Annotated in this window: 54 protein-coding genes, 3 tRNA genes and 2 pseudogenes (1 of these 59 running past the window's edge); 31 read left to right on the forward strand and 28 right to left on the reverse strand. The window is 65.1% G+C overall.

Annotated elements, in window-relative coordinates; translation table 11 throughout:
- Positions 1–89: 89 nt before the first annotated feature.
- Both QSJ18_RS07590 and QSJ18_RS07595 read right to left on the reverse strand, forming a co-directional pair.
- Positions 90–1,847, reverse strand: a complete 1,758-nt coding sequence (locus tag QSJ18_RS07590) for a CocE/NonD family hydrolase (protein WP_286325730.1) — start codon at positions 1,845–1,847, stop codon at positions 90–92.
- A gap of 501 nt (positions 1,848–2,348) precedes the next feature.
- Entirely contained in the window at positions 2,349–2,726 is a 378-nt protein-coding gene (locus tag QSJ18_RS07595; protein ID WP_286325731.1) for a PLD nuclease N-terminal domain-containing protein, read from the reverse strand.
- Positions 2,727–2,958: 232 nt separating this feature from the next.
- Between QSJ18_RS07595 and QSJ18_RS07600 the strand changes: the two genes are divergently transcribed.
- The 8 genes from QSJ18_RS07600 to QSJ18_RS07635 all read left to right on the forward strand — a co-directional run bounded on the left by QSJ18_RS07600 (position 2,959) and on the right by QSJ18_RS07635 (position 12,218).
- Complete coding sequence (locus QSJ18_RS07600; protein WP_286325732.1) at positions 2,959–4,878, forward strand: sigma-54-dependent Fis family transcriptional regulator; 1,920 nt, start codon at positions 2,959–2,961, stop codon at positions 4,876–4,878.
- Between the two features lie 102 nt (positions 4,879–4,980).
- Positions 4,981–6,639, forward strand: a complete 1,659-nt coding sequence (locus QSJ18_RS07605) for a flavin-containing monooxygenase (RefSeq protein WP_286325733.1) — start codon at positions 4,981–4,983, stop codon at positions 6,637–6,639.
- Positions 6,640–6,680: 41 nt separating this feature from the next.
- Positions 6,681–7,742, forward strand: coding sequence for an alpha/beta fold hydrolase (locus QSJ18_RS07610; protein WP_286325734.1), 1,062 nt, complete (start codon positions 6,681–6,683; stop codon positions 7,740–7,742).
- A gap of 246 nt (positions 7,743–7,988) precedes the next feature.
- The gene (gene sigM / locus QSJ18_RS07615) at positions 7,989–8,564 is read left to right on the forward strand and encodes an RNA polymerase sigma factor SigM (RefSeq protein ID WP_286325735.1); all 576 of its coding nucleotides are present in this window, start codon (positions 7,989–7,991) and stop codon (positions 8,562–8,564) included.
- Positions 8,565–8,671: 107 nt separating this feature from the next.
- A complete protein-coding gene (locus tag QSJ18_RS07620; protein ID WP_286325736.1) occupies positions 8,672–9,388 on the forward strand; it encodes a hypothetical protein in 717 nt (238 codons plus the stop codon).
- A gap of 135 nt (positions 9,389–9,523) precedes the next feature.
- On the forward strand, positions 9,524–10,513 hold the full coding sequence (trxB, locus tag QSJ18_RS07625; protein WP_286325737.1) for a thioredoxin-disulfide reductase: 990 nt from the start codon (positions 9,524–9,526) through the stop codon (positions 10,511–10,513).
- A gap of 54 nt (positions 10,514–10,567) precedes the next feature.
- Positions 10,568–10,906, forward strand: a complete 339-nt coding sequence (gene trxA, locus QSJ18_RS07630) for a thioredoxin (protein WP_286325738.1) — start codon at positions 10,568–10,570, stop codon at positions 10,904–10,906.
- A gap of 124 nt (positions 10,907–11,030) precedes the next feature.
- Positions 11,031–12,218: an N-acetylmuramoyl-L-alanine amidase gene (locus QSJ18_RS07635; protein WP_286325739.1), complete on the forward strand. Its 1,188-nt coding sequence runs from the start codon at positions 11,031–11,033 to the stop codon at positions 12,216–12,218.
- 62 nt (positions 12,219–12,280) lie between these two features.
- Here the strand turns inward: QSJ18_RS07635 and QSJ18_RS07640 are convergent, their stop codons facing one another.
- The 10 genes from QSJ18_RS07640 to rpmH form a co-directional block, all read right to left on the reverse strand.
- Positions 12,281–13,033: a hypothetical protein gene (locus QSJ18_RS07640; RefSeq protein ID WP_286325740.1), complete on the reverse strand. Its 753-nt coding sequence runs from the start codon at positions 13,031–13,033 to the stop codon at positions 12,281–12,283.
- Positions 13,034–13,190: 157 nt separating this feature from the next.
- A complete protein-coding gene (locus QSJ18_RS07645; protein WP_286325741.1) occupies positions 13,191–14,285 on the reverse strand; it encodes a ParB/RepB/Spo0J family partition protein in 1,095 nt (364 codons plus the stop codon).
- 59 nt (positions 14,286–14,344) lie between these two features.
- Positions 14,345–15,292, reverse strand: a complete 948-nt coding sequence (locus QSJ18_RS07650) for a ParA family protein (RefSeq protein ID WP_286325800.1) — start codon at positions 15,290–15,292, stop codon at positions 14,345–14,347.
- Positions 15,293–15,456: 164 nt separating this feature from the next.
- A complete protein-coding gene (rsmG, locus tag QSJ18_RS07655; protein WP_462476021.1) occupies positions 15,457–16,071 on the reverse strand; it encodes a 16S rRNA (guanine(527)-N(7))-methyltransferase RsmG in 615 nt (204 codons plus the stop codon).
- The gene (locus QSJ18_RS20230) at positions 16,017–16,169 is read right to left on the reverse strand and encodes a hypothetical protein (RefSeq protein ID WP_462476022.1); all 153 of its coding nucleotides are present in this window, start codon (positions 16,167–16,169) and stop codon (positions 16,017–16,019) included. Before QSJ18_RS20230 ends, rsmG begins: the two co-directional genes overlap by 55 nt.
- Positions 16,170–16,480: 311 nt before the next feature.
- Positions 16,481–17,146, reverse strand: coding sequence for a Jag family protein (locus QSJ18_RS07660; protein ID WP_286325744.1), 666 nt, complete (start codon positions 17,144–17,146; stop codon positions 16,481–16,483).
- Between the two features lie 59 nt (positions 17,147–17,205).
- A complete protein-coding gene (yidC, locus tag QSJ18_RS07665) occupies positions 17,206–18,375 on the reverse strand; it encodes a membrane protein insertase YidC (protein WP_286325745.1) in 1,170 nt (389 codons plus the stop codon).
- A gap of 7 nt (positions 18,376–18,382) precedes the next feature.
- Positions 18,383–18,730 carry a membrane protein insertion efficiency factor YidD gene (gene yidD, locus QSJ18_RS07670; RefSeq protein ID WP_462476010.1) on the reverse strand — a complete coding sequence of 116 codons (348 nt, stop codon included), beginning with the start codon at positions 18,728–18,730 and terminating at the stop codon, positions 18,383–18,385.
- Positions 18,727–19,125, reverse strand: coding sequence for a ribonuclease P protein component (rnpA, locus tag QSJ18_RS07675; RefSeq protein ID WP_286325746.1), 399 nt, complete (start codon positions 19,123–19,125; stop codon positions 18,727–18,729). The genes yidD and rnpA overlap by 4 nt, the downstream gene beginning before the upstream one ends.
- A gap of 48 nt (positions 19,126–19,173) precedes the next feature.
- Complete coding sequence (gene rpmH, locus QSJ18_RS07680; RefSeq protein ID WP_068526256.1) at positions 19,174–19,317, reverse strand: 50S ribosomal protein L34; 144 nt, start codon at positions 19,315–19,317, stop codon at positions 19,174–19,176.
- A gap of 571 nt (positions 19,318–19,888) precedes the next feature.
- On the opposite strand from rpmH, the gene dnaA reads away from it, so the two are divergent.
- The 9 genes from dnaA to QSJ18_RS07725 all read left to right on the forward strand — a co-directional run bounded on the left by dnaA (position 19,889) and on the right by QSJ18_RS07725 (position 31,194).
- Positions 19,889–21,394, forward strand: a complete 1,506-nt coding sequence (gene dnaA, locus QSJ18_RS07685; protein ID WP_286325747.1) for a chromosomal replication initiator protein DnaA — start codon at positions 19,889–19,891, stop codon at positions 21,392–21,394.
- 506 nt (positions 21,395–21,900) lie between these two features.
- Positions 21,901–23,070 (forward strand): DNA polymerase III subunit beta, encoded by a 1,170-nt coding sequence (gene dnaN, locus QSJ18_RS07690; RefSeq protein ID WP_286325748.1) that lies wholly within the window; start codon positions 21,901–21,903, stop codon positions 23,068–23,070.
- 33 nt (positions 23,071–23,103) lie between these two features.
- Positions 23,104–24,381 (forward strand): DNA replication/repair protein RecF, encoded by a 1,278-nt coding sequence (gene recF / locus QSJ18_RS07695; protein ID WP_286325749.1) that lies wholly within the window; start codon positions 23,104–23,106, stop codon positions 24,379–24,381.
- The gene (locus tag QSJ18_RS07700; protein ID WP_286325750.1) at positions 24,381–24,935 is read left to right on the forward strand and encodes a DUF721 family protein; all 555 of its coding nucleotides are present in this window, start codon (positions 24,381–24,383) and stop codon (positions 24,933–24,935) included. Before recF ends, QSJ18_RS07700 begins: the two co-directional genes overlap by 1 nt.
- 370 nt (positions 24,936–25,305) lie before the next feature.
- A complete protein-coding gene (gene gyrB, locus QSJ18_RS07705; protein ID WP_286325752.1) occupies positions 25,306–27,372 on the forward strand; it encodes a DNA topoisomerase (ATP-hydrolyzing) subunit B in 2,067 nt (688 codons plus the stop codon).
- Between the two features lie 98 nt (positions 27,373–27,470).
- Positions 27,471–29,954, forward strand: coding sequence for a DNA gyrase subunit A (gyrA, locus tag QSJ18_RS07710; protein ID WP_286325753.1), 2,484 nt, complete (start codon positions 27,471–27,473; stop codon positions 29,952–29,954).
- 119 nt (positions 29,955–30,073) lie between these two features.
- The gene (locus QSJ18_RS07715) at positions 30,074–30,931 is read left to right on the forward strand and encodes a DUF3566 domain-containing protein (RefSeq protein ID WP_286325754.1); all 858 of its coding nucleotides are present in this window, start codon (positions 30,074–30,076) and stop codon (positions 30,929–30,931) included.
- Positions 30,932–30,985: 54 nt separating this feature from the next.
- Positions 30,986–31,059 (forward strand) — tRNA-Ile (locus QSJ18_RS07720).
- 59 nt (positions 31,060–31,118) lie between these two features.
- Positions 31,119–31,194: transfer RNA gene (locus QSJ18_RS07725), tRNA-Ala, on the forward strand.
- Positions 31,195–31,283: 89 nt separating this feature from the next.
- Here the strand turns inward: QSJ18_RS07725 and QSJ18_RS07730 are convergent.
- Positions 31,284–31,889: a TetR/AcrR family transcriptional regulator gene (locus QSJ18_RS07730; protein ID WP_286325755.1), complete on the reverse strand. Its 606-nt coding sequence runs from the start codon at positions 31,887–31,889 to the stop codon at positions 31,284–31,286.
- A 62-nt stretch (positions 31,890–31,951) separates the two neighbouring features.
- Between QSJ18_RS07730 and QSJ18_RS07735 the strand changes: the two genes are divergently transcribed.
- Positions 31,952–32,809, forward strand: a complete 858-nt coding sequence (locus QSJ18_RS07735; protein ID WP_286325756.1) for an alpha/beta fold hydrolase — start codon at positions 31,952–31,954, stop codon at positions 32,807–32,809.
- Positions 32,810–32,844: 35 nt separating this feature from the next.
- On the opposite strand, the gene QSJ18_RS07740 is transcribed toward QSJ18_RS07735, so the two are convergent.
- Positions 32,845–33,507 (reverse strand): TetR/AcrR family transcriptional regulator, encoded by a 663-nt coding sequence (locus QSJ18_RS07740; protein WP_286325757.1) that lies wholly within the window; start codon positions 33,505–33,507, stop codon positions 32,845–32,847.
- 115 nt (positions 33,508–33,622) lie between these two features.
- Here QSJ18_RS07740 and QSJ18_RS07745 point away from each other — a divergent pair, with 115 nt between their 5' ends.
- The 6 genes from QSJ18_RS07745 (at position 33,623) to QSJ18_RS07770 (ending at position 38,404) form a co-directional block, all read left to right on the forward strand.
- Positions 33,623–35,137, forward strand: a complete 1,515-nt coding sequence (locus QSJ18_RS07745; protein ID WP_286325758.1) for an MFS transporter — start codon at positions 33,623–33,625, stop codon at positions 35,135–35,137.
- A 210-nt stretch (positions 35,138–35,347) separates the two neighbouring features.
- Positions 35,348–35,662 carry a WXG100 family type VII secretion target gene (locus QSJ18_RS07750; protein WP_286325759.1) on the forward strand — a complete coding sequence of 105 codons (315 nt, stop codon included), beginning with the start codon at positions 35,348–35,350 and terminating at the stop codon, positions 35,660–35,662.
- Positions 35,659–36,963 carry a phage head morphogenesis protein gene (locus QSJ18_RS07755; RefSeq protein ID WP_286325760.1) on the forward strand — a complete coding sequence of 435 codons (1,305 nt, stop codon included), beginning with the start codon at positions 35,659–35,661 and terminating at the stop codon, positions 36,961–36,963. The genes QSJ18_RS07750 and QSJ18_RS07755 overlap by 4 nt, the downstream gene beginning before the upstream one ends.
- Positions 36,951–37,496, forward strand: a complete 546-nt coding sequence (locus QSJ18_RS07760) for a hypothetical protein (RefSeq protein WP_286325761.1) — start codon at positions 36,951–36,953, stop codon at positions 37,494–37,496. The genes QSJ18_RS07755 and QSJ18_RS07760 overlap by 13 nt, the downstream gene beginning before the upstream one ends.
- Positions 37,497–37,506: 10 nt before the next feature.
- A complete protein-coding gene (locus tag QSJ18_RS07765; protein ID WP_286325762.1) occupies positions 37,507–37,797 on the forward strand; it encodes a hypothetical protein in 291 nt (96 codons plus the stop codon).
- Positions 37,790–38,404, forward strand: coding sequence for an HD domain-containing protein (locus QSJ18_RS07770; protein WP_286325763.1), 615 nt, complete (start codon positions 37,790–37,792; stop codon positions 38,402–38,404). The genes QSJ18_RS07765 and QSJ18_RS07770 overlap by 8 nt, the downstream gene beginning before the upstream one ends.
- On the opposite strand, the gene QSJ18_RS07775 is transcribed toward QSJ18_RS07770, so the two are convergent.
- Together QSJ18_RS07775 and QSJ18_RS07780 are read right to left on the reverse strand one after the other, a co-directional pair.
- Positions 38,388–38,681, reverse strand: a complete 294-nt coding sequence (locus tag QSJ18_RS07775; protein WP_286325764.1) for a DUF4190 domain-containing protein — start codon at positions 38,679–38,681, stop codon at positions 38,388–38,390. The two genes, QSJ18_RS07770 and QSJ18_RS07775, sit on opposite strands and share 17 nt — an antisense overlap.
- Positions 38,682–39,630: 949 nt before the next feature.
- The gene (locus QSJ18_RS07780) at positions 39,631–39,807 is read right to left on the reverse strand and encodes a hypothetical protein (RefSeq protein ID WP_286325766.1); all 177 of its coding nucleotides are present in this window, start codon (positions 39,805–39,807) and stop codon (positions 39,631–39,633) included.
- 124 nt (positions 39,808–39,931) lie between these two features.
- On the opposite strand from QSJ18_RS07780, the gene QSJ18_RS07785 reads away from it, so the two are divergent.
- Together QSJ18_RS07785 and QSJ18_RS07790 are read left to right on the forward strand one after the other, a co-directional pair.
- Positions 39,932–40,453 carry a peptidylprolyl isomerase gene (locus QSJ18_RS07785; protein WP_286325767.1) on the forward strand — a complete coding sequence of 174 codons (522 nt, stop codon included), beginning with the start codon at positions 39,932–39,934 and terminating at the stop codon, positions 40,451–40,453.
- 134 nt (positions 40,454–40,587) lie between these two features.
- On the forward strand, positions 40,588–41,349 hold the full coding sequence (locus QSJ18_RS07790; protein ID WP_462476014.1) for a rhomboid family intramembrane serine protease: 762 nt from the start codon (positions 40,588–40,590) through the stop codon (positions 41,347–41,349).
- Positions 41,350–41,387: 38 nt separating this feature from the next.
- On the opposite strand, the gene QSJ18_RS07795 is transcribed toward QSJ18_RS07790, so the two are convergent.
- Positions 41,388–41,864 (reverse strand): PH domain-containing protein, encoded by a 477-nt coding sequence (locus QSJ18_RS07795; RefSeq protein ID WP_286325769.1) that lies wholly within the window; start codon positions 41,862–41,864, stop codon positions 41,388–41,390.
- A 114-nt stretch (positions 41,865–41,978) separates the two neighbouring features.
- The gene (crgA, locus tag QSJ18_RS07800; RefSeq protein ID WP_286325770.1) at positions 41,979–42,269 is read right to left on the reverse strand and encodes a cell division protein CrgA; all 291 of its coding nucleotides are present in this window, start codon (positions 42,267–42,269) and stop codon (positions 41,979–41,981) included.
- Positions 42,270–42,493: 224 nt separating this feature from the next.
- On the opposite strand from crgA, the gene QSJ18_RS07805 reads away from it, so the two are divergent.
- On the forward strand, positions 42,494–43,144 hold the full coding sequence (locus tag QSJ18_RS07805; protein ID WP_286325771.1) for an aminodeoxychorismate/anthranilate synthase component II: 651 nt from the start codon (positions 42,494–42,496) through the stop codon (positions 43,142–43,144).
- 28 nt (positions 43,145–43,172) lie between these two features.
- Here QSJ18_RS07805 and pknB read toward each other — a convergent pair whose 3' ends face one another.
- From pknB to QSJ18_RS07840, 7 genes are all read right to left on the reverse strand, one after another.
- Entirely contained in the window at positions 43,173–45,083 is a 1,911-nt protein-coding gene (gene pknB / locus QSJ18_RS07810) for a Stk1 family PASTA domain-containing Ser/Thr kinase (RefSeq protein WP_286325772.1), read from the reverse strand.
- Complete coding sequence (locus QSJ18_RS07815) at positions 45,083–46,438, reverse strand: protein kinase domain-containing protein (protein WP_286325773.1); 1,356 nt, start codon at positions 46,436–46,438, stop codon at positions 45,083–45,085. The genes pknB and QSJ18_RS07815 overlap by 1 nt, the downstream gene beginning before the upstream one ends.
- The gene (locus tag QSJ18_RS07820) at positions 46,435–47,925 is read right to left on the reverse strand and encodes a penicillin-binding transpeptidase domain-containing protein (protein ID WP_286325775.1); all 1,491 of its coding nucleotides are present in this window, start codon (positions 47,923–47,925) and stop codon (positions 46,435–46,437) included. The genes QSJ18_RS07815 and QSJ18_RS07820 overlap by 4 nt, the downstream gene beginning before the upstream one ends.
- On the reverse strand, positions 47,922–49,352 hold the full coding sequence (locus QSJ18_RS07825; RefSeq protein ID WP_286325777.1) for an FtsW/RodA/SpoVE family cell cycle protein: 1,431 nt from the start codon (positions 49,350–49,352) through the stop codon (positions 47,922–47,924). The genes QSJ18_RS07820 and QSJ18_RS07825 overlap by 4 nt, the downstream gene beginning before the upstream one ends.
- On the reverse strand, positions 49,352–50,812 hold the full coding sequence (locus tag QSJ18_RS07830) for a PP2C family protein-serine/threonine phosphatase (protein ID WP_286325778.1): 1,461 nt from the start codon (positions 50,810–50,812) through the stop codon (positions 49,352–49,354). Before QSJ18_RS07830 ends, QSJ18_RS07825 begins: the two co-directional genes overlap by 1 nt.
- Positions 50,809–51,273 carry an FHA domain-containing protein FhaB/FipA gene (locus QSJ18_RS07835; protein ID WP_286325779.1) on the reverse strand — a complete coding sequence of 155 codons (465 nt, stop codon included), beginning with the start codon at positions 51,271–51,273 and terminating at the stop codon, positions 50,809–50,811. Before QSJ18_RS07835 ends, QSJ18_RS07830 begins: the two co-directional genes overlap by 4 nt.
- A gap of 190 nt (positions 51,274–51,463) precedes the next feature.
- The gene (locus QSJ18_RS07840) at positions 51,464–52,750 is read right to left on the reverse strand and encodes a DUF3662 and FHA domain-containing protein (RefSeq protein WP_286325780.1); all 1,287 of its coding nucleotides are present in this window, start codon (positions 52,748–52,750) and stop codon (positions 51,464–51,466) included.
- A 331-nt stretch (positions 52,751–53,081) separates the two neighbouring features.
- On the opposite strand from QSJ18_RS07840, the gene QSJ18_RS07845 reads away from it, so the two are divergent.
- Positions 53,082–53,164: transfer RNA gene (locus QSJ18_RS07845), tRNA-Leu, on the forward strand.
- 131 nt (positions 53,165–53,295) lie between these two features.
- On the opposite strand, the pseudogene QSJ18_RS07850 reads toward QSJ18_RS07845, so the two are convergent.
- A pseudogene (locus tag QSJ18_RS07850) lies at positions 53,296–53,616 on the reverse strand (transposase); the annotation flags it as partial.
- A gap of 46 nt (positions 53,617–53,662) precedes the next feature.
- On the opposite strand from QSJ18_RS07850, the pseudogene QSJ18_RS07855 reads away from it, so the two are divergent.
- From QSJ18_RS07855 to QSJ18_RS07865, 3 genes and pseudogenes are all read left to right on the forward strand, one after another.
- Positions 53,663–53,920, forward strand: a pseudogene (locus QSJ18_RS07855) (IS30 family transposase); the annotation flags it as partial.
- Positions 53,921–54,192: 272 nt separating this feature from the next.
- Entirely contained in the window at positions 54,193–54,867 is a 675-nt protein-coding gene (locus QSJ18_RS07860; protein ID WP_286325781.1) for a hypothetical protein, read from the forward strand.
- Complete coding sequence (locus tag QSJ18_RS07865; RefSeq protein ID WP_286325783.1) at positions 54,833–55,252, forward strand: PIN-like domain-containing protein; 420 nt, start codon at positions 54,833–54,835, stop codon at positions 55,250–55,252. Before QSJ18_RS07860 ends, QSJ18_RS07865 begins: the two co-directional genes overlap by 35 nt.
- Positions 55,253–55,358: 106 nt before the next feature.
- Here the strand turns inward: QSJ18_RS07865 and QSJ18_RS07870 are convergent, their stop codons facing one another.
- A complete protein-coding gene (locus QSJ18_RS07870) occupies positions 55,359–56,240 on the reverse strand; it encodes an Abi family protein (protein WP_286325784.1) in 882 nt (293 codons plus the stop codon).
- Positions 56,241–56,454: 214 nt separating this feature from the next.
- Positions 56,455–57,423: the 3' end of a DEAD/DEAH box helicase gene (locus QSJ18_RS07875; RefSeq protein WP_286325785.1), read on the reverse strand. Its footprint extends 3,909 nt past the window's final position; 969 of the gene's 4,878 nt are visible here — the last part of the coding sequence; its start codon lies beyond the right edge, outside the window; the stop codon is at positions 56,455–56,457.

Raw genomic sequence — 57,423 nt, forward strand, 5'->3', positions numbered from 1 at the left:
GCCCAGTTTACTGGCGCCGGACCGTTATTCCGCGGTCCGGCCCGCGGCGCATTTCACACCCGCCGCGGGCGGCGCATCCACTACCGGCGTCAGCCGATCGGTCGATTGCTGGGCACGCTGATCCAACTCGGCTGGGCCGGATCGATCAGGACGTGTTCTGGCTTGAGTCCGCTGTCGCGGCTGACCGGCCCGAAGCTGACCGCCCGCGGTGCATTAAAGGCATACACGCTGACACGGAGCCGGTGGCCCGGTGCCAGCAGTGCGTCGGTACCCAGGGCCCCGATGTCGAGGAACTGCGTCGCACCGGGTTTCACCATGTCGCGGTTGAATGCGTCGAGTGCATAGATCGGATCGGTGACATCCCCGTTGGGTGCGTAACTCGACAGCGCCGGGACGACCTGATTGCGGATGGAGACGGTCATGGTCCCGGTGGTCAGGACGCGGGACGCACCGTCCGGTGCGACGTCGCTGACGACGGCGGCGTAGAAGCCGTCGGTCGCGTCGACCTGGGTGCGCAGGTGGACGTTGATCGGTCCGTTGATCGACGTCGCCTGCCGCACCGGCCGGGAGGTGAAGGTCAGTGCACCGCGTTCGGCGATCCGATTGTCGTTGCTGCAGAAGTCGAATGAGCTCAGGAAGCCGATCTGGTCGCGGTTGGTGTCACCGGAGCAGAGGGTGGTGATTCCCGGGGCAACGGTCCACTTGGCGCGCTGGGTGGGTGCGCCACCGGTCAGCGATCCGTCCCGCACCGAGGTGGGGGAGGTACCGCTGCGCCGGGAGTTGAGGTACAGGCGGCGGTGCTGCTGATCCGCGCGCGGGAAGGTGTTCGATTGCACCCAGCGTCCGCCCTGCTGGTGGCTGGTGGCCGACGGGTATTCGTCGATGCGGTTGCGGACACCCTTGATCCACTTGTCGAACCAGGCGCGTTGCAGGACACTCATTGACGGCGGCTGTCCGGCGACGCCCCGCATGTCCCAGCCGTTGGTCATGTGCTGGCCGGTGCTCATGATCAGCTTCTTCTGGGCCGCAGGCACGCTCTTGAGCTGATCGAGGGTCCGCCACTCCATGTTGGTGAACAGGTCCTGCCAGCCGCCCACGACGAAGGTGGGCACCGTGACGGCGGCCGCGTCGGTGGTCAGCGCTCGACGATATGCCGAATCCAGTTGCACGATCTGTTTGGTACGGCCGTCCAGCGACCGGACACTCGGTGCGGTCAGCCCCTGGAGGAACTCTCGGACGAAGACCGCCGGGTTCTGCAACCGATCGCGCAACCACACCGGATCGAACTGTCCGCGAAGGAGACTCGGCAGGTCGGGCATCAGTTTGGTCGTGTTCACGGCGAACAGCCACAGCGCGAGGAAGCCCGCGCCGTATCCCGATCCGGGAGCGACGACGTCGGCGACGATGTCGGTCATCGGTGCGGCCGGGAAGATCGCCTTGAGACCCTTCGGGTGCTTCGAGGCCGCCTGCAGTTGGTTGATCGCCGAGTATGAATAGCCCGACATCCCCAGATCACCGTTGGAGTAGGGGCGGGTGCGTGCCCACTCCAGCACCTCGAGCGTGTCCTTCTGTTCACGCGGTCCGAAGACATCCCAAACACCTTGCGATGCACCGGTTCCACGGACGTCGACGACGACCTGGGTATAGCCGCTGCGGATCAACTGGGGGTCGACGGCGAAGACGCTGGGCAGTCCGCCGTTGGCGACCTTGAGTAGCCGTTCGGTACCCGATATCGGGGTGCCACTCAGGTTGATGCCGGCCAGCAGATCGAAGGCCGGCTTCGACAGACCGGGCACATTCGACCCGATGGTCGCCACCATGCTGACCAGCTTGCTGTACGGCGTCATGTTGACGATGACGGGATTCTTGGCGCGTGCCGGCCGACCGGCCGGCCCGGTCCGCCGGGCGATAGACGTCGGCGCGCAGGACGGTGCCGTCGGACATCCGGATCGGCACACTCGCGGTCACCGACACGCCCGCATACTTCTGCTTCGGCGCGTTGTAGGTCTTGGTCCACTGGATCGGGTTCAGCCCGATCGGTGCAGCCTGCGCGGGGGAGACCCCGCCACTCAGTGCCACCACTGAGACCAGCACAGCCAGCACTGTGCCCCGCCGCCACAAATTCGACATCCTGCCCCCAACTCGGCCTGACATCGGTGCGCCGCTCGTCTATCCCCCCGACGCACCGATGTGATGAGCGCCGATCAACCCCGGTCGGGTGATCAGCGCCATAATCCTCTTACTGGCTAGTAGGGAAGTCAAGACCCGATCTCACCTGGAGTTCAACTCACCAACCGGACATCGTGGCGTGAATTGCGACAATCTAGGCAACCCACCACGTCGACGGTCTAGTCCGTCGATTCGCCCTGCTCGGCGTCGCGACGACGTTGTGCTTCCTGCTCACGTGCGATCCGGCGCTGTTCCTCGGCGCGGTCGCGTAGTTGCTGCAAGAACTCCCGGTCTGCCTCGGGATCGGCGGGCACATATCGTCCGGGCCGGTCGTACTCAGGAAACTCCGCGCCGTTGCGCGTCCGAGGCCGCGGTGCGTCGTCGGCCGTCGGCCGTCCGATGGCCAGCCACAGCAGTGCACCGACCAGTGGCACCAGCACCACCAGGATGATCCAGCCGAACTTCGGCAACCCGCGTACCGACGATTCGTCGGTGTTGATGATGTCGATCAACGCGATGACCAAGACGGCAAGCATGATCAGCCCGAAATATGGCATTCGTTCCCCCCGACCGCAATTTACTTGAGCGAATACTCATCCGCACTATATGCGACTCGGAATACTCGTGCTGTCTGGGCCGCGCACCCCGGCAGTACGGGCGCGGATGTGCCAACTTGGGACACGTTATCGGTGGGAATGATCGTCAGAAGCGAGCACAATCGTGATGTGTCTCCCGTCACACCACTACGGGTCGCCACTCTGCACGGAACGTCGACCGGAGGTTTCCCTGATGTCCGGTGACCGCGACAGCCTCGAGGTGGCCGCTGCGCGCGCCGACTTTCTCCGCGATGAGCAACGACCGGGCGTGCGCGCCGTCTCCGATCTCGTCGCGGCGTCCTGGATCCGGAGTAGGTCGGCGGGTGTCGACATCGAACGGCAGTCGCCGCATTACAGCGACGAGATCGACACCTCGTCACGTCTCGTACGCTGCGCTGATCCGGTCCTCCAACAGCTGGGCGCCGACATCTCCGACGTCGCGCTGATCATCGCGCTCAGTGACAACAGAGCCAGGATGATCAAGCGGGTGGATCTGAGCACCAAGGTGGCGCGGATGGTCGATCGCGTCGAGTTCGCGCCCGGGTACAGCTACGCCGAGGACACCATGGGAACCAATGGCGTGGGCACCGCGATCCAATCGGGTCAGTCGATCTCCATCGTGGGGCCAGCGCACTATTCCGAGCAGCTCCAGCCGTTCGCCTGTACCGCCGCACCCATCATCGATCCGATCACCGGCCGGATCGAGGGCATCCTCGACGTGTCCACCGTGGCTCAGTCGTGGAGTCCGCTCATGCACACGCTGGTCAAGGCCGCCGCCAAGGACATCGGCCGCAACCTGCTCGACGACCGTGGCCAAGCACAGCGGATTCTCTTCAACACCTATCTGCACACCGACGCGCGCGCCACCAACCGCCAGGCGGTTTTCGGGTTTGCCGACGCCATGTGCATGGCCAACGCCGCGGCCCAGTCACTGTTCTCCGCCGAGGAGCAGGCCGCGATTCGCGACCACGTCGGTTTCGTGACGACAGGCCGGGACCGGATCGCCGATACGCTGGTTCTGTCGTCGGGTCGCGCCGTACGCCTTCGCGGTATCCGCATCGTGGGTGGTGTGCAGACGGCCGGGACGGTGGTTGTCGCCGAGCCGATCGTCGACGCCGGCGCGACAATCGATCTGGCCGCTTCCTCGCCCGAGCACCGGTCGCCCGATCCGTGTTCGAGATATGCGGCCAGGCACACCCTCCGCCCCGGAGTTCGCGGCAGTACGTCGGCACGGCTTGCGGCGGCGACGTCGCCGACCTTTCGGCGTGCCTGCCAACAGCTGCGCGACGCACTGGCCTGCGGTGAACCGACGCTGGTCTTCGGTGAACAGGGTGTCGGAAAGTTCACGTTGGCCACTGAACTATTCGGGCCAGAATTATTCGGGCCAGAACTATTTGGACCAGAACTGGTCGGTACCGAAGAGCATTCGGCGTCTGCGGGTTCCAGCACCCTGTGTATCGACACCAGTCTCCTCGGAAGGCCGGGCGGAGCTGACCTCGACGAGCTGATCCCCGAGGGTGTCGACCGGCCCACGCTCATTGTGGCCCGCGGTATCGACAGGCTCGACGAGACTGGTTCGGCGAACCTCGATCAACTGATCGACCGGGTCGAGTCGATGTCCGCGCCGGTCGTATTCGCCGCCACCGCAACCGTTTCCGACGGCGATGACTGCCGCCTGCCCGACGAGCTGCTGTCCCGGTTCCGGGCGTCGGTGACTATCCCCCCGTTGCGTTACCGCACCGAGGACCTCGTGCATGTGACCAACCAGCTCCTCGGTGAGCTCGCGCCACGACGACACGTTCGCGTCTCCGTTGCGGCGCAACGGATCCTGGCGAACTACACATGGCCGGGTAACATCGCCGAGCTGCGCGCCGCCCTCATCCACGCCCTCCGGTCACGTCCCGTCGGGGATATCGAGGTGCAGGATCTGCCGCAGCATTGCCAGACGTCGGCCAAGCGGAGCAACCTGTCGCCGATCCAGATCGCCGAGCGCGACACCATCATCCGGGCGCTACAGGTGTGCGCAGGCAACCGGGCCGCGGCCGCCGCGCAGATCGGCATCTCCCGCAGCGGTCTCTATCGGAAGATCCGAAGCTACGGAATCACCGGATAGTCCACTCCCCACATTTGTCCCATCTTGGGACGCGCCTTCTGTGTCGCAGCACACAACGATGAACTCACCGTGAAATCGGCACACAGAAGGGTATTCGAGATCATGACTCAGAAATTCGCCGACACCGACACGCCCGACGCCGGCGCCGTTGGATCCGCCACCGAACTCGACGCGCTGATCATCGGCGCCGGGGTCGCCGGACTCTATCAGCTCTATCAGCTCCGCAAGCAAGGACTCCATGTCCGCGCCTATGACGCCGCCACCGACGTCGGCGGTACCTGGTACTGGAACCGTTATCCCGGAGCACGTTTCGACTCCGAGGCCTATATCTACCAGTACATGTTCTCGGAGGAGCTGTACAAGGGCTGGAGTTGGAGCAAGAGGTTCCCGGCACAGCCCGAGATCGAACAATGGTTGCACTATGTCGCCGATACCCTCGACCTCCGCAAGGACATCCAGTTCTCGACGGTGATCGAAAGTGCGCATTACGACGAGGATTCCGGACGGTGGTCGGTGCGAACCGGCGACGGCGAGATCATCGACACGCAGTTCCTGGTCACCTGTGCCGGCATGCTTTCGGCCCCGATGGAGAGGGTGTTCGAGGGTCAGGAGTCCTTCGCCGGCGACATCTTTCACACCTCCCGGTGGCCTCGATCCGGCGGGGAGGTGGCGGGTAAGCGGGTCGCCGTCATCGGCATCGGAGCCACCGGAATTCAAGTCATCCAGACCATCGCCGACGAGGTGGACCATCTCAAGGTCTTCATCCGCACACCCCAGTACACGCTGCCGATGCTCAACCCCGACTACGGTCCCGACGAAGTCGCCTGGTACCACAGCAGATTCGAGGAGCTGCGCGATACCGTCCCGCACACCTTCTCCGGCTTCGAGTACGACTGGGTACACGAGTGGGCGACCACTCCGGCCGACAAGCGACAGGCGATTCTGGAGGAGGTCTACGCCGACGGCTCACTCAAGCTGTGGTTGGCCGGTTTCGGTGAGATGTTCTTCGAGAAGGAAGTCAGCGACGAGATCTCGGCTTTCGTCGCGGACAAGATGCGCGCACGTCTACAAGATCCCGCACTCTGCGATCTGCTCATTCCCAAACCCGACGAGTACGGCTTCGGCACCCACCGCGTCCCGCTGGAACGCGGATACCTGGAGAAGTATCACCGCCCGAACGTCGAAGCGATCGGCGTCAAGGACAACCCGATCGCTCGGATCGTCCCGGAGGGCATCGAACTGGCCGATGGCACGCGCCATGAGGTCGACGTCATCATCCTCGCCACCGGATTCGATGCCGGCACCGGCGCCTTGACCCGCATCGATATCCGTGGCCGCGGCGGGCGATCACTCGCCCAGGACTGGGGCCGGGAGATCCGCTCGACGATGGGTCTGATGGTGCACGGCTATCCGAATATGCTCACGACCGCGATCCCGCTCGCTCCCTCGGCCGCGCTGTGCAACATGACGACGTGCCTGCAGCAGCAGACGGAGTGGATCAGCGACTGCATCGACCACATGCGGCGCAACGATTACACGATCATCGAACCCACCGCGGAGGGCGAGGAAGCCTGGGTTCGCCACCACGACGAAACCGCCAACGCGACTCTCGTCTCCAAGACGAACTCCTGGTACAACGGCGCAAACGTACCCGGTAAGCCTCGCGGCCGGGTCCTGTCCTACATCGGCGGCGTCGGCCTGTATCGCGAAAAGGCCACCGAGGCCGCCGCGGCCGGGTATACCGGCTTCGGATTCGAGTGAACCCGCAATCTGTGGACAACCGCGCAAAGGAGCGCTCTCTCATGATCGAGAATCCCTATTACAGCCACGAATTCCACGGAGATTACGACCTGATCAGCGTCGGTGAGCTCCAACTGGAAGAGGGTGGCACCATCCCCGACTGCCAACTCGCGGTCGCCACCTTCGGGACCCTGAATGCCGCCAAGGACAACGCGATCCTCATCCCGACCTGGTACTCGGGTACTCACCAGATCTGGCGCGATGTCTACATCGGCCCTGACCACGCCCTCAACCCGGACAAGTACTTCATCGTGTGCGTCGACCAGATCGGCAGTGGTCTGTCGACCTCACCGCACAACGCCGGCGGCCCGAATGAGTCGATCTCGATGTCCAAGTTCCCCCACGTGCGGATCGGCGACAACGTCGTCGCCCAGGAGCGGTTGCTCCGTGAGCATTTCGGCATCGACCGGCTCGCTCTCGTCGTCGGCGGTTCGATGGGTGCACAACAGACCTATGAGTGGGCCGTCCGCTTCCCCGACAAGGTGCTCCGTGCGGCTCCGATCGCGGGCACCGCGCAGAACACGCCCGGTGACTTCCTCATCGCCGAGGCGATGCGGGAGGCGATTCAATCCGACCCGGGCTTCAACGGCGTTGAATACCAATCGAATACGGATGTCGAGGATGGTCTGCGGAGGCAGGCGCACATCTGGGCGGTCGTCGGATTCTCCACCGAGTTCTGGAAGCAAGAAGTCTGGCGGGCACTGGACTTCGACTCGCGTGAGGCCTTCCTGGCGGGATTCCTCGACCCGTACTTCACTGCGATGGATCCGAATGATCTGCTCACCCAGTCCTGGGCCTGGCAACGCGGTGACGTCGCCCGGCATACCGGCGGCGACCTCGCCGCGGCACTCGCCCGCATCACCGCGAAGACGTTCGTGATGCCGATCGATGAGGATCAGTTGTTCCCGCCGCGGGACTGCGCTGCCGAGCAGGACTTGATCCCCGGTAGCCAGCTGCGGGTGATCGAAGACGTCCTCGGTCATCTTGGCCTGTTCGGTGTCGCACCGACCTACCTGCCGCAGATCGACAAGCACCTCGCCGAACTGTTGGCGACCGAGGTCTGAGCCGGACATCCGGATGATCCTGTGCCCGGCTTCGGGCGCAGGATCAGCTGTGCGACAGGAGAATGAGACGCCGAGGGCCTTCGGCCGCCAGCCGAAGGCCCTCGGGTTGCAGCCGAGCCCACAACGCTCCCCGAGAAGTGGATTCGCACCGAATCCACCGCCACACCACCGGTTCGCTGACTTGAACAATTGGCCCTGTGCACAACACCCCACGCAACCGCGGTGCACCAACTAATCTCCACTCCCATGACCCGGGGGAAACGGCCGCTACACGTCGTCGACGAGCGCACCGACGAGCAACTCCTCGCCGACCACGTCACCGGTGACCCCACCGCCTTCGCGGCCCTCGTCCACCGCCACCTCAACTACCTCTATTCCATTGCCTACCGCACCACCGGAAACCCCGAAGACGCCAACGACGCCGTCCAGGACGCGCTCCTCAACGCCCACCGGACCGCCGGTCAATACCGTTCGGATGCCAAGGTCATCGGCTGGTTACACCGCATCGTGGTCAACGCGTCACTCGACCGGATCCGCCGCAACCGTGTCCGGCCAACCGTCCCACTGCCGGAACGTGTCGGCACCGAACTCGCAGATCCGACCGATCACACTGTCGCCGTTGATCTTTCCCTGTCCATCGGCCGTGCGTTGGATGTACTTCCGGCCAAGCAGCGCGCCGCCATCGTCGCCGTCGACATCGAGGGCTACTCGATAGCCGACGCCGCGATACTGCTCGGCGTCGCCGAAGGTACGGTCAAGAGTCGTTGCGCACGCGGACGCCTGCGACTCGCGAAAGTCCTCGGACATCTCCGCGAGTGCTGACCGACGATCACAATGGAACCGCACCAAGGTCCAGTGCGTCCTAGTAGACAGCCCACCGACTACCGCTTGCCGTCCCGCCACCACTCGGACCGAAAGACTTCACGACGATGATCCCGCCCGGAGCCCACAACACTCCGCCGCATCCGGCGGCTCTACCCGAGCCGCCCTATTCCACTGAACTGCTGGCAGACCTGCATGCGGGGGTGCTCGCATCGGACGTCGCCGCCCACATGCGCGTACGCATCGCCGCCGATGCCGACGCCCAGGCGGTGCTGGCCGCTCTTGATGCCACCCAGGCCGACCTGGCGGATTCCCCGGTCGACATCGTCGGGGCACCTGACGCGGTTCATCTCGCGACCGCGAACACCCTGGCGGGCCTGTCGGCACCCAGCGCTCCCGCCGAGCGTCCTCGCCGGTCCACCGCGTGGCTGACCGCGGCGGCGGCAGCGGCCGTCCTCATCATCGGCGGACTCGGCCTGGCCTCCACCCTCGGTCACGACGACGACACCGCCCCAATACCGACAGATCCATCGTCGCCGGCGGCGGTGTCCCTTGACCGTGCCGCGGCCTTCCGCGTTCTCGGACGCACCGACAACGCCCCCTTCGACTCGGCGGCCGCCGTCCGCCGATGTGTCGCGGCCAACGGGGTCTCCGACAGTGCGGTCGTCGTCGGATCCGGCCCTATCGCCATCGACGGCGAATCCGCGGCCATCATCCTGCTGTCCACGGGTGTCGCCGGCCGATTCGACGCTCTCGTCGTCGGACTCGACTGTGACACCGGGAACCCCGCCACCATCACCAGAACCATCGTCGGCGCCGGTTGACCATCACGAATCCGTGCACACCGCGCACGGTGCGCATGGCTTCGGGAACATCTCCGCTTACCCTTGTGTTGAAGCAGCCGTGACACCGACCTTGTCATCGGGGTCTGTCGCGCGAAGTCGAGCACGGAGGAAGAATTGAGCCAGTCCGAGACCCAGCAGATCCACGACATCATCATCATCGGATCGGGACCTGCCGGATACACCGCAGCCGTCTACGCGGCCCGCGCTGAGCTCGCACCGATCGTCTTCGAAGGCACCCAGTTCGGCGGCGCGCTGATGACCACCACCGAGGTGGAGAACTTCCCGGGCTTCCAGAACGGTATCCAGGGACCTGCCCTCATGGACGAGATGCGCGAACAAGCACTGCGGTTCGGCGCGGACCTGCGCATGGAAGACGTCGACGCCGTGCGCCTGACCGGCCCGATCAAGGAGATCGAGGCCGGGGGAGAGACCTACTACGCCCGCGCCGTGATCCTCGCCATGGGAGCCGCCGCACGCTACCTCGGCGTCGACGGTGAACAGAAGCTCCTGGGACGTGGCGTCTCGGCCTGCGCCACCTGCGACGGCTTCTTCTTCAAGGACCAGGACATCGCCGTCATCGGCGGCGGCGACTCGGCGATGGAAGAGGCGACCTTCCTCACCAAGTTCGCCAAGTCGGTAACCCTCGTGCACCGTCGCGAAGAGTTCCGCGCCTCGAAGATCATGCTCGAGCGGGCCCGCGCGAACGACAAGATCAACTTCGTCACCAACGCCGGCGTCCGCTCGGTGCTCGGCGACAGTTCGGTCAGTGGTCTTCAGCTCGAAGACACCCGGACCGGTGAGGCCCGTCAGCTCGACGTGACCGGCATGTTCGTCGCCATCGGTCATGACCCGCGCAGCGAGCTCGTCCGCGGCCAGGTCGACCTCGATGACGAGGGTTACGTCCTCGTCCAGGGTCGCACCACCTACACGTCGCTGCCCGGTGTGTTCGCCGCAGGCGACCTCGTCGACCACACCTACCGGCAGGCGATCACCGCCGCAGGCAGCGGGTGTTCCGCCGCCATCGACGCCGAGCGCTGGCTCGCCGAACAAGAATCCGACATCGAGCTGGTGGCCGACGTGGCCACCGCTGACGCCACCGCCTGACCGCACGCCGCACGGCACCGCTCAGGCACCGAAACGTCCAACAAGGAGGACAACATGGGTGCAAACACCGTTGTGGTGAACGACACGACGTTCAAGGACACCGTTCTCGGCTCCGACAAGCCGGTTCTGGTGGACTTCTGGGCGACCTGGTGTGGACCGTGCCGGATGGTGGCACCCGTCCTCGAGGAAATCGCCCGTGACCACGGCGACAAGCTCACCGTGGCCAAGCTGGACGTCGACGAGAGCCCCGCGACGGCGCGCGATTTCCAGATCATGTCGATCCCGACCATGATCCTCTTCGAGAACGGTCAGCCGACCAAGACGATCGTCGGCGCCGCGGGCAAGGCCAAGCTGCTGCGTGAACTCGACTCCGTAGTCGGCACCACCGCCTGAGTTTCCGCTCCGCCCGTCCGTCGGGCCGCATAACCTGCAGGTCAGGACTTCGACACCGCCAGTATTTGGCGGTGTCGAAGTCAACTGAGAGAATGCAGCCTGACAACCACGAGGAGACCGCGAGATGCCATTGTTCCGCCTGGGGGACCACGGGTCGGCCGTAGCCGAGATCCGCTCCATCCTGGTCGGTCGTGGACTCCTCACCGCCGACGCCCGCCCGCCCGCGTCCCGTGGCCTGATCACCACCACCGACGGCTGGGCAACACCGGACGAAGTCTTCGACGAGGCGTGCGATCATGCGGTGCGCGCGTTCCAGCAGGAACGCGGACTGATCGTCGACGGCATCGTCGGCCCCGCCACCTACCGCTCGTTGCGCGAGGCGTCCTACCAGCTCGGCGCGCGCGTCCTGCTGTACCGACTGTCGGCGCCGATGGTCGGCGATGATGTCGCCGAACTCCAGAACCGCCTGCAGAACCTGGGCTACTACACCAACCTGGTCGACGGAACCTTCGGCGAAACGACCCACAACGCGGTCTGCCTGTATCAGAGCGAATATGGCTTGGCGGCCGATGGCATCTGTGGCCCCGCAACCCTGCGGTCCCTAGAACGACTCGGCACCCGCGTCACCGGGGGATCGCCCTACGCCATCCGTCAGGAAGAGCACGTCCGCCGCCTCGGCCCACGTCTATCCGGCAAACGCATCCTCATCGACCCGGGGACCGGCGGCCTCCACGAACTCTCCAGCGGTGAACTCGCCGAAACCGAATCTTCGCTGCTTTGGGACCTCGCCTCCCGCCTCGAAGGCCGGATGTCGGCGGCCGGAATGGAAACCTTCCTATCCCACGACGGCCGCGGCCGTCCCGCCGACGACGAACGTGCACGCGTCGCCAACATGGTCGACGCCGATGTGATGATCTCGCTGCGCTGCGGACACTATGAGAACCCCCAGGCCAAAGGCGTGGCGTCGTTCTACTTCGGCAACAGCCACGGATCGTTCTCGACGATCGGACGCAACCTCGCCGGCTTCATCCAGCGCGAGGTCGCCGCACGCACCCCGCTGACCGACTGCCGCACCCATGAACGCACCTGGGACATCTTGCGGCTCACCCGGATGCCCGTCGCACTCATCGACGTCGGGTATATCACCAATCCGGAAGACCGTGCGCTGCTTGCGGATCCGAGCTACCGCAACGTCATCGCCGAAGCCATCCTGATCGCCGTCAAGCGTCTCTACCTCCTCGGCCAGGACGATCAGCCAACCGGCAGCTTCACTTTCGCGGATCTACTTGCCGCCGAAGAGCTCTCGCACTAGACACTGAACCGTGGCGCGGCGCCGTGGCCTGCCCACCGCAGAACACGGCTCGTCGAGGCACGCTATCGGTGTGAACCGGTCACTGTCCGATGGGTCGAACATCCGACTGGTACTGCGGCGCGCTCGGCACCGGTGAGATCGAGCGCCGCCATCACCACCAGCTTCTCCAACGCGCTCTCCACTTCGAATTTCCAGCTCAGACCTTCGTCAAGCTCGAGGCGAAAGCGGGGAAACCGCGGATGACTGGACACCACGTCGAAAGCTGAATCCTTCAGGAACGCGGCATCGATCATGCATTTGGTACACAGATCCGATTGTGGGCCGTCGAGGATCTCGCGCGCCACCTCGACGATGGATTCGTCGGTCCACGTGCTGATGTCACCGAACCCCGCATCGCCGGCGCGGACCAATCCGAATGATTCCACCGCGCGAACCCCGCGGCGGATGAGATCGCCGAGAACCGCATCCAGGAGAACACCGGCGATCTCCTCGTGGCCCGGCTCGGTGCGGATACTCGACAGCAGTACCGCGTCGTGGCTTACCGGGGAAGTGGGGAAAGAACGCGACCGCGGAACTCGGTTCGGCGGTGCATAGAAAGCGGTACCGACCACGGACTGGGTGGACGTCTCGATCGCGACCTGCCCACAGGTACCCCAATCCAGCAGGAGTCCCGAGATCCAGGCCTCCTTGTCGAACTCGCTCTCGAAGGTATGGCCCGACACTGCCGGATCGACTTCCCAGAAGACACACCGCCGGGTGTGCAGGGGCAACGACTCGAAGAATCCGAGATCGAGACGCGAAATCGAGACGCCCATGTCACCTACACCCACTCGACGTGCTTCTGATTTCGAATGACATTGTGGCACAACAATATTCGGAAACGTCGACACCCCGACGGCGGCTCTTTGTCACAGTGACATTACGAGCGTGGACCCTGGGGTGCGGATTCTCCGACATGATGTGCCTATCGGATCACTTGCTCGGATCGAGCAGACCGACGATCCGCTCGAGATCATCTACCGACCCGAACTCGACCACGATCTTGCCCTTTCGCTTGCCCAATCCGACTGTAACCCTGGTGTCCAGGCGATCGGATAGGCGCTCAGCGAGATCCTGCAGTCCGGGCATCTGCATCTGACGGCGCTTCGCGGGCGGCTGTTTGGCGCTCGGACCATCGCCGCGATTGGCGAGGGTCACCGCCTCCTCGGTCGCCCGGACGGACAGACCTTCGGCGACGATCCGCGCGGCCAGCGCCTCCTGCTCATCACTTCCGGTCTCCAGGGAGAGCAACGCCCGCGCGTGGCCGGCGGACAGGACTCCGGCGGCCACGCGCCGCTGCACCGGAATCGGCAACTTCAGGAGACGAATCATGTTGCTGATGAGCGGGCGCGACCTACCCAGCCGGTTCGCCAACTCCTCATGGGTGACACCGAACTCGTCGAGCAGTTGCTGATATGCGGCCGCTTCTTCGAGTGGATTGAGCTGTGCGCGGTGGATGTTCTCCAGCAGAGCGTCGCGCAGCATGTCGCCATCCGCGGTCTCACGCACGATCGCGGGGATCGCTTCGAGGCCGGCTTCCTGACTCGCGCGCCAGCGGCGCTCACCCATCACGAGCTGATAGCGCGCACCCGCGGCCGTCGGCGCGGACAGTCGCCGCACGACGATCGGCTGCATGAGGCCGAATTCCTTGATCGAATGCACCAGCTCGGCGAGGGCCTCTTCATCAAAGACGGTTCGCGGCTGGTTGGGGTTCGGTTCGATCTCGGCGGGCGGAATCTCGCGGTAGACCGCCCCTACCTCATCCGCCGACAGCGTCTGGGTTCCGGATGCGGCGGTGTCACCATCCGCTGATGCGGCGCCAGTGGTGGCGTCCACGGCAGCGTTTCCCGCGGCGATGTTTCCCGTGAAACCATCGGCCTTGGCGGGCGCTTTGCCGCCGATCACCACATCGGCTGCGGCCGACCCGAGGCGGGGGCCACCCAGATCCTCTGCGGGACCCGTGGGAATGAGGGCCGCCAATCCACGACCGAGTCCACCTCGACGCTGCGTGGTATCGCGCTGGCTCATACTCGTCCCTCCGGGGTGTTCGTCACTACGTGTGGATCCATCATGCGCATAGCCGACAATCAGGCCTGTGCCGCATCAGCGGCAGGGGAGCGGAGGGCGAGCTCACGGGCGGCATCGAGGTAGCTCATCGCGCCACGCGAGCCGGGGTCGTATTCGATGATCGTCATCGCGTAGCCCGGTGCCTCCGAAACCTTGACGCTGCGCGGGATGATCGTGCTCAGCACCTTGTCGCCGAAGTGGCGCCGCACCTCGTCGGCAACCTGATCGGCCAGCTTGGTACGTCCGTCGTACATCGTCAGAAGAATCGTCGATACATGCAGCGCCGGATTGAGGTGCGCCTGCACGAGCTCGATGTTGCGGAGCAACTGACCGACACCCTCGAGTGCGTAGTACTCGCATTGGATCGGGATCAGCACTTCCCGCGCGGCGACCATCGCGTTGACCGTCAACAGGCCGAGCGACGGTGGACAGTCGATCAGTACGTAGTCGATCTCGTACTCGGCGAGGATCTCGTCGTTGAGGGCGTTGCGGAGACGATTCTCGCGAGCGACCAGCGACACGAGTTCGATTTCGGCACCGGCCAGGTCCAGCGTCGCCGGGACACAGAAGAGGCCGTCCTGGCTCGGGCTCTGCTGAATCGCCTCGGACAGGGTGACTTCGCCGAGCAGAAGCTCGTACACCGAAGCCACATCGGGAGCTCGATGATCGATGCCCAGGGCGGTACTGGCGTTGCCCTGTGGGTCCAGATCGACGACGAGCACGCGCAATCCATGCAAGGCCAGTCCGGCCGCGATGTTCACCGCGGTAGTGGTCTTACCGACGCCACCCTTCTGATTCGCGACGGTCATGATCCGAACGCTCGCCGGGCGGGGGAGTTGTCCCGAGCCGCCTGGGGTCAACACCTGACTGGCCCGTGCCGCGGCCGCGGCGATCGGAGTGTCGGCGAACTGCTGGGCGACCGAACCGGTGGGACCGGTTTCACGTGAAACATTCTGATCTCGCTTCACGCTCTCCGAGTTGTCGACCACCCCAGAACTCCTTTGCCCGACCTCATAGCCGTTCGTGGTATTCGCTCCACCCCCGGCGTCGGGAGAGGCGCTCTGACCGCCACCGGCGATGTCGGCAGCACGCTTTCTATTCTGCGCCTTACGCGGACTCCATACCACTTTGCTCACCGCTTCTTTCTACGATCGCGACCAGATCCACCGCTCGCCGATTTGGTACCCACCACAACCGTGGTGGGGGAGGGGAGGACATCGACGCCGCATACCTGCACCCGCAGCCCGCTGATGCCGTAGCGGCCGACCACTGCGGCGTCGCGCTCGATCTCCTCGGCTGCCGACGAACCCTTGATCGCCACCATCCGTCCACCATCGCGAACCAGCGGCGCCGACCATTTGCTCAGACGCTCCAGTGGAGCAACGGCACGTGACGTAACGACATCGGCACCAGAGATGGCACTCAACACAGCCTTCTCCTCCGCCCGTCCGCGTAGAACCCGCACATCGAGACCCAACGCCTCAACCGTTCGCTCCAGGAAAGTACTCCGCCGCAACAGCGGCTCCAGCAGAACGATCCGGAGGTCGGGTCGAGCGATGGCCAGCGGAATACCCGGCAGGCCGGCACCGCTACCGATGTCGACAACGCGTTCGTCGCGCTCGATCACATCGGCGATCACCGCACAGTTGAGAATGTGCCGGTCCCACAGACGCGGAATTTCCCGCGGTCCCATCAACCCATGGTCGATGCCATCGGTAGCCAGGATCCGGTGATAGGCCACAGCCAGGTCAAGTCGATCTCCGAAGACAACGACAGCGCAATCAGGCGCAGGGTCAGGGTGATCACCGACGGTCGGGGGAGCGTCCGCCTGGACGTTGTCTTCATCGTGGTGTTCGGGCACCAACAGCCTTCCCATTCGTCTCTGTCACGGTGTAGGAGTCCAGTGTTTCACGTGAAACCGACACCACCGAACAGCAGGCCCGCCGCGCAAGTTTCACGTGAAACACACGCTCGTCCATGTCGTACGGGAGTCGGTTTCACGTGAAACGCAGCCAAACCACACCGATGTAATTCCCACCCGAGAAAGCAGTGAAGGCCCCGGCCTGAGCCGGGACCTTCACTGATTCTCTCTCACAGTGCGTTGTCTCTCACAGTGCGCAATCAAACGCCGGAGCAATCAAACGCTGGGCGATCGATCAAGCGCTGGGCAGGACCACCACACGCCGCTTGGGTTCAGCACCCTCGCTCTCGCTGACCACACCGTCAACGCCGGCCACCGCGTCGTGGACGATCTTGCGTTCGAAGGGGGTCATCGGATCCAGTGCCTCGCGCTCACCGGAGGACAGCACCCGCTCGGCGACCTCGCGGCCTAGACGGGCCAGCCGCTCACGACGGTCGGCGCGCCAGCGAGCGATGTCGAGCATCAGCCGCGAACGATCACCGGTCGCCTGCTGTACCGCGAGGCGAGTCAGTTCCTGCAGCGCGTCGAGAACCTCACCACGACGACCCACCAGCTTCGCCAGATCGTCGCCGCCGTCGATGCTCACGACCGCGCGATCGCCATCCACGTCGAGGTCGATGTCACCGTCGAAGTCGAGAACGTCGAGCAGCTGCTCGAGGTAGTCGCCGGCGATCTCACCCTCTTCGACGAGACGATCCTCCTCATCCGCCTCGTCGTCGTCGCTGTCATCGTCGTCGCTGTCATCGTCCGAATCATCTTCGGCCGACTCCGCAGGAGCATCATCCCGGGCAGCGTCCGCCGGGGTAGTCACCTCATCGGCCTCCGCCGGCAATTCCTGGGCGTCGGTCTCGACGACGGTCTCGGTCTCCCGATCACCGTCGGTCGCAATCTCCGCAGTCATCTCACATCCACCTAACTTCTGTGCTGATCGAACAAGTCTCTTGTGTGCGGGGGAGGGGACTAGTGCCGTCCGCCGCGACGGCCGCCGCCACGCTTGCCGGCGTTCTTGTTGCCGGGGTTCTTGTTGCCCGTGTTCTTGGTCCCAGGACTCTTCTTGGCCGCCCCGCCCTTCGGCGTCGGCTTCTGCCCGGGTTTGGGCTTGGTGTCGGGTGCGGTCTCGACCACCTCGGTGATCTCCGCATCATCTACGTCGACGACCTCCCCGTCGACCACATCTGCCGACGCCTGGGCCTTCTTCTTGGCGCGGTCCGGTCGCTGGCCCGGCTTGGGGGAGTTCGCCTTCAGCTTCTCCTGCTTGGCGAGCTTCTCCGCCTCTTCTTCCTTGGCGATCATGCCGAAGACCAGGTGCTGCTGTCCGTACGTCCAGATGTTGTTACTCATCCAGTACAGGAGGATGGCGACCGGGAAGAACGGACCGGTGACGAGAATGCCCAACGGGAAGATGTAGAGCGCCAGCATGTTCATCATGCGGGTCTGCGGGTTCTCCAGCGAAGCCGCGGTCTGACGGGCAACCGATGCGCGCGAGTTCATATGGGTCGCGATCGAGGCGATGATCATCATCGGGACCACGACGTAGACGATGTTCATCCGAGTGAAGTCGATGGCCGCGGGATTCATCGTCTTGACGTACGCGACCCACTCGTTCTGCGGCTCGGTGATGAACGAGGACAGCGGCACGCCGAAGAGGCGAGCGTCGAGGAAGTTCTGCACCTGTTCGGTGCTGAAGAAGTAGTTGCCGGTCGACCGGGTCTCCTCGGCGGACATGCCCTGTTTGCCGAGTCCGTGTCCCATCCGGTTGAACGAGCGGAGCACGTGGAACAGACCGATGAACACCGGGATCTGCAGCAGCATCGGGAGGCAGCCGAGGAGCGGGTTGAAGCTGTGCTCCTTCTGCAGCTTCTGCATCTCCTCGGTCATCTTGACCCGGTCCTTGGCGTACTTCTTTCGAATCGCCTGGAGCTGCGGATTGATCTCCTGCATCTTCTTCGTCGTGCGGATCTGCTTGACGAAGGGCTTGTATAGGATCGCGCGCAGGGTGAAGACGAGGAACACCACCGACAGCGCCCACGCAACACCGTCGCCGCCTGCCGTATTCGGGGTGATGTGGTCGAACAGCCAATGCCAGACCCACATGATCCCGGAGACCGGGTAATAGATGAAGTTGAGCACGGGTGGGTTACCCCTCACTTCCGTCGGAGGATCTACGCCACCCGAAACCCTGCTCCGGGACGGGGTCGTAGCCAGGTTTGTGCCATGGTCCACATTTGAGCAGGCGGTAGATCGACAACCACCCGCCGTATAAGACGCCGTGCCGCTCGAGAGCTTCGACGGCATAGGCCGAACAAGTCGGCTCGAAACGACAAGTCGGCAGCCTCATCGGCGACACGTACATGCGATACAGCTCGATCACGAAGATCAGGGCGCGACGCGGGAAACGACGAACGGCGGCGACGACCCGGGACCCGCCGGACACCTCTGCCGAGGGTTCCACCGTGGGTTCCGCGTCCCGCGCCGTGTCGATCATGGCCGGCTACCGGCCTTGATCACCCGCGGATCACCGAAGGCGGACGCGAGCTGGCGGGCGAGTTCGTCACTGCTGCGCTCGGCCGCGCTGCGATGAGCGCGGACGACCACATAGGTCTCCGGCGTCGGACACAGACTCTTGGTCGCGGTGAAGGCCGCGCGCAGTCGCCGGGCGACCGCATGGCGGGTCACCGCGGGACCGACCGCCTTACTGACGATCAGACCCAGCCAGGGACCACCCGTAGTGGCCACATCCTGGCGGACACCGCGCGCATCAGGCCACGTCGGCAATACCGACGCATAGACGACGAGATCGCGCGCCGAAACCCGCACGCCATGTTTGAGCGTGCGCGAAAAGTCGGACCTCCGCGAGATCCGATGGCAGGGCGCTGTCATCGCTGAGGAGTCCGGGCCAGTGATACGGCCCGGACATCAGGTCGACGATCAGGCGGTGAGCTTTGCGCGGCCCTTGGTGCGACGAGCGCTGACGATCGCGCGGCCGGCGCGCGTACGCATACGCAGACGGAAGCCGTGGACGCGTGCGCGACGACGGTTGTTCGGCTGGAAAGTCCGCTTACCCTTGGCCATCGGGTGACTCCTTGTATCCCTGTGTGAGCACGTCGACAGCACGTGAGCCCACAATTGTCGTTGGTTCGGTTTATCCGGGTGCGGTGCCGAGCTGGTGTCGGTGGTATCGGTTGGTACACCCCACCGGACCCGACAACGTCGAGACCGGCGAGTCACCGCGCAAATCCGCAACCTGGATGACCAGTCGAGAGTACTGATAGTCGCCCCCGGAAATCAAACGCGCCAGATTCGGTACGCGGGCCCGACGATCTGTTGTGGTAATGCGCCTGGTGACCGGCCCGACCGCCGATGTCCGCCGAGGTTTTCCGATACCCACCCCAAATAGCGGTAATGGATCGCGGGTCAAGGATCGACAATCGGCTAGTTGACCTCTCAACCCTCTGCTAGCGTCTCCTCCAGTGGTCGACCTCGAGCCGACTCACGAATTGTGCCCGACGAACCTCGTTCAGTATCGTCCTTCCCTTCTGTACACAGATGTGGATAACTGTGTGGACAACTCGGCTCGGTCGGCGCCTGGCGGCCTCCCCGCCGATGAACGCTGGTAGTTTTTCCCGGCAGGAGGCCTTCAAACGTGACATCAGACCGCGACACTTTCGGCGAGGTGTGGCAGCAGGTCGTCGCCGAACTCAACGACGACGACGCGGCCCGCGATCACGAACCGCTCACCCGCCAACAGAAGGCATGGTTGTCGCTGGTTCGGCCGCTCACTCTGGCCGAGGGATTCGCGCTACTGACCGTCCCCACACCGCTGGTACAGGAACAGATCGAACGCAATCTGCGTGACACCATCCGGTCGGTACTGAGCAAGCACCTCGGGCAGCCGGTCGATCTGGGTGTGCGTATCGCCACCCCCGATGCCACCGAAGCCCAGCCCGAACCCGTCGAAGCTCCCATCCCGCCGGATCCGGTGTCCGTCGCGGCAGGCAGCGATACCTTCCGCACCGCCGGACGCGACGCCGACCTACCCGCTGAACGGCCGCGCGGCGATTCCGGCGACTGGACCTCCTACTTCGCGGAGCGCCCGACGACCGCACCGCCGGCCTCGAGCGCGAGCCTCAATCCGAAGTACACCTTCGACACCTTCGTCATCGGGGCGTCCAACCGATTCGCCCACGCCTCGGCGGTGGCCGTGGCCGAGGCGCCGGCCCGCGCCTACAACCCACTGTTCATCTGGGGCGAATCCGGTCTGGGCAAGACGCATCTGCTGCATGCCGCCGGTCACTACGCCCAACGCCTGTTCCCCGGTATGCGCGTCAAGTACGTCTCGACCGAGGAATTCACCAACGACTTCATCAACTCGCTGCGTGACGATCGCCGGGTCGCCTTCAAACGCCGGTACCGCGACGTCGACGTGTTGCTCGTCGACGACATCCAGTTCCTGATCGGGAAAGAAGGTATCCAGGAGGAGTTCTTCCATACCTTCAACACCTTGCACAACGCCTCGAAGCAGATCGTCATCTCTTCCGATCGCCCGCCGAAACAGCTTGCGACACTGGAGGATCGACTACGAACCAGGTTCGAGTGGGGACTGATCACCGACGTTCAGCCACCGGATCTGGAGACCCGGATCGCGATCTTGCGCAAGAAGGCGCAGATGGACAACATCGCGGTACCCGACGACGTGCTCGAGCTGATCGCGTCGAAGATCGAGCGCAACATCCGCGAACTCGAGGGCGCGCTGATCCGGGTGACCGCCTTCGCCTCGCTCAACAACGCCGAACTCGACAAGTCGCTCGCCGACGTCGTTCTGCAGGCACTGCTGCCCAACTCGGGCACCCTCGAGGTCAGCGCGGCGAGCATCCTGGCCATCACCGCCGAATACTTCGACATCTCCGTCGAGGAACTGCGCGGTCCCGGCAAGACGCGGTCCATCGCCCAGGCCCGCCAGATCTCGATGTACCTGTGCCGAGAGCTCACCGACCTCTCGCTGCCCAAGATCGGCGAGACCTTCGACCGTGACCACACGACGGTCATGTACGCCGAGCGCAAGATCCGTAAGGAGATGGCCGAGCGCCGCAAGGTCTACGACCATGTCCAGGAACTCACCGCGCGGATCAAGCAGCGCGCCGCCGGCTGATCTGCCACCCAAAGCCCAAACTCTCAACCCCAAACTCTCAACCACCGCGCCAGGGTTCATCACGAACCCTGGCGCGTCTCGTCGTACCCCGAATTCGTGTGATTCGCTCGCTCGAGCGCGCTCCAGTCGATGTGGATGAACCTTGGGAGAACTGTGGTCAACTTGTGCACCGGAGGTGGACGGACGCCGAACAGAATTGCAATTCCACACCACGACCCGGTTCGGTCCACGAAGACTCCACGGCCCATCCACAGCCGCGTACCGCGTTTCACTGGGAGAATGTCGGTTGGATCCACAGGTTCCACAGGCCCTACTACTGAGAAGAATTTCTCTCTAAAGAGATCTCCTTTTAAGAAGGTCCTGTGCACAGAGTGGTTCGGGCGGGCCCGAACCTGGGTCGACCGACCGCCAAACCAAATGACACGACTTGTGCCCCGACGACCCCCACTCCGGTGGGTGCGCTCTACAGTGGGAGTCCCCGAACAAGAGAAGGGCTGTTTGACCGCATGAAGTTTCGTGTCGCGCGTGACGAGTTCTCCGATTCCGTTGCCTGGGTCGCCCGCAGCCTGCCTTCCCGGCCTCCGGTTCCCGTCCTGGGTTGTGTTGTTCTCAACGTCACCGACACCGGGCTGACAGTTTCGGGATTCGACTACGAGGTCTCCGCTCAGCAGACCATCGGTGCCGAGGTTGCCGAGCCGGGTCAGGTGCTGGTGTCGGGCCGACTGCTCGCCGATATCACCAAGGCTCTGCCTGCCAAGCCCGTCGACGTCTCCCTGGACGGTTCGCGCGTCGCCATCACCTGCGGCAGCGCCAAGTTCTCCCTGCCCACGATGCCGGTCGAGGATTACCCGCAGCTGCCGGACGTGCCATCGATCACCGGCACCATCCCGAGTCAGCTGTTCGCCGAGGCGATCTCCCAGGTCGCCGTCGCGGCAGGCAAGGACGACACCCTGCCGATGCTGACCGGCGTCCGGGTCGAGATCGAGGGCAACACCGTGGTGCTCGCCGCCACCGACCGTTTCCGGCTCGCCGTTCGCGAACTTCAGTGGGATCCCACCGATCCTGACACCACCGGCGCAGTTCTCGTGCCTGCCCGCACTCTCTCCGAGAGTGCGAAGACGGCTGGTGCAGACGGCACTGGTGAGGTGTCGCTGGCCTTCGGTGCGGGTTCGGCCATCGGCTCCGACGGCATCCTCGGCATCCTGGGTCAGGCCAAGCGCACCACCACCCGACTGCTCGACGCCGAGTTCCCGAAGTTCCGGCAGCTTCTGCCCGCCAGCCACACCGCGGTCGCGACGATCGACAGTGCTCCGTTGATCGAGGCGATCAAGCGTGTTGCGCTCGTCGCCGAGCGCGGCGCCCAGGTTCGGATGGAATTCCGTGACGGTTCGGTCCTGCTGACCGCGGGAGGCGACGAGGCGGGCAAGGCCGAGGAAGAGCTGCCGGTCGATTTCCACGGTGAGCCGCTGACCATCGCCTTCAATCCTGGCTACCTGCAGGACGGTCTGTCGGCGATCAACGCGGATTCGGTCGACTTCGGATTCACGACCCCGAGCCGTCCTGCCGTGTTGCGCCCGGCGTCCGGTGAGCAGCCGGTGCCAGACGAGTCCGGTGCGTTCGTCGCACCCGACAGCGCCTTCACCTACCTGTTGATGCCGGTCCGCCTGCCCGGCTGAGCCGGCGCGCGAGGCGATTGACGACGTGGCGCGGTGTTCGTTCGAGAACTGCACCTGTCCGACTTCCGGTCGTGGCGGTCGGCCGACCTCGAGCTGACCACCGGGCCGACGATCTTCACCGGGCGTAACGGGTTCGGCAAGACCAACATCCTCGAGGCGCTCTACTATCTGGCGACCTTGCGTTCGCACCGGGTGTCGGCCGACGCGCCGCTGGTCCATTCCGGTGCGACATCGGCGCTGGTCACCGCCACGGTGGAGAACTCCGGCCGGGAATTGACCGCGCAGCTGCGGGTGAATGCCGAAGGTGCCAACAAGGCGTCGATCAACGGCGGACCACCCCGTCGGGCGCGCGAGATCCTGGGCATTCTGCGTACGGTCCTGTTCGCCCCCGAAGATCTGGCGCTGGTGCGGGGGGAGCCGGGGGAGAGGCGGCGTTTCCTCGACGAGCTCGTCGCGCAGCGCGGACCACTGCTGGTCGCGGCGCGCAGCGATTACGACCGCGTCCTGCGGCAGCGTTCGGCGCTCCTCAAGACCGCCGCCGCCGCATTACGGCGCGGCGGGGATCAGGCGGCCTCGGTGATCAGCACGCTGGATGTGTGGGATCAGCAGCTCGCCGACCTCGGCGGGCAGGTCACCGCCGCCCGCCTGCGGATACTCGCCGAGCTGACACCGCATTTCGTCGACTCCTACGCCTCGATCGCGCCGCATTCGCGGCCGGTCACCTTGCATTACAAGGCGGCCGCAGGCACCGATGTGATCGGACCCGGCGCGGCGACGACACCGGCCGAGATCGGCACCGTTCTGCTCGAGCGATTGGCGCAGTTGCGTGACCGTGAGATCGAGCGCGGTATGAGTCTGGTTGGTCCACATCGTGACGACCTGGACATCGTCTTGGGGTCCGATACCGCGAAAGGCTTTGCCAGCCATGGGGAATCATGGTCATTGGCGTTAGCGCTCCGATTGGGGTCGGTGGCGTTGACGCGGGCGGAGGGCATCGAGCCGGTCATCATGCTCGATGATGTCTTCGCCGAACTGGACGCGGCACGACGCCGGATGCTGGCTGCCTTCACCGCCGACACCGAGCAACTGCTGATCACCGCGGCGGTCGCCGAGGAAATTCCGGCCGAGATCGGCGGCCGCCGGGTGGGCGTCGACGTCATCGACGACGCCGATGGTCGTCGGTCGGTGATTGTCGGGAGTGCGGCGCACAATGAGGCCGTGCCCGTGTCGTCTGTCCCTGTGTCACCCGTGTCCGTGTCGCCTGTGCCTGAGGTCCCGACGTCCGAGGTCGACGCGGAAGGAACCCCCTGATGGCCGACCCCACCAGTGCCGGTGACGGTGCTCCTGAACAGCTCGGCGGGTATGAACGTGCACGTCGCGCCCTCGAGGAGGCGCGGGCGGCGGCTCGAGCGTCCGGCAAATCCGTCGGACACGGTCGCGCGTCGCCGGTCCGGCGTACGTCCAGTGGCGCGCGCAAACGGCGGACCTGGTCGGGTTCGGGACCTGACGTCCGCGATCCGCAGCCGTTCGGACGCCTGGTCAGTGGTATCGCGAAGGACCGTGGGTGGTCGCCGAAGATCGGTGAGGGCACCCTGTTCGGGCAGTGGGCTCAGATCGTCGGCGCCGACATCGCCGCCCACGCACAGCCGGTGACGTTGCGTGACAACGTTTTACATGTGCAGGCCGAGTCGACCGCGTGGGCTACCCAGCTGCGGTATGTGCAATCGCAGATCCTCGCGAAGATCGCCGCGGCGGTGGGCGACGGAATGGTCACCTCGCTGCGCATCACCGGACCGAAGGCGCCGTCGTGGCGTAAGGGCGACCGTCACATCTCCGGTCGCGGTCCGCGCGACACCTACGGCTGATCACCGCGACGGGGCGCCTACCAGAGTCCTCCGACGAAAGCCAGTCAATCGCGCCGCTGACGGCGGATTTATCCCCAGACCACATTCGGACCGGGTTAGAAGCGAAAAAATCGATCTGGGAGCGCGTTAGCGGCCCTGGATGCCGGTCTCTGGTTGAGTCAGGCAGTACACTGTGTGGAGTTGTCCCGACAGGGGTGGAATCACCACCGTCACCCACCGTGACCGTCACCGTCGTCGCGGCGCCGAAATCGGTTCGCGCGCACGGTAGACGTGCGCGCGTGTGGACGTGGGTGCGGCCGCTCGTGCCGACATGTCGACGGTACCTGCGCTTGCGGTGCCGTCTCAAGCAGAACAGGAGTGGACGCACCTCGTGGCTGACACCAATGACAGCGGATCCAAGGCTCGTGCGCCGAAGAAGTCCGGCGAGTACAGCGCCGATTCGATCAGCATCCTCGAAGGTCTGGAAGCCGTCCGCAAGCGGCCCGGTATGTACATCGGTTCCACCGGCGAGCGCGGCCTGCACCACCTGATCTGGGAGGTCGTCGACAACTCGGTCGACGAAGCGATGGCCGGTCACGCGTCGAAGGTCGGGGTCAAACTCCTGGCCGACGGTGGCGTCGAGGTCGTCGACGACGGTCGCGGTATCCCCACTGACATGCACGCCAGCGGCAGCCCGACGGTCGAGGTCGTCATGACCCAGCTGCACGCCGGTGGCAAGTTCGACTCGGATGCCTACGCGGTGTCCGGTGGTCTGCACGGCGTCGGCATCTCCGTGGTGAACGCGCTCTCCACCAAGGTCGAGCTCGAGATCAACTACGGCGGCTACCACTGGGAGCAGACTTACGATCACGCGAAGCCCGGCCCGCTCGCCCAGGGCGATGCGACCCGCAAGACGGGTACCACCGTCCGCTTCTGGCCGGACCCGGAGATCTTCGAGACCACCGTGTTCAGCGCCGAGACCGTCGCCCGGCGTCTGCAGGAGATGGCCTTCCTGAACAAGGGTCTGACCATCACCCTCACCGACGAACGCCCCCGCGCGGAGACCCCGCCCGGCGACAGCGACGGCGAGTCCACCGAGGAGAGCCCGACCGAGGCCGCCGAGGCGGTCAAGACCGAAGAACAGAAGAAGACCGAGGCGTCCAAGCCGAAGACGCGCACCTATCACTACCCCGACGGTCTGGTCGACTACATCAAGCACCTCAACCGGACCAAACAGGCGATTCACAACTCGGTGATCGGTTTCAGTGCCAAGGGTGTCGGCCACGAGGTCGAGATCGCGATGCAGTGGAACAGCGGCTACGCCGAATCGGTGCACACCTTCGCCAACACCATCAACACCCACGAGGGCGGCACCCATGAGGAAGGCTTCCGCGCCGCGTTGACCAGCACGGTCAACAAATACGCGCTGGACAAGAAGCTCCTCAAGGAGAAGGACGGCAAGCTCACCGGCGACGATATTCGCGAGGGCCTCGCGGCGGTCATCTCCGCGAAGGTCGGCGACCCACAGTTCGAGGGTCAGACCAAGACCAAGCTGGGCAACACCGAGATCAAGAGCTTCGTGCAGAAGACCTGCAACGAACACCTCGGTCACTGGTTCGAGGCCAATCCGGCCGAGGCGAAGATGATCGTGAAGAAGGCCGTCGACTCGGCACAGGCGCGGATGGCCGCTCGCAAGGCGCGTGAGCTGGTACGCCGCAAGACCGCCACCGACATCGGCGGTCTGCCCGGCAAGCTCGCCGATTGCCGCAGCAACGACCCGACCAAGTGCGAGGTCTACATCGTGGAGGGTGACTCCGCGGGTGGTTCGGCGAAGTCGGGTCGTGACTCGATGTATCAGGCGATCCTGCCGTTGCGCGGAAAGATCATCAACGTCGAGAAGGCGCGTATCGACCGCGTGCTCAAGAACGCCGAGGTCCAGTCGATCATCACGGCTTTCGGTACCGGTATCCACGATGAGTTCGACATCGCCAAGCTGCGGTATCACAAGATCGTGTTGATGGCCGACGCCGATGTCGACGGTCAGCACATCTCGACCCTGCTGCTCACCCTCCTGTTCCGCTTCATGCGTCCGCTGATCGAGCACGGTCACGTCTACCTGGCGCAGCCGCCGCTGTACAAGCTCAAGTGGCAGAAGCGGGAACCCGAATTCGCCTACTCCGACCGCGAGCGCGACGGACTGCTCGAGGCAGGCAAGGACAAGGGCTGGAAGATCAACACCGACGACGGCATCCAGCGCTACAAGGGTCTCGGCGAGATGAACGCCAAGGAGCTGTGGGAGACCACCATGGATCCCGAGGTTCGTGTGCTCCGTCAGGTCACCCTCGACGACGCCGCCGCCGCGGACGAACTCTTCTCCGTGCTGATGGGTGAGGATGTCGCGGCCCGCCGCAGCTTCATCGCCCGGAACGCGAAAGATGTTCGCTTCCTAGACGTCTGATCCCCGCCGTATGTCTGATCCCCGCCGTATGTCTGATCCTGCCGTATGTCTGAACCCGGGCAGGCGCCGCCGACCGGGTCTCTGCGAGAAAGAAACTCATGACTGACACCACGCTCCCGCCCGCCGGCGGTGAAGGCGATCGCATCGAACCGGTCGATCTCGGCCAGGAGATGCAGAAGAGTTACATCGACTACGCGATGAGCGTCATCGTGGGCCGTGCGCTGCCCGAGGTGCGCGACGGTCTCAAGCCGGTGCACCGTCGTCTGCTGTACGCGTCCTACGACGCAGGTTTCCGCCCCGACCGCTCATATGTGAAGTCCGCCAAGCCTGTTGCCGAGACGATGGGCAACTACCACCCGCACGGCGACACCGCGATCTACGACGCCCTGGTGCGTCTGGCGCAGCCGTGGTCGATGCGCTACCCGCTCATCGACGGGCAGGGCAACTTCGGCTCCCGCGGTAACGACGGCGCCGCCGCCATGCGTTACACCGAAGCCCGGCTTACACCGCTGGCCATGGAGATGTTGCGTGACATCGACGAGGAGACAGTCGATTTCATCCCCAACTACGACGGCAAGACCAGTGAACCGACGGTGCTGCCTGCGCGTATCCCGAACCTGCTGATCAACGGTTCGGGCGGTATCGCCGTCGGTATGGCCACCAACATCCCGCCGCACAACCTCAACGAGGTTGCCGACGCGGTGTTCTGGGCTCTGGAGAATCCCGAGGCCGACGACGAGACCACCCTCAACGCGTGTATGGAGTACGTGAAGGGCCCCGATTTCCCCACGGCCGGACTGATTGTCGGGAGCCAGGGAATCCGGGATGCGTACACCACCGGCCGCGGCAGCATCCGGATGCGCAGTGTCGTCGACATCGAGGAGAACAAGGGCACCACCACCCTGGTGGTCACCGAGTTGCCCTATCAGGTCAACCCGGACAACCTGATCCAGTCGATCGCCGAGCAGGTGAACGAAGGAAAACTCAAGGGCATCAGCCGAATTGAGGATCAGTCCTCCGACCGTGTCGGTATGCGCATCGTGGTCACGCTGCGTCGTGACGCGGTGGCCAAGGTCGTGCTGAACAACCTGTACAAGCACAGCCAGCTGCAGACCAGCTTCGGCGCCAACATGCTGTCCATCGTCGACGGTGTGCCGCGCACGCTGCGCCTGGACCAGATGATCCGCTATTACGTCGCCCACCAGATCGACGTCATCGTCCGCCGTACCCGCTACCGGTTGCGCAAGGCCGAGGAGCGCGCGCACATCCTGCGCGGTCTGGTCAAGGCGCTCGACGCCCTCGACGAGGTCATCGCGCTGATCCGTGCCTCGGCCAACACCGAGGCCGCGCGCACCGGGTTGATGGACCTGCTCGACATCGACGAGATCCAGGCGGACGCCATCCTGGCGATGCAGTTGCGTCGTCTGTCGGCGTTGGAACGTCAGAAGATCGTCGACGAGTTGGACGAGATCGAGCGGATCATCGCCGATCTGAAGGACATCCTGGAGAAGCCGGAGCGGCAGCGCGCCATCGTGCGTGACGAACTCAAGGAGGTCGTCGAGAAGTACGGCGACGAACGTCGCACCAAGATCATCGCGGCCGATGGCGACGTCACCGACGAGGATCTGATCGCCCGCGAGGACGTCGTCGTCACGATCACCGAGACCGGCTACGCCAAGCGGACCAAGACCGACCTGTATCGCAGCCAGCGTCGGGGCGGTAAGGGGGTGCAGGGGGCCGGACTCAAGCAGGACGACATCGTCGCGCACTTCTTCGTGTGCTCGACCCACGACTGGATCCTGTTCTTCACCACCAAGGGTCGTGTCTACCGCGCCAAGGCCTACGAGCTGCCTGAAGCCAACCGCACCGCGCGCGGCCAGCACGTCGCGAATCTGCTGGCCTTCCAGCCGGAGGAGCGGATCGCGCAGGTCATTCAGCTCAAGAGCTACCAGGACGCGCCGTATCTGGTGCTGGCCACTCGCAATGGTCTGGTGAAGAAGTCGCGTCTGGAGGACTTCGACTCCAACCGTTCCGGCGGTATCGCGGCGATCAACCTGCGCGGTGAGGATGAGCTGGTCGGGGCGCAGTTGTGCAGCGCCGACGACGATCTGCTGCTGGTGTCGCAGAAGGGCCAGTCGATCCGGTTCCATGCCGACGACGAGGCGCTGCGCCCGATGGGCAGGCAGACCTCGGGTGTGCAGGGTATGCGGTTCAACGCCGACGACACGCTGCTCAGCCTCAACGTCGTCGTCGACGGCACGTATCTGTTGGTCGCGACGTCGGGTGGCTATGCCAAGCGCACCGCGATGGACGATTACCCGGTGCAGGGCCGTGGCGGCAAGGGCGTGCTGACGATCGCCCACGATCGTCGTCGCGGTGAGCTGATCGGTGCACTGATCGTCGATGATGACACCGAGCTGTACGCGATCACCTCCGGTGGCGGCGTCATCCGTACCGCTGCCAAGCAGGTACGTAAGGCGGGCCGGCAGACCAAGGGTGTGCGTCTGATGAATATCGATGAGGGCACGACCGTCATCGCCATCGCACGCAATGCCGACGAACCCGACGACGCCGAGAGCTGAGCGACAGGTTCTCCTGCCATGTCGAGCCGATTGTGAAGTGCGCAACGGTTAGGCTGGGGGAGACGTGCTGCCGATGAGACGGCGAGCAGCGAAAGCGACCGCCGAGCGAGGGAACTCCATTGACCACACCTAACGAGCCGGACAAGGACCACAACCCCAAGTCCAGCGGTGGACCGGTGAACGGATCCGGCAGTGCGACGCTGGGGACGGGTACGCCGGTCGGTGGTCTGGTCCCGCCGTGGCAGCGTGGGCCGGCCGAGGAGTCACCGAAGACGACGCGGATCGAGACCCCGGCACGGGATTCCGTGCCGGGGAATCGGCAGTCCGGCCCGCCGCCGCGGGGGATCGTGACCAGCGCGCCCGCCGAGCCCGGTGGGCAGGCTCCGGTGACGAATCTGGAGAACCCGCCGCGAGGTCAGACCGCGACTGCGACGCGTGAGGAACCGAAGCCGTTCATCGAATCGCCGACCAGCAATATCGACCGCGATCGGCTGCCGAGCGAACAACTGCCCGATCTCGATGAGATCCACCACACCGCCGAAGCCAAGCGGATCGCAGAGGAAAAGGCGACCGCCGCCCGGTCGGCGCCCACTCAGGTGCGCGCGTCGGGCCGACCGTTGCGCGCGTCCGTGCAGGTGCGCCGGATCGACCCGTGGGCGACCTTCAAGATCGCCGCGGTGCTGTCGGTGATCGGCTTCATCGTGTGGATGATCGCGATTGCCGTCCTGTACCTCGTGCTCGACGGAATGGGTGTGTGGGAGCAGGTCAACAACTCCTTCGGCACCCTGGTGACCGCGGACGGTTCGTCGACCGATGGGGACATCATCAGCGGCGGGACCGTCTTCGGGATCGCCACTCTCATCGGTGCCATCAACGCTGTGCTCGTCACCGCGCTGGCGACCATCGGTTCCTACATTTACAACATCTGTGCCGACCTCGTCGGTGGTGCCGAGGTGACTCTCGCAGACCTCGACTGACCAGCCGTTTTGTTAGTTCGGTGGGTCGTCGGGTAATGTCACCTCTCGGTTCAAGGGCCTATAGCTCAGGCGGTTAGAGCGCTTCGCTGATAACGAAGAGGTCGGAGGTTCAAGTCCTCCTAGGCCCACTGCGACAGATGCGTCAGCATCAGAATTCGCACCCATGTCGACCATTTCGGTTCGATACGGGGCCTTAGCTCAGTTGGTAGAGCGCCGCCTTTGCAAGGCGGATGTCAGGAGTTCGAATCTCCTAGGCTCCACCACCAAGAACCACCCGCACAAGCGCCACTTCGACCAGCAATCGCTGGTTCCAAGTGGCGCTTCGTCGTTGAAGTGGCGCGTCTGCGTTGGATCAGTCGACGTCGACGATCCCGGTGAGGTACGCGGTGAGGATGGCTTCCACCGGAGTTGAGGCGTCGACCACGACGCGCTGGAAGACCAGGGCGTCGGCGAGTGCGATGAGTTCGTCGACACGGGCGTCGGAGACCGGCAGTCCGGCCCCGGACAGACCCTCCGCGGAGACCTGCTTCGCGAGGTTGTGGACTTGCGAGCGATCGGTGAGTTTTGCCCGCAAGGCAGGCTCGTCGTCGAGTTCGAGGAGCAATGCGTACCGCGCCCGCATGTCCTCGGTGCGCGCGCTGAGTCGTTCGATCAGCTGCGCCACCAGACCGGACAGCTCGCCGACGCCGAATATCTGTCGTGTGGCCGTCGCGGCACCCAGCATCTGCGCCAGGGCTTGTGCATCGGCGCTGGATCGCGCTGCCAGGCGTTCGACGATGAGCTCGATGAGTGCGCGACGGGTCTTGGCGTAATAGGAGGTCGAGCCGGCGGGGATCTGCGCCTCACGATCGACCGCGCGATGGGTCAACGAGCGCACGCCATCCCGGGCGATCAGCCGGATGGCGTTCTCGGCGATGACCTCTCGCCGACTGCCGGACTCCTCTGCAGGTGTGGACACCAGCCGATACTACAGGTGTAGAGTCGTGGGCATCTCAAATCTACAGATGTAGAGGACCGCAAATGATCGACTTCATCCCCGAACAGGCCACCTACCCGTTCACATCGCGCTGGTTCGATTCGTCGGTCGGCCAGATGCACTACCTCGACGAGGGTTCGGGGCCCTGCTTGTTGTTCTGTCACGGTGCTCCGACCTGGAGTTACCTGTATCGCACCGTGATCACCGGTCTCCGTGATCACTATCGGTGCATCGCGGTGGACTATCCGGGTTTCGGACTGTCGGCGCGCCCCGATGGCTTCGGCTACACGGTGGCAGAGCAGACCGCAGTCCTGGGCGAGTTCGTCGATGCGCTGGGCCTGCACAATGTGGTGATCGTCGGACAGGACTGGGGCGGGCCGATCGGACTCGGCGTCGGTGTTCGGCGCGCTGCGCGTATCCGCGGAATCGTGCTGTCCAACACAGCCTTCTGGCCCATCGACCGCTGGCCGAACCGGGCGTTCAGTGCGGTCATGGGCAGTCGATTGATGCGCCGCCGCATTCTGGACGGCAACTTCCTCGTCGAGAAATTCCTGTTGGGTCCGGCCGGCCCGGATCTCACCGAGGCAGAGGCGAATCACTACCGGTCGGTGCAGCCGACGCCGCAGGCGCGGCGCGCCCTGGTGGTCATGCCACGAGAGATCAGGGCGGCGCGACCATTGCTCGCACAGCTCGACGTCGACGTCCGACGACAACTCGCCGACAAGCCCGCCGTCGCCGTATGGGGGATGCGCGACAAGGTTTTTCCACCGAGCATGTGCCTGCCGCGGCTACGCGAGGCGTTCACCGACCTGGAGGTCATCGAGGTCGGTCAGGCCGGCCACTATGTGCCCGAGGACGATCCGGATCAGCTGATCACCGCGATTCGACGCCGATTCCCGTGATGTCCGGGGCGGTCTGGCTCAGTGGCCGTGCCGGGTCACTCCTGGGTCGCGAGCAGTGCGGTGGTCTGGTCGGAGGTGAGTGGAGGCGGTACGGGGAGATCGGACGGCTCCCGTGAATCCGGTCGCACACCGTCGATCATCAGCAGCAGGATCCGACGCCAGATCTCCGGGTGCGCGCCCCGCCCGCCGACATCGCGGACGGCGCCGAGGGCCAGCATCATCATTGGAAAATCACTGGAGGAGAAGGACTCTCGCAGCCACCCGACCGCCTGGGCGTTGGCGACGATGGCGTCTACCGCCGGGATGAGCCGGTCGATGGCGGCCAGGCTGTACTCGGTGGTCGGGGCACTCCCGTCGAGTAGCAGCTGCCGAAGCCCCCGGTTCTCGGCGAAGAGTTCGGCCGCGGCCATACAGACGTTCATGAAGGCGTCTTCGGGGGTGTCCCGGTCCAGTGCGGTCTCGATCATCTCGGTCACCTCCACCACCTTGGCGTCGAAGAGTGCCTTGATCAGCCCGTCCTTGTCGCCGAAGTGGCGGTACACCGTCCCCACGCCGACGCCTGCGCGTTCGGCGACGTCGGAGATGGCGACTTCGATACCACATTCGGCGAAGGCCGCCATCGCAGCGGCGGTGATCCGTTCGATGTTGCGGGCGGCGTCCGAGCGCAGACCGCGGCCCGTCTTGAGTGTTTCCTGCATCACAGTCCTTTGCGGAATTAGGTATTCCGGTTGCTACTATAGCGAGAGTTAAACGGAAGCTAGCATTCCGTTTGTATGTGACGACCCGACCGACACCGCCCACCGAGGAGTTCCGATGACCACGTCCGACATCCGGCCCGACGCCGCGACCGCAGAGGTCGAGGACAAACACCACGCCAGACGATGGTGGATCCTCGTCGTGCTGGCGTTGGCACAGCTGATGGTCGTGCTCGACGCGACGATCGTGAACATCGCCCTGCCCGCGGCCCAGGACGACCTCGGGTTCAGCGACGAACTGAGGCAGTGGGTGGTCACGGCCTACTCGCTGACCTTCGGCGGCCTCTTGCTGCTGGGCGGACGGCTCAACGACATCCTCGGCCGCAAGCAGTGCTTCATGATCGGGCTCACCGGTTTCGCGCTCGCATCCGCGCTGGGCGGATGGAGCCCGACCTTCGAGGTGCTGATCGCCGCTCGTGCCCTGCAGGGCGTCTTCGGTGCGCTGCTGGCGCCGGCCGCACTGTCGCTGCTCACGGTCACCTTCGCCGGTAGCGCCGAGCGCGCGCGGGCGTTCGGCATCTACGGCGCCATCTCCGGCGCGGGCGGTGCCACCGGTCTGCTCCTGGGCGGTGTGCTGACCGAATACGTCAGCTGGAACTGGTGCCTGTACGTCAACGTGGTCTTCGCCGCCGTCGCCCTGGTCGGAGCTGCCAAGCTCATCCCCAGCCGCAAGCCCGACAGCCACACGAAGCTGGATCTGCCTGGTACCGCGCTCGTCACGGCCGGACTCTTCGCCCTGGTGTACGGCCTGGCGAACTCGGAGACCAACGGCTGGTCGGACACCTGGACGCTGACCTTCATCGGCGTCGGCGTGGCACTGCTCGCGGCCTTCGTCTTCGCCGAGACCCGCGTCGCGCATCCGCTGCTACCGATGCGTGTGGTGACCAGCCGCATCCGCGGGGCGTCCTATCTGGTGATGGGTGTGGCCGCGGTCGGCATGTTCAGCCTGTTCCTGTTCCTGACCTACTACCTACAGTCCACGCTCGGCTACAGCCCGGTCGTCACCGGCGTCGCCTTCCTGCCGATGGTCGCCGCACTGGCGTCGTCGGCCGCCCTGCTCGGCAATGCCGTGCAGCGCGTGGGTCCCCGGTTCCTCGTCGGTGGCGGAATGATCGTCTCCGGTATCGGCATCCTGCTGCTGATGCGCGTCGACGAGCACACCTCCTATGTCACCGGCATCCTGCCGAGCCTCATCCTCGGCGGCCTCGGTCTCGGTGCCGTCTTCGCGACCGCGATGGCGTACTCGACCTACGGCGTCGACGCAGAGGATGCGGGTGTCGCGTCGGCCACCGTGAACACCGCACAGCAGGTTGGTGGCTCGATCGGAGTCTCGGTGTTGTCGAGTATCGCCGGCACCGCGGCGACCGGCTACGTCACCGACAACCCGCTGACCGGCCCGCCGAGTGAGGCGACACTCCAGGCGCTGAAGCAGGGTGCCGAACTCGCGAGCTACCACGCCGCCTTCGCATGGGCATCCGGGATCTTCATCGTCGGCGGCATCATCGTCGCGCTCATCTACCCGCTGCGCGCGCCGCAGGCCGACCCGAATGCGGAGACGGCCTTCGTCCACTGAGGCTCCGCGCGACGGCGATGGTTTCCCGTGAAACCATCGCCGTCGCCGTATGTCGGTGCGGTCTACCGGTTGATCGACCGCAGAGCCGGGCAAACCGGACGAATGGCGCCCTCCGAAGCCGACTAATCCGGCAAGAGTGTTGTGCCGCTGCCTCATTGACCTATCGTCAGCCACTGGTATCCGACGAAGGGGGAGGCGATGGGGGAGGCGATGGGAGATCACCTGAAAGTCGACCTGGGGGAGCTCAGGTACGGCGGACATCAACTCAACACGTGGATGGTCGACGCCACCGAGACCTTCGCCGGCGGCCATGCGCAGATCGAGGCGGCATCGGCGGGTTGGTCGGGTCGGTCGGCCAGAGCGTTGAGCGAGCGCCTGGCGTCCATGCGTCAATCGGCCCAGGGCGTCTGCGATCGGCTCGATGACCATTCGACGAGCTTTCATACCTGCGCGAATCGCTTCGAGGCATACGACCGCCCGCTGGGCCACCACGGTGACCCCAGCACAGATCAGCGCGATCTGTGATCGGACTCGATGACATCGATCGCTGGAACGTCGCCGACATCGAGGCGGTTTTCCACGTGTGCGTGGATCAGAGCAATCACTGCGCGGATCAATCGGCAAACCTGAAGAATCTCAACACCTTCGAAACCTGGGATGGGGACTCGGCCGCAGCGGCCAGACGATCACTGGGCCGAACCCGGGTCGATCTCGACGCACACGGCGCATTGGCGGAACGGATCGGCACCGCAGCGCGGGCCGCCGCCGCCAAAATCCAGGCGATCAAGGCTGCGCTCGCGCAAGTCCGCGCGGATGCGACAGCCAAGAAGTTCGCGATCGACGACGACGGGACGGTCCGGTCGATCCTGCAGACCGTGATGACCGTCGAGGACAGCCAGAAGCGCGAAGGTCAGCGGATCGCCCTGCAACTTCGGGTCAACCAGATCCTGGAGAATGCCGAGGCCGCCGACGATGAACTGGCTGCGGCGATCGAGGGTGCCGACGGCGAGATCCCGATCGATCGGATTCCGATCACCGGATTCATACCCGGGCTCGAGGAGGTCTACGGCCTCGGCACCTTGGGGATGCCGGAGTATCCGCCGGCTTCGTTGACCGATGTCGAAGCCCGCAACTATTACCTGGAGGGCGAACGGCGTCTCAAGCTGTTCAACCAGTCGCTCGCGAACAGTGACCTGTCGATGGAGGAGCGGGCCCGCATCGGCTGCGAGTTGCGTAACGAGTTGCGTACGCAGGCGCGCGAACTGATGTCCGACCGCGCAGCGGCCGAGGGTCTCTACCGCACCGACCCCAACAAGACCTTCGACGAGCTCATCCAGGACAAGATGAATCGCAAGGGTCTCACCAGGGAACAGGCAATCGAAGATGTCGTGCGCTCGTCGTCGACGAGTCGGGGCAGTGTCAATGCCGGGCTCGGCGTCGATCCCGAACGGCCGGTACTACCCGACCCGGAGGAGATCAGGGCGAGAGCCGGGCCGAGCCTGTCACCGGCCGATCTCGGTGACGCCGGTGCCGGCCTGGGCCGCACCGCACTCAAGATCGCCGGGAAGGCGGCATTGCCGCTGGCGGTCGGCTACGAGGTCTACGACGGTGTCGATCAGGTCCGGGCCGGAACCGAGAGCGTCCCGGAGGCCGTCGGCAGTGGAACGGGTGCCGTCGCGGGTATGGTCGCCGGTGCCGAGTACGGTGCCATGGCAGGTGCATTCGGTGGTCCGGTCGGGGTGGCGGCAGGTGCGCTCATAGGTGGCCTCGCCGGCGGAGTGATCGGCGGAAGCGTCGGGAAGACGATCGGAGGATGGTTCGATTGACCGAGATCGACACGATTTACCGGCGACTGGACCGGATGGCCGTTGCGCAGGCCAGGGTCGTCGATCGGCGCACGATTCCGGGGACTGTCACCGTCGAGATCGACGGGAACCAGTGGCGGCGTGAGGAGTCCGGCGCTGACCTGGGCTACCTCGATCTGTATGTGCGCAACGAGCCGACCGGCACCTTCCACGACAACGTCTTCGTCGCGATGACCCGATTCGTCGTCGATGCGACCGTGGAGGTCAATGGGCTCTTCGACGACGTATTCGCTTCCGCCCGTGCTCTTCCCGACTGGATGGAGCAGCGGGCGGATCGGGCGCCGGTGAGTGAGCGAACCGAGGGCGCCGCCCTGCAATCAGGGTGTTACCGCGATCGCGACCACGGCTGGCTGTACACCGTCACCCGTTACGTCGCCTATCAGCGCGGTAACGTCGCCTACCTGCTGCAGATGAGCGCGACCACCGCATCGCAGCGTTCACCTGATTGGGCGGCACTGACCCGCATCGTGCAATCCGTCCGATTCGACGACTGAGGGGGCAGGCATGGTGTTTCGAGCGGCGCAGGTGGCAGATCTGGAGGCGGCCTTGGCCTCACCGATCGATTTCGTCGCCGATCCCGACGACGACGGCTGGTTCCACGGCGTCATCGGTGCGGCCGAGTACTTTGTGCGGCTGGGGAATTTCCCCGACGAACACCTGTACTCCCTCTACCTCGGTCATGGACGGTGGATGGATTTCACTGCACTACCGGACAATTGGACGGTGACCCACTCGCCGACCGGCCCGCCCGACACGGCCCGGGCCCGGCTGCCCAAGGGCGAATTCCATGTCTGACCCGATCGAGACGTGCCGCTACCTGGACGACGTTCGACGGGGTCGGCTCGTCAGCCGCTGGAACGAGGAACAGCGGCGGTACCACACCATCGACCATCTCCGGTACATGCTGCTGAGACTGGACGAATTAGCTTCGGCCGGAATCGTTTTCGACGACGAACCGGTGGTGCTGGCCACCTGGTATCACGACGCGGTCTACGACATCCCGGGTCCGGACAACGAACGACGATCGGCCCAACTCGCGGCCGCGGAACTGGCCGGGCGAAAGTGTGTCGACGAGGTCGTGCGACTCGTCGAGCTGACCGCGACGCACCACGTGGGCGCCGACGATCCCAACGGTGCCGCCCTCTGCGACGCCGATCTCGCCGTGCTGGCTGCCGAACCGGCCGACTACCAGGCCTATGCCCGTGCTGTTCGCGAGGAGTATCTGGCGGTACCCGACGACCTGTACTGCGCCGGTCGGGCGGATGTCCTCGGCCGACTTCTCAATCAGCCCAACCTCTTTCACACCAAGGTCGGCATCGCGCGATGGGAGGATCGGGCGCGGGACAACCTCGCGGGCGAAATCGCCCGGCTGTCGGCGGGGGACCTCAGCTTCCGCTCTTGATCCACCAGTAGACGATGAGTCCGATGACGATCACCGCGAGATAGAGGAACCCGACGATCAGGGCGGCGACCGCGAGGACGTCACCTTCTTCGTTCCGACGCCGGATGTCGGCCCGCGCCTTGAAGGCCAAGCCGATACCGACCGGGAACAGGCAGCCGACGACCGAGCAGATCAGTGCCCAGATCGCCATCCGGTTGGTCCGGGGTTGTGCGGACGTGACGGTCGGGGATCGATCTCCGGGTCGGGGGCGCCGAGCGGCGATGTCGGGCTGACTCACGGGAACCTCCTCGTCGGCGTCGTCATAAGGGTCGTAATCGGGATCGTAGTCAGGGTCGGACGAAACAGGTTCGGCGACAGCGGAATACGCGAGTGGCTTCTCCGCAACGCGATCCTGGCCGGGTTCGCGCCGCCGAGGTGGCGCGGGGTCGGCCATCGGCTCGAAATCGTCCGGGCCGTCGGCGAAGAACGGCTCCGGACGACCGGACGCGTCGGCTGCGTGGGGCTCGGAAACCCGACGTGTCGGTGCGGCTCCGGGTGCCGGTCGGGCGTCGGAGGGTTCTGGCCGAGGCTGTCGGGGTTCGCCAGGTCGGGGACCGGGTGCGGGGGCCGGGCCGGGTCGCGGTCCGGCCGCCATCGGGCCACCGGGACCCGGACCACCTGCCGATCCGGGTGGCCCGCCCGGTCGCGGACCGGGAGGACCCGCCGGAGGACGAGCACCGGGCGGTACCGGACCTGGACCGCCGGGACGCTGCGGCACACCACCGGGACGCGGACCCGACGTCGGGACGCGTGGACCGGCCGGCGGGGGCCCCGATCGAGCGGGGGGACGCGGGTCGGGCCCCGGGTCGGGCCGCGGCGCGCTGCCACGCCGCTCACCGCCACCGGAATCACCACCGGTAGGAGCCGGACCCCACGTGCCCGCGACCGCCGGTCCGAGAACGGACGGGCCGGAGCTACCGGGCCGACTCTCCGCCGGCGTCGACTGGCGCTCGAAGGATCCCGTGTTGCCGGGAATCGGATTGGGTGAGGTGTTGGGGGCCTTCGGGGCGCGCTCCCAGGGAGGCGGGCCACCGGCCGCTGGGCCCTCGCCCGACGAATCGGTGGGTCCCCGGTCACCGGAGCTGGGTCCGGTGGTCAGGTCCTGTGGGCGCTCGTCGTCGGAGGTCACCATTACAAATTACCCGTGCAGTCACGACAAGGGCGCAGGCGCCGTCGTTCCGGCCAGGTCAGGACGCCCGGGACTGCGTCGTAGCCGATGAGCCGGCCGAGATCTCCTCGATGCGCGGCACCGTCGCCGAAACGGGCGGTGTCTCACGCCGGCTGCGGCGGGCGAAGAGGGCTCCACCGGCTGCGGCGACCGCGATTGCGGCACCGATGATCGCGAACAGAAACTTCGTGGGCATGGCCTCCAGAGTGCCAGCCGCCGGTACGTGATGCCAGCTCGCAGACCTGCGATGACAAACGATCGGCGCCGAGGTGCGGCGATGCCCTGTCTCGACCCCCGCATCGGATGGTTGGATGGAGACCATGAGTACCCCGAAAACCACCGCGACCCTGAAGACCAATCGCGGAGACATCGTCGTCGAACTGTTCCCGAATCACGCTCCCAAGACCGTGGCCAACTTCGTCGGCCTGGCCGACGGCAGCAAGGACTACAGCCAGAAGAACGCCGCGGGCACCGACACCGGCCCCTTCTACGACGGCTCGGTCTTCCACCGCGTCATCGAGGGCTTCATGATCCAGGGCGGCGACCCGACCGGCACCGGTCGCGGCGGCCCCGGCTACCAGTTCGCCGACGAGTTCCACCCGGAACTGCAGTTCGACCGTCCCTACCTGCTCGCGATGGCCAACGCCGGCCCGGGCACCAACGGATCCCAGTTCTTCATCACCGTCGGCCCGACCCCGCACCTGAACCGACGCCACACCATCTTCGGTGAGGTCACCGACGCCGCGTCCCAGGCCGTCGTCGACGCGATCGCCACCACCTCCACCGACCGCGCCGATCGTCCGGTCGACGAGGTCGTCATCGAGAAGGTCGAAGTCAACTGACAACCGAACCGCACACCGCCTATCGGGCGGTGTGCTACCGGCATTCCGACCGCCCCACCGGCCTGTCCTGCAGCCGGTGTGGGCGGCCGGCGTGTCCGGAATGCCTCCACCCGGCGGCGGTGGGGCAGCACTGTGTGGATTGCCTGCGTGCCGACGGGGTACAGCGATCCCCGGCCAACCTGCGACCGAGTATCACCACGCTCGCGGCGCGCACGCCGATCGTCACCTACGCGCTGATCGCCATCAACCTGGCCATCTTCGCGCTCTGCGTCGCCCAGGCCGGGCTCAGTGAACCCGGTGACGCACCGCTGTTCATCGACGGCGACCTGGTGCGCGGGATCGTCGGCGACGGCGAGTACTGGCGCCTCCTGACCGCCGGATTCCTGCACTTCTCCGTGATGCATGTCGCGGTCAACATGATCTCGCTCTACATCATCGGCCGCGACCTCGAACGAGTCCTCGGTCCATGGCGGTACATCGCCGTCTACCTGATCGCGCTGTTCGGCGGCAGCGCGGCCGTGATGCTCTTCGAAGACGACAATGTCCGCACCGCCGGTGCGTCCGGTGCCATCTACGGCCTGATGGGTGCGTTGCTGGTCTTCCTGATCAAGGCCAAGGCGTCGCTGACGCCGGTGCTGGCCGTGATCGGATTCAACGTCGTGCTGTCGATCTCGCTACCCGGGGTCTCGCTGATGGCCCACCTCGGTGGCCTGCTGTTCGGTATCGCCGCGACCGCCGCGGTGCTCTACCTACCCGAGATGATTCCGGCGGAGAAGCGCACCGCCGCCGCAGCGGCCCGGATCGGCTGGGTCGGGCTCGCCGCGCTGCTGGTCGTCGCGCTCGCACTGGGCGTCGGAGCGGGCATGTTCTACGACGGCCCGATGATCCTGCGCTGACCATCCCCGATCGGTCGGTCTCGCTCGTGTGATCCCGCTCAGTCGCGGACGTCCTCGACGACGAATCCCGCCCGGCGGAGCTCGTCGACGACATCGATCAGATCGGCACCGAGATCCCACCGGCCGAAGACGGTCAGGTGGGTGTCGGCGTCGGACGACTGGCCGTCGACCGTGGTCTCGATCTCCAGCTGTCCCACCCGACGCCCGATCCGGCGCATCGAGAGCAGCCGGATGCGGGCGACCTGCGCGCGATCATGGGTGCGGGTGCCGGTGATCGTGCGGACGGTCAGTCGGGGTGGGTTGCTGTCCACCACCAGGCGGGGCCGGATCGCGAGGGCATAGCCCCCGACTCCCAGCAGCAGTACCCCGGCGACCGCCATCATCACCGCCCCCGCACGGTCGGGTGCGGCCAACCATGCCGCCACCAGCAGCACTACGCCGCCACCGCACACTGCGGTGGCGGCCGGAATGGGCGTCGCCCACCTGTTCACAGCGTCACCAACAGAGTTATCCACAGGCTTTACTCACAGTGGGGACTACTTACACACATGTAATTTCCACAGTGGGGATGAATTACACACATGTGATTCGTTTCTGTGGATAACCCGTCGGTCGGGGATAAGTGCAGGTCAACGCCACCGCATGGTCATCAGCAGGCCGGCGACCATGAACGAGAAGCCGATGAGGAAGTTCCAGGCGCTGAGGTTGTACATCCAGTGCAGCGGCTCGCCCTCGGCGCCATAGGTGCTCTCGGTGGCAGCCAGGTAGTAGACGATCAGCCATGCCAGGCCGAAGATCATCAGGCCGAGCATGACGCCGACATAGATGCTGCTGGACGGGCCGGCCTTGACCTTGACCGGCGTGCGGCTGGCCGGGTTGATCGTGTAGTCGGTCTTCTTCCGGACTTTTGACTTCGGCATGGCTTCCTCTGTTGTGGTGCACCGCCGTGGCGGTCATTCCTTCGCGCAGTACAGGCCGTGATGCACCCGGGTCGGATGCGGGCCGTCGTGCTATGTGCGCAGACGCTGTCACTACGGTATCTCACCAGGTCGCCGGTGTCGGAACCCCTGGCACAGCCACCTGCCGGAAGGCCCGCCGCGAAATCGATGCGAGTCGTTGCGGCCGTCGGCGGTATCTTGTCGAGGTGACGCGCATCCTGGTGATCGACAACTACGACAGCTTCGTCTACAACCTGGTCCAGTACCTGGGCCAGCTCGGGGTCGAGGCAGTGGTGTGGCGCAACGACGACCCCCAGGTCGCCGACGACCGGTTGCGCGAGTCGGTCGCCGACTTCGACGGCGTGCTGCTCAGCCCCGGACCGGGCACGCCCCAGCGAGCGGGCGCGACGATGCCGATGGTGCAGGTCGCCGCCGCCGACCGCATTCCGTTGCTGGGCGTCTGCCTGGGCCACCAGGCCATCGGAGCCGGCTTCGGGGGCACCGTCGACCGCGCACCGGAGTTGCTGCACGGCAAGACGTCCCTGGTCGAACACGACGGCATCGGCGTGCTCGAGGGGCTGCCGAACCCGTTCACCGCGACGCGCTATCACTCACTGACGGTCGTACCCGAGACCATCCCCGATGAACTCGTCGTCACCGGGCGGACCGAATCGGGCATCGTGATGGCCATGCAGCACCGCGAACTGCCGATCCATGGCGTGCAGTTCCATCCGGAGAGCGTCCTCACCCAGGGCGGTCACCGCATGCTGGCCAACTGGCTACGCATCTGCGGTGTCGACGTCGCCGAAGATCGGGTCGTCGCTCTCGAGAACGAGATGGCCTCCGCGATCGGCTGACCCCGGCAGTCCGCCGGGGCCCCGACACTCAGTTCGGCAGGATGCTGGTCTGGCCGACGACGATGGTGATGGATCCGTTCTTCCGCACCTTCGAACCCGCACTCGGCTGCTGCCCGATGACCTTCCCGTCGTCGGGGCTACCCAATCCGACGTTGCGGGTCGTCCGCGTCAGGGTCGAGCGCTGCCACCCGGCCGACTCCAGTTCGGTGGCGGCCTGCGCGGGCGTCAGGCCCCGCAGATTCGGCATCACGAACATGTTGCCGCGCGAGATAGCGAGTTCGACGGTGCTGCCCTCTTCGGCCTGCGCCCCGTCGGTCGGCGTCGACCGGACGACCTGACCGGCGGGCAGGTCGGAATCGACCGCCGTCGTGCTCACCTTCAGCTTGATCTGGTCGAGCTGGACCCGTGCCTGATCCTCGGTCAGACCCACCAGGTTGGGGATCGTCACCAGCCGGGGGCCGGAGCCGATGCGAATCTCGACGACCCCGTTCACCGGTGCCTCCACACCGATCATCGGCGCCGTCTCGACGACCCTGTCCTTCAGCTCGGTCGTCGAATCGACTTGCGTCACTTTGTGATTGGTGAATCCGAGGCGGTCGAGTTCGGCGACCGCCTCGGCTTCGGTCTTGCCGCGGATGTCGGGGATCTTCACCTTCGGCGGACCCGACGACACGTAGAGGGTGATCTCCGATCCGTCCGCGGCGGTGACGTTGTCGCCACCAGGGGTGGTGTGGGTGGCGCGGCCCTGCTCGACGGTCAGACTCGGTTCCGCGATCACCTTGACGCTGAATCCCGCCTTCTCCAGCGCGGACTGCGCGTCCTGCTCCGATTGACCGGTGACGGTCGGCACCGCAACCTGCCGGGCGTCCTCGGAACTCCACGGCGCCCAGAACAGGACTAGGGCGACGACCAGCAACAGGACTGCGGCGAGGGCCCCGACGATCAGCGGGGTGGATCGCCGACGGATCGGGGTGAGGTCGTCGGCCTCGCCGGTGGCCGGATCCCGATCACCGCCGTCGAGGCGCAGCGCGCGGCGTGGACCGCTGTCGAGGAATTCGGTGCGCTCCTCGTCGGAGAGCAACAGCGGGGCCGACGGTTTGCCGCCGGCGAGCACCTTGATCAGATCCGAACGCAGATCCGCCGCCGACTGGTAGCGGTTCTCCTTGTTCTTGCTCATCGCCTTGAGGACGACCGAATCCAGTTCCCGCGGGATGGCGGGGTTGATCTCCGACGGCCACGGCGGATCTTCGTGCACATGCTGATGAGCCACCGCGACGGGCGAATCACCGGTGAACGGCGGCTCCCCGGTGAGCAGCTCGAACAGCACACAGCCCATCGAATAGATGTCACTGCGCGGGTCGACCTTGATGCCCCGGGCCTGCTCGGGTGACAGGTACTGGGCGGTGCCCATGACCGCCGACGTCTGGGTCATCGTCGCGCTGGTGTCGCTCATCGCGCGCGCGATACCGAAGTCCATCACCTTGACCGCACCGGACTTGTCGATCATCACGTTCGCGGGCTTCATGTCCCGGTGGACGATCCCGTTGCGGTGGGAGAAGTCCATCGCGGCAGCCACGTCGGCCATCCACGTCATCGCCTGCCGCGGTGCGATCGGGCCGTTGGCGCGCAGGATGTCGCGCAGGGTGTCGCCCTCGACGTACTCCATCACGATGAACGGCAGCCGGCCGTCCTCGGTCTCGGATTCGCCGGTGTCGAAGACCTGGACGATCGTCGGGTGGTTGAGTTTGGCCGCATTCTGCGCCTCGCGACGGAAACGCAGATAGAAGGACGGGTCACGCGCGAGGTCGGCGCGCAGCACCTTGACCGCGACGTCGCGGTGCAACAACAGGTCGCGGGCGTAGTGAACCTCGGACATACCGCCGAAGCCGAGCGTTTCGCCCAGTTCGTAGCGGTCGGAGAGATGGTGTGGGGTCGACATCATGGGATGCTCGGCAACGTGAACCACGGGGGTGCGGTGGACGCGCCCGTGTCGGTCTGCGGGGTGGTCGTCTCGGACTGCGGTTCGCTGCTCGGCGGTTCCGGTTCGCTGGACTCCGTGGTGGTCGTGGTGGTGGTCGGCCGCCGCGTGGTGGTCGTGGTGGTCGTCTCCTCCGTGGTTTGCGGCGGTGCGACGGTCGTCGTCTGGGTTTCGGTGATCGTCGTCGACGTCGGGGGTGCGGGGGTGTCCGCGGAACCCGAATCGCGGCCGAGCAGCCCGTACGCGGCGAGACCGATGGCACCGGCGAGCAGTGCGCCCGCGATCCCGGCCAGCACCTTCTGCCCGGTCGTCCAACCCCCGTCGTCGGGCTCGTGGGGTTGCGTCGGCGGTGGCGTGGTGGGACGCGAGGTCTGCCCCGAGGTCACCACGCGGGTGGCTGCGGTACGCCCGGCGACACCTGCTCCGACGGCCGCACCGGCGGCAGCGGCAGCACCGGCGGTACCCGGACGTGGGGGACGTCGGCCCGCCCGGACCGCGGCGACCGCATCGGCGAACTCGCCGCCGTTGGCGTAACGCTGCTGCGGCTCCTTGGCCAGCGTGATCTCGATCAGTTCGCGCACTCCCGCAGGCAGATTGCCCGGCAGCGGGGGCGGTGTTTCACGAATATGTTTCATCGCCACGGTGATCGCACCGTCGCCGAGGAAGGGTCGGCGGCCCGATAGCGCCTCGTACCCGACGACGCCGAGCGAGTAGACGTCCGACGCAGCGGTCGCCTCACCGCCGGTGGCCTGCTCCGGGGAGATGTACTGGGCGGTGCCCATCACCATGCCGGTCTGGGTGACCGGTGCCGAATCGACGGCCTTGGCGATACCGAAGTCGGTGATCTTCACCTGGCCGGTCGGGGTGATCAGGATGTTGCCGGGTTTGACGTCGCGATGCACCAGACCCTGGCTGTGTGCGGCCTGCAACGCGCGACCGGTCTGCTCGAGCATGTCCAGGGTGTTGGTCAGCGACAGCTTGCCCAGACGGGAGATGACAGCGTTCAGCGGCTCACCGTCGACGAGTTCCATGACCAGGTAGGCCAGCGCCTCGCCACCCTGCCGGTCGGGGGTCTCGCCGTAGTCGAAGACGTTGGCGATGCCGGGGTTGTTGAGCATCGCGGTCGTCTGCGCCTCGGCACGGAACCGGGCGATGAACTCGGGGTCGTTGGTGTACTCGGCCTTGAGGACCTTGACCGCGACCCGACGATTGAGTCGGGTGTCGAGCGCTTCCCACACCTGACCCATGCCGCCGGTGGCGATCAGGCGCATGAGCCGGTAGCGATCGGCGATGATCGTGCCGTTCTGCAAGGTCATCGTCCTCCACCTCCAACCAGTGCGTTGATCACTTTCCGTCCGATCGGCGCGGCGACCGTGCCACCCACCGAATCCGAACCGTACTGCCCGTTCTCGACGACCACCGCCACCGCGATCTCCGCATTCGACGACGGCCCGAACGCGATGTACCAGGACAGCGGCGTGCCGGTGGCGCTGCCGGTTTCGGCGGTGCCGGTCTTCGAGGCGATCGACACCGGACCCCCGCTACCGTAGGTCTCTTGCTCGGACAGGATCATCATCCTCTTCAGTGTCTCTGCCTGGTCGGCGCTGATCGGCTGATTGACCGTCGACGGCGTGGTCGTGCTCAGGGTCCGCAAGTCCGCCGCCTGTAGCTTATCGACCAGATAGGGCCGCATCCGAACTCCGCCGTTGGCCACGGTCGCCGCGATGGTCGCGGCCATCATCGGGGTCAGCTTGACGTCACGCTGGCCGATCGACGCCTGGGCGAGTTTGTCGGGTGAACTGACGTCGCCGATAGTCGATTCGTCCACGGTCATCGGGATGTCCGGGCCGGGCTGATCGATCCCGAACAGCCGCGCGGTCTCGGTGAACACTGAGGACGCATCCTTCATCTTCGTGGTGACCAGGTCGGCGAATGCGGTGTTGCACGAGTACTTGAACGCGGTCTCCAATGAGACGGTTCCGCCTGACGAACCGGGGCAGGTCTCGCCCCCGTAGTTCGGCAGCTGCGTGGTCGTGTCGGGCAGCGTGATCGACGACGCCGCGGTCAGCCGGATATCGGGGGAGATGCCGTCGCGCAGGGCGGCAGCGGAGGTGATCACCTTGAACGTCGAGCCGGGCGGGTAGAGCGTGTTGATCGACCGGTTGCGCAGCGGATCACGCGGATTCGACGACAGCCGTTCGTAATTCGCCTGCTGGACTTCGGCGTCGTGGGTGGACAGCAGATTCGGGTCATAGCTCGGCGTCGAGGCCATCGCGAGGATCTTGCCGGTGTTGGGCTGCAATGCGACCACCGCGCCGCGGCACGGCCCGTCGCACGGCCCGTTGATCAGCGCGTTGTAGGCCGCCGTCTGCAGCTTGGGGTCGATGGTGGTGACGACGTTGCCGCCCCGCGGATCCCGACCGGACAGCAGATCCATGAACCGTTGACCGAAGAGCCGATCGTCGGAGCCGTTGAGGATGGCGTTCTCGGCCTCTTCGAGCTGCGTGTTCAGGTAGATGTACGAGAAGCGTCCGGTGATCGGCGCGAACGCCACCGCCGTCTCCCGCGGATACTCGCGCTGGAACTTGAACCGGCCGCCGGTGGCGACGGAACGTGCGATGACAGTGCCGCCCGCGGTGATGAGACCGCGCTGTCGGGAGAACTCGTCGAAGAGGACGCGCGAGTTGCGGCTGTCGGTGCGCAGCGCGTCGGCCTTGAACACCTGCACATAGGTGGCGTTGGCCAGCAGCGCGACGATCATCACCATGACCGCGACCGCGACCCGTCGGATCGGTGTGTTCATATCCGCGGCACCGCCTTCGTCGGCATCGTGTCCACCGAGCGGGTCGCGCCGCGTCGGCGACTCGGATCGGGTTCACGCGCCGCGTTGGAGATGCGGATGAGTAACGCCAGCAGAATGTAGTTGGCCAGCAGCGACGAACCGCCGTAGGACACGAACGGCGTGGTCAGACCTGTCAGCGGGATGAGTTTGGTGACACCGCCGACGACGACGAAAACCTGCATCGCCAGGGTGAACGACAATCCGGTGGCCAGCAGTTTGCCGAAGCTGTCGCGGACCGCGATGCCGGTGCGCAGACCGCGGATGACGAGCACCAGGAATAGCACCAGGACCGCGGCCAGCCCGGCCAGGCCGAGTTCCTCGCCGATCGTGGCGATGATGAAGTCGGTGTTGGCGAACGGCACGGTATTGGGCCGGCCGGAGCCGAGGCCGGTACCGAACAGTCCGCCCGTGGCGAGGCCGAACAGGCTCTGACCGATTTGGTAGCCGTCGCCGTAGAAGTCGGCGAAGGGATCGCGCCACACCGACACACGCAGTTGCAGGTGGCTGAACAGCGAGTAGGCGAGGACCGCGCCGAAGGCGAACAGGGTGACGCCGATGATCAACCAGCCGACGCGTTCGGTCGCGACGTAGAGCATCGTCAGCATCGTCGAGAAGATGAGCAGCGAGGTACCCAGGTCGGATTCGAAGGCGAGCACGCCGATGGCGATCGCCCACGCGGCCAGCAGCGGTCCGAGGTCGCGGCCGCGCGGCAGGTCCATGCCCAGGAAGTGCCTGCCCGCGGTGGTGAACAGGTCTCGTTTCGATACCAGGAAGGCGGCCGTGAAGATGATGATCAGGATCTTGGAGAATTCGCCGGGCTGGATATTGAACAGCGGGGTCCGGATCCAGATCTTCGACCCGTTGATCGTCGACCATCCGGCGGGCAGGATCGCCGGGATCGCCAGGAAGATCAGACCGCCCAGACCGAGGGTGTAGGCGTAACGCGACAACGTCCGGTGATCTCGGATCAGGATCAGGACCGCGGCGAACGCGACGATCCCCAGCGTCGCCCACAGCAGCTGCTGGTCGGCGTCGTGGCTGATCTCCACCGAGCCGGGTGCGACGCCGTCGCCGGTACCCAGGTCGAGCCGGTGGATGAGCACCAACCCGAGGCCGTTGAGGACCGCGACGATCGGCAGGAACACCGGATCGGCGTGCGGCGCGTAGCGGCGGATCACGACGTGCGCGAAGCCGAACAGGGCGACGTACGCGCCGATGTACTTGAGCAGATCGACGGAGAATCCCTGGTCCTGGGCGGCCTGGACGATGAGCAGGGCGACGGTCACCAACCCGATGGCGAAGGTCAGCAGGAGCAATTCGACATTGCGTCCCGACTGCTCATCCGGTTGGCGCGGAGGTGCATGTGGTGCGGGCGCGGCTTGACTCATCAGACCTGCCGGCAGCTCGCGACGGTCGGCGACGATCCGTTACCCGGGTGGGTCGGATTGCCTTCCGACGGTGGTTGGCTGGTTTCGGAGCTGTTGCCCGACGTGCCCGGTCGGGGTGCCGGGGTGGCCGTCTGCTCGCGACCCTGGGTCGACGGTGTCGGTGTCGGTGACACGGTCGGGGCCGGATCGCATTGGAACGGCAGTTCGGTGCGTGCACGGTCCTCGGCGGTGGGCTGTTTGACGTTCCGGATGGACACCATCGAGACGTGTTCTTTGCCCTCCGGCGTCAGATCCGCGACCTGGAGTGCACGCGCGCAACGACTGTCGTAGTCGATGAAGGTGTAGCGCGGGGTGGGCGCCGTGGTGACGTCTTCCACGCACACCCGCTGGACCGGGGTGCTGATGCTGAAGAAGCCGAAGGATTCCGGCGATCCCTGGAAGACGACGACCTCGCCGTTGGATTCGGAGACGTAATAGTTGTTCTTCACGACGGCTCGAAACACCAGGAAGGCGGCCGCCAGGGCGATGATGATTGCGACGATGATGCCGACGATCACCCAGTTGCGCACCTTGGTGCTCTTGGGTGGGGCGGGTTCGGCGTCGAGGATGGCCGAGCGGACCGGTTCCGGTGGCGGTGGCCGCAACGCGGCGGCCCGGCCGGCGGCCGTCTTGGGGTCGGGGGTGTAGGTGTCCTCGTTGCCGTCGGCGGCGCCACCCATGATGGGACGTGACTGGCCGACCTCGTTCTCCACCACGTCGCCGATGACGACGGTGACATTGTCGGGGCCACCGCCGCGCAGGGCGAGTTCGATGAGCCGGTCGGCGCATTCCTGCGGGTTGGGGTAGGAACCGAGCGTTTCGGCCAGGGTGTCTTCGGTGACGACGTCGGACAGTCCGTCCGAGCACAGCAGGTAGCGGTCCCCGGCGCGGGCCTCACGCATGGTCAGTGTCGGCTCGACCTCGGTGCCGGTGAGGGCACGCATGATCAGTGACCGTTGCGGATGGGTGTGTGCCTGTTCGGGAGTGATGCGCCCTTCGTCGACGAGGGTCTGGACAAAGGTGTCGTCGCGGGTGATCTGGCTGATCTGTCCGTCGCGGAACATGTAGCCGCGGGAGTCGCCGACGTGGCACAGGCCGATGCGGCTTCCGGAGAACAGGATCGCGGTGAGCGTGGTGCCCATGCCGTCGAGTTCGGGGGCCGCTTCGACTTCGGCGGCGATCGCCTCGTTGCCGATGCGGGTGGCCTCTTCGAGGGCGCCGAGCAGGTCGTTGCCGGGTTCGTCGGCGTCGAGGACGCTCAGGGCTTCGATGACGAGCCTGCTGGCGACCTCACCGGCGGCGTGGCCGCCCATCCCGTCAGCGAGGGCGAGGAGCCGATGTCCGGCGAATGCCGAGTCCTCGTTGTTGGAGCGGACCAGGCCGCGGTCGCTTCGCGTGAAATAACGCAGGACAAGGGTCACGGGCGTAACTCGATCACGGTCTTGCCGATACGGATCGGCGTGTTGATCGGCGCTTTGATCGGTGTGGTCACCTTCGACCGATCGAGATAGGTGCCGTTGGTGGAGCCGAGGTCTTCGACGTACCAGTCGTCGCCGCGGCGGGTGAGGCGGGCGTGCCGCTCGGAGGCGTAGTCGTCGGTGAGGACGAGAGTGGAGTCGTCGGCCCGGCCGATGAGCACCGCCTGATTACCCAGGCTGATCCGGGTGTTGGCGAGTGCGCCGTGGGTGACGACCAGGTAGCGCGCGGAGCCGCGGACGCCGGGGCTGCGTCGACGCTTGTCGCCGCCTCCGGAGTAGCGCGGCAGACGCAGGCCACCGGCGGTGGAGATGTCGTTGCGCAGTGTGCGGATCACTGCGAAGACGAACAACCACAGCAGGATCAGGAACCCGAATCGGGTCAATTGCAGCACCAAGCCCTGCATGTCGTGTTCACCTCCAGCGCCTCACACATACGGTCCACTCGCTTCCGCCCCAGGCGCCAGTCGTGTCGCAGACCCGACTGAAATCTTATGGGCAGAAAACGCGGTGTCCGTCATTGGACATATGACAGTTCGGTATCAACCGTGACCGAAGCGCTATCTGGTGCGCTTCGGTCGGTGATGCCGGGTGCTGTCAGCGGAACCGGACGGTGATGTCGGAGTGGCCGAGGCGGATGCGATCGCCGTCGGCGAGCTCCCAGCTGTTGACCGCGACGTCGTTGACCGTGGTGCCGTTGGTCGAGTTGAGGTCGGTCAGCATGGCGGTCTGGCCGTCCCAGCGGATCTCGACGTGGCGACGGGAGACGCCGGTGTCGGGGAGCCGGAACTGGGCGTCCTGCCCACGGCCGATGACGTTGGAGCCCTCGTGCAGCTGGAAGGTGCGGTTGCTGCCGTCCTCGAGCATCAGGGTGATCGACGTCGGGGCGTAGCCGGCCGGTGCGCGGCCGTAACCCTGGTCGTAGCCGCCCTGCGGCTGACCGTAGGCGGGCTGCTGGCCGTAGCCCTGCTGGTCATAGCCGGCGGGCTGCTGGCCGTAGCCACCCTGGTCGTACTGCTGGCCGTAACCCTGCTGGTCGTAGCCACCCTGGCCCTGCTGGTAGCCCTGGTCGTAACCCTGCTGGCTGTAGCCCTGCTGGTCGTAACCTTGCTGGCTGTAACCCTGCTGGTCATAGCCGGCGGGCTGCTGGCCGTAGCCGCCTTGGTCGTACTGCTGGCCGTAGCCCTGCTGGTCGTAGCCACCCTGGCCCTGCTGGTAGCCCTGGTCGTAACCCTGCTGGCTGTAACCCTGCTGGTCGTAACCTTGCTGGCTGTAACCCTGCTGGTCATAGCCGCCTTGACCCTGCTGCTCGTAACCACCCTGCTGGTAGTCGTAGCCGCCCTGGTCGTAGCCACCCTGCTGGCCGTACGCGGGGTCTTGACCCCGGCGCTGGTCGTATCCGGGATTCTGCGTCATGTTCGGGGCTCCTACTTGTGCTGGTCGAGGGGCATTTGCCTGCTGCTGCGGACGGTGGTGACCGTTCGCTCCGGCCGGCGCCGGACGCGGCGCCGCGTCCGGGTTGACCGTGCCGTGCGCACGGAATATGCCCGTGTGCAACGACGATGACTGTTCGAACTCTACGACGACCTCGCCGTAGGTCTGCCATCCATTGTCTTTGATGAAGTTTCCCAAATGTTTGGAGAACGTCTTACGGTTCAGCTCATATTCGGCCGCGACGTGGTCATGATCGGATGGGCTGAACAGCAGCGTATAGCTGTTGGCCACGAGCAGAGTGCCGTCACCGAGGTTCTGTAGTGACTCCTCCGCTTCGCGCTGCAGCCCGATCTCGATCTCTTGCGGCGCGACAGCACCACCGAAAACGCGCGCGAAGCCGTCGTCAACGGCACCTTCGAGCTTGCGCTCGATTCGTTGCAGGATCCCCACCCGGTGACCTCCTTTCGCGGCTTAGAGCGTGTCGCCGTGCATCGGGCCTTGATTGATGATAGCGACAATGTGCAATCATCGTGCCATCAAGGCAACTGCTGTACCACCTGCATCAGCCGCAACAGTGTATTTGTTGGTTCGCAGGGTCAACGTCGGAGCTGTCGACGCGGGTTCCAGTTCATCCGTCCAGATGATGCGACGCCGGTCACGACCACCGTTTCAGCCGATTGTCCTGCGGGTTTCTTGTCCTCGCCGGCCGCGTGCTATCGTCTTCCAGTCCGTTGATCGAACCCAGATCAACGAACATGCCAGCCGAGAAATCGGCGGTCACGGGCGAGTGGCGGAATGGCAGACGCGCTGGCTTCAGGTGCCAGTGTCCTTCGGGACGTGGGGGTTCAAGTCCCCCTTCGCCCACAGTTGTGATGAGTCGCGACATCGTTGACAGACGATGTCGCGGCTTATTGCGTTTGTGGGGGTTCATCGGGTGTGGGTCGTTGTGGTGGTTGGTAGTCGCGGGTTCGGTTGAAGTACCCCAGGTTTAGTTCCTATGTGGTTGCGAGGGCCGGGACGGCCGGCTCGCAGGTAGCTGAGGCGCCGTTGAGGGTGGCCTCGAACTCTGTGGGTGGTTGATAGTCGAGCGCTTCATGAAGACGTTGTTGGTTGTACCACCAGACCCATTCGCAGGTGGCCAGCTCCACCTGCTCGACGGTGCGCCACGGCCGACGCTGCCTGATCAGCTCGGTCTTGTAGGACGCGTTGACGCTCTCGGCGAGGGCGTTGTCATAGGAGTCGCCGACAGTGCCGACCGACGGAATGACTCCCAACTCGATCAGCCGATCGGTATAGGTCAGCGACAGGTATTGGGTGGATTCAACCGGTCGACGCAACACCTTGATCTTGGAGGTGTGCGCGATGGTGACGGCGGACTGGAGCAAGAAGACGAGCGATGTCCCCGAGGGGGCTCGTCGGCAGTGGCGCGCTGATCGTGCGTTGCGGCCGGCGATACGTTCGCCCGGGCGGCCGCAGCCCTCACGGGCGGTGCAACGTCAGTTCTGGCGGTTGATCGCGACAGGGATGAGCACGGCGGAGGCATCTATCGCTGTCGGTGTGTCGGTGCCGGTGGGTTCGCGCTGGTTCCGCCACGCTGGCGGAATGACGCCACTGAGTCTGGAATCGTTGCTCATTCCCCAATGGTTCATCCGTTCGACCCCTTGCCATTGGGGTGCACCGTGGATCACCCTCACACCAGGCGGCCACCGGGGTCGACAGCCTAGATCCAGCCTCCCGCCCAACTCGTCTGCAAGCCAGTGGTGGGCGTGTACGCACGAACGATGAAACGTCACCGACCTGATGTCGTCCCAGTTCCCGCATTCGGCCGATAGAGTTACCGGCTAACGTCGTCGCTCCGGGATACAGACTCGCGACTATGCGGTAGGAGGTCCATGATGGCGGTGACCGCGGTTCGCGACATCCGCTTCACGTCGGCGATCTGCACTCCTGCCGAGGCGGCGACGCTGGCCGAGATGCCGACAGGCACCGTTCGATCCTGGACGCGAGCAGGAGCGAAGAGTAAGCCGATCGTCCACAGCGTCGATGCCGTCCGCAGTGGATGGCCGACACTCCCACTCGTGGGTGTCGTTGAGACCTGGTCGCTTCGTACGTTGCGGCGGTCGGGAGTACCGATGCAGAAGCTCCGCAGGGTGGCCGAGGGGCTGCAGTCCGAGTTCGATGACCCTTACGTTCTTGCACGCCCAGTGTTGTTCACTGACGGGATCGATCTATACCGCCGGGATCGTGGATATCTGTTCCGTGTCGAGGATGGACAGCAGCCTATCGAGGAGATCATCGCCGACTACCTTTCGCGGGTCGACCTTGATAATGACGATGACCCCACCGCCTTCCGAATACCCTTGACCGACGATGTGTCGTTGGTGATGGACCCGCGGTTCAATGCCGGCAGGCCATCACTCCCCAGCTCTCGTGTCGCAGCCTTCGCCGTACTCGGATCTCTGGAGGCCGGTGAACATACGCGAGACATCGCGGGCGACTACGGCATAAGCACGGAGGAGGTGAATGCGATCAATGAGCGCCGCCTCTGGATCTCGCGGTTCGCGTAATCGCCCCACCGTCCTGCTCGACAGGTGTGTGCCCGAAGGCATCGGTCGAGCCCTCAATCATTTCGACATCGACTACGTGACGCTTGCCGACGCGTACGGCGCAGATTGCGCCCAGAACATCGACGATGTCGACTGGATCAAAGACAGTGCCGGCCACGGATGGATCGCGCTCACGCAGAACTTCAAAATCCCGCGTGTGGCCCACGAAGCAGATGCGATCCGCGACAGTGGCGCCCGGGTGCTGTGCTACCACCGTGCGAATCTCACCAAGGAAGCCAAAGCGCTGATCCTCGGGCGCCACATGCTCGCCGTGCGTCGTGTCATCGACCACCCTGGGGCGGCGTTCTGGCGCATCTCCACCAGGAACATCTTGCGAGACATCTGATTCGGCATTCGGAAGCAACGACACGAACGTTCCGAAATAATCCAATCCAACCTCTGAGGCACCAAGCACTCCCAGACCGCAGGTGATCCCTCACTGGAGTAGTTTGTTATCGACGATGGTCCTGGGGGTTCTGTGGGTGCGACAGGCCTCTCCAAAAATCGGCGTGTTGCTTGTGGGCTTCCGCGAGCTTCGGAAGGATGCGCAATCCGGCCTTGCCGCGGTCGACGATGTCATCGAGCGAGGCGATGACGTCGAGTGCCGATCTGGGCCCGAACTGCCCAGCAATACGCTTGGCCTTGACTCGGACGTTGTTCGGGGTGGGCCCGGCATCGATGATCGAGTGGTTCCAGATTCGGCTGTGATGGGCGCAGCGGTTGCGCATGTAGACCAACGCCCGGACTCGGTACGCAAAACCAGCCTTGGCGACGCCGAGACTGGTTGCTACCGCGTCTGCCAGGGAGCCCTGGGCACCTCGTTCGATGCACTTCGACAGCGTCCCGAACGACCAGGCCTCGACGGCCGACCACACGGGTAGTTCGCCGAAGTCGGGCACTCGATCGCCGGGGACGGCATACCGCAGGATATGGCGTTCCCGGCTCCGCTCGATGTCTCGCAGGCAGGACTCGACCGTCGGTTCGGAGTTACTGGCATCCGAGTGGAACTCGGCCCGCAAGTAGTGCCCGCATGGCCCATGGTCGTTGGCGATGACGTGCGCCGTGTGGGTGCGAAGGAGCAGTTCGGCTGTTGTGAGCTGCTCGGTGAGTGCTGAGCGTAGAACTTGGTCGGCGTCGTAGAGCGCCCGGACCTGGCTGAGCGTGGTGCCGGGGACGAAGTTGTCGTCGCCATGATGCGGCGCAATCTGGAAGTACCTCATGTAGCCCGAGAACCGGTAGTAGTTGTGAACAGACAGGAACTCTGCGCATTCACGCTCATCGTCGATGCCGAGTCCGCGGCTGACAAGCAGGCTGACCTGCTCGTCCCACGACAACGACGGCTTCACTGCCTACCTCGGAAAGAAAAGGCCCCTCCCATTTGAGCATCGCTGAGAGGCTTGGGAGGGGGTCGATTGCCACCAACGTAGCACCGCCGTCCGACAGTTGCCAATCCTGCTGCGGACCGGAGGAGACGGCCATTCGACGGCGCGCCAGCTGAAACAGCCATGCTCGCCCTTGGCTCTGGACGCCGCGCAGACATTGGTGGCATCAAGGCAACCCGTCAACGATCTTCATCGTCTCGACGGCGACAGTGGTGACCTTGCGGATCAAGTCGACGATGTAGGTCGGGTCGTCGTGCTCGTCGCACCAGTCGTTGGGGTCGTTGACGATCTTCGAGTCCTTGTCGGTCTTGACCTGGTATCGCTCGATGATCCAGCCGAGAGCTGTCCGTGAGCCGAGGAGGTAGCGTTCGGCCTCCTCCGGGATTCCGGAGATGGTCACGCACGGGTTGTAGACGATTGTGGTGTGGTCAGTCTTGGAGCGCCACTTCATCTTCTGGACGCGCCAGGTGTCGGGATCATCCGGGTCATGGCCCTTCTTCACCGAAACATCCAGTGGGAAGGGGTCTGCATCTTCATAGTCGGCGTGCAGTTTCAGAAGTAGTCGGCCAGCCTCGACGTATGCATCGAACTCGGCACGAGAGTCCGGGGTTGGGATGCGGGGTAGCATCTTCTTGAGGTCGGCGGCATAGGTGACGCGGTACGTCGGCGAATGCAGGAGCCCGTAAACGAAGTAGAAGATGTCGTCCTTGCTGACGTCATCGCCGAGCTTCGACCTGTACAGGGACGCGATCTCGTCGGTGATGTTGTCGACGCGCTGGTAGCCCCACTCGTCCACCTCCGAACCGCCCGTCGAGAAGTCCAGTGTCCCGGCGTCTTGGTCTGGTTTGCGATAGGTGTAACGCGGGAAGAACTGAGCGGTGTAGGTGAAGAATGATAGGTCGGGCAGTTCTCGCGTGGCCGTCACCGCAAACGTCGTTCCGTCCCGGGGCGCAAGAACAAGTATCCCGATGTTGGTGTGGTGTGGTGTCGGAAAGATGGTAGGGAGCTGGTAGGCGCGCTCATTAAGTTTGCGGTCGAAGTAGACCCATCGCTTTTCGAACGGGCGGTAGGTTCCTAGTCGTAATGCGTCGCTGTGGAATTCGTAGGTGATGTTGCGTGCGAGGTCTAGTTTTGT

The sequence above is a fragment of the Gordonia heveisoli genome (genome assembly GCF_030315745.1).
Lineage (GTDB): Bacteria > Actinomycetota > Actinomycetes > Mycobacteriales > Mycobacteriaceae > Gordonia.

Excerpts from the sequence above, each read along its gene's own strand:
- QSJ18_RS07590 (WP_286325730.1), bottom strand. The coding sequence starts at position 1,847 with ATGACGCCGTACAGCAAGCTGGTCAGCATGGTGGCGACCATCGGGTCG.
- QSJ18_RS07595 (WP_286325731.1), bottom strand. The coding sequence starts at position 2,726 with ATGCCATATTTCGGGCTGATCATGCTTGCCGTCTTGGTCATCGCGTTG.
- QSJ18_RS07600 (WP_286325732.1), top strand. The coding sequence starts at position 2,959 with ATGTCCGGTGACCGCGACAGCCTCGAGGTGGCCGCTGCGCGCGCCGAC.
- QSJ18_RS07605 (WP_286325733.1), top strand. The coding sequence starts at position 4,981 with ATGACTCAGAAATTCGCCGACACCGACACGCCCGACGCCGGCGCCGTT.
- QSJ18_RS07610 (WP_286325734.1), top strand. The coding sequence starts at position 6,681 with ATGATCGAGAATCCCTATTACAGCCACGAATTCCACGGAGATTACGAC.
- sigM (WP_286325735.1), top strand. The coding sequence starts at position 7,989 with ATGACCCGGGGGAAACGGCCGCTACACGTCGTCGACGAGCGCACCGAC.
- QSJ18_RS07620 (WP_286325736.1), top strand. The coding sequence starts at position 8,672 with ATGATCCCGCCCGGAGCCCACAACACTCCGCCGCATCCGGCGGCTCTA.
- trxA (WP_286325738.1), top strand. The coding sequence starts at position 10,568 with ATGGGTGCAAACACCGTTGTGGTGAACGACACGACGTTCAAGGACACC.
- QSJ18_RS07635 (WP_286325739.1), top strand. The coding sequence starts at position 11,031 with ATGCCATTGTTCCGCCTGGGGGACCACGGGTCGGCCGTAGCCGAGATC.
- QSJ18_RS07640 (WP_286325740.1), bottom strand. The coding sequence starts at position 13,033 with ATGGGCGTCTCGATTTCGCGTCTCGATCTCGGATTCTTCGAGTCGTTG.
- QSJ18_RS07645 (WP_286325741.1), bottom strand. The coding sequence starts at position 14,285 with ATGAGCCAGCGCGATACCACGCAGCGTCGAGGTGGACTCGGTCGTGGA.
- QSJ18_RS20230 (WP_462476022.1), bottom strand. The coding sequence starts at position 16,169 with ATGAAGACAACGTCCAGGCGGACGCTCCCCCGACCGTCGGTGATCACC.
- QSJ18_RS07660 (WP_286325744.1), bottom strand. The coding sequence starts at position 17,146 with ATGACTGCGGAGATTGCGACCGACGGTGATCGGGAGACCGAGACCGTC.
- yidD (WP_462476010.1), bottom strand. The coding sequence starts at position 18,730 with ATGATCGACACGGCGCGGGACGCGGAACCCACGGTGGAACCCTCGGCA.
- rnpA (WP_286325746.1), bottom strand. The coding sequence starts at position 19,125 with ATGACAGCGCCCTGCCATCGGATCTCGCGGAGGTCCGACTTTTCGCGC.
- rpmH (WP_068526256.1), bottom strand. The coding sequence starts at position 19,317 with ATGGCCAAGGGTAAGCGGACTTTCCAGCCGAACAACCGTCGTCGCGCA.
- dnaN (WP_286325748.1), top strand. The coding sequence starts at position 21,901 with ATGAAGTTTCGTGTCGCGCGTGACGAGTTCTCCGATTCCGTTGCCTGG.
- QSJ18_RS07700 (WP_286325750.1), top strand. The coding sequence starts at position 24,381 with ATGGCCGACCCCACCAGTGCCGGTGACGGTGCTCCTGAACAGCTCGGC.
- gyrA (WP_286325753.1), top strand. The coding sequence starts at position 27,471 with ATGACTGACACCACGCTCCCGCCCGCCGGCGGTGAAGGCGATCGCATC.
- QSJ18_RS07735 (WP_286325756.1), top strand. The coding sequence starts at position 31,952 with ATGATCGACTTCATCCCCGAACAGGCCACCTACCCGTTCACATCGCGC.
- QSJ18_RS07740 (WP_286325757.1), bottom strand. The coding sequence starts at position 33,507 with ATGCAGGAAACACTCAAGACGGGCCGCGGTCTGCGCTCGGACGCCGCC.
- QSJ18_RS07745 (WP_286325758.1), top strand. The coding sequence starts at position 33,623 with ATGACCACGTCCGACATCCGGCCCGACGCCGCGACCGCAGAGGTCGAG.
- QSJ18_RS07750 (WP_286325759.1), top strand. The coding sequence starts at position 35,348 with ATGGGAGATCACCTGAAAGTCGACCTGGGGGAGCTCAGGTACGGCGGA.
- QSJ18_RS07760 (WP_286325761.1), top strand. The coding sequence starts at position 36,951 with ATGGTTCGATTGACCGAGATCGACACGATTTACCGGCGACTGGACCGG.
- QSJ18_RS07765 (WP_286325762.1), top strand. The coding sequence starts at position 37,507 with ATGGTGTTTCGAGCGGCGCAGGTGGCAGATCTGGAGGCGGCCTTGGCC.
- QSJ18_RS07770 (WP_286325763.1), top strand. The coding sequence starts at position 37,790 with ATGTCTGACCCGATCGAGACGTGCCGCTACCTGGACGACGTTCGACGG.
- QSJ18_RS07780 (WP_286325766.1), bottom strand. The coding sequence starts at position 39,807 with ATGCCCACGAAGTTTCTGTTCGCGATCATCGGTGCCGCAATCGCGGTC.
- QSJ18_RS07785 (WP_286325767.1), top strand. The coding sequence starts at position 39,932 with ATGAGTACCCCGAAAACCACCGCGACCCTGAAGACCAATCGCGGAGAC.
- crgA (WP_286325770.1), bottom strand. The coding sequence starts at position 42,269 with ATGCCGAAGTCAAAAGTCCGGAAGAAGACCGACTACACGATCAACCCG.
- pknB (WP_286325772.1), bottom strand. The coding sequence starts at position 45,083 with ATGTCGACCCCACACCATCTCTCCGACCGCTACGAACTGGGCGAAACG.
- QSJ18_RS07815 (WP_286325773.1), bottom strand. The coding sequence starts at position 46,438 with ATGACCTTGCAGAACGGCACGATCATCGCCGATCGCTACCGGCTCATG.
- QSJ18_RS07820 (WP_286325775.1), bottom strand. The coding sequence starts at position 47,925 with ATGAACACACCGATCCGACGGGTCGCGGTCGCGGTCATGGTGATGATC.
- QSJ18_RS07825 (WP_286325777.1), bottom strand. The coding sequence starts at position 49,352 with ATGAGTCAAGCCGCGCCCGCACCACATGCACCTCCGCGCCAACCGGAT.
- QSJ18_RS07835 (WP_286325779.1), bottom strand. The coding sequence starts at position 51,273 with ATGCAGGGCTTGGTGCTGCAATTGACCCGATTCGGGTTCCTGATCCTG.
- QSJ18_RS07860 (WP_286325781.1), top strand. The coding sequence starts at position 54,193 with ATGATGGCGGTGACCGCGGTTCGCGACATCCGCTTCACGTCGGCGATC.
- QSJ18_RS07865 (WP_286325783.1), top strand. The coding sequence starts at position 54,833 with ATGAGCGCCGCCTCTGGATCTCGCGGTTCGCGTAATCGCCCCACCGTC.